The sequence below is a fragment of the Bacteroides sp. AM54-2NS genome (assembly GCF_003602935.1).
In the GTDB taxonomy this organism is placed as follows: domain Bacteria; phylum Bacteroidota; class Bacteroidia; order Bacteroidales; family Bacteroidaceae; genus Bacteroides; species Bacteroides xylanisolvens.
Window position 1 is genome coordinate 1 of sequence record NZ_QTMZ01000010.1, and the last position, 57,671, is coordinate 57,671.

The 57,671-nt window shown below is 40.5% G+C and carries 45 protein-coding genes and 8 pseudogenes (1 of these 53 running past the window's edge); 25 read left to right on the forward strand and 28 right to left on the reverse strand.

What is annotated here, in order from left to right:
- Nucleotides 1-99 precede the first annotated feature (99 nt).
- From DXA05_RS08405 to DXA05_RS08465, 13 genes and pseudogenes are all read right to left on the reverse strand, one after another.
- The gene (locus tag DXA05_RS08405; RefSeq protein WP_004319971.1) at nucleotides 100-1,656 is read right to left on the reverse strand and encodes a glucosaminidase domain-containing protein; all 1,557 of its coding nucleotides are present in this window, start codon (nucleotides 1,654-1,656) and stop codon (nucleotides 100-102) included.
- Between the two features lie 4 nt (nucleotides 1,657-1,660).
- Nucleotides 1,661-4,122 (reverse strand): annotated as a pseudogene (locus tag DXA05_RS08410) (zincin-like metallopeptidase domain-containing protein).
- A gap of 82 nt (nucleotides 4,123-4,204) precedes the next feature.
- A pseudogene (locus DXA05_RS08415) lies at nucleotides 4,205-6,006 on the reverse strand (hypothetical protein).
- An 8-nt stretch (nucleotides 6,007-6,014) separates the two neighbouring features.
- Nucleotides 6,015-6,251: a hypothetical protein gene (locus tag DXA05_RS27280; protein WP_174522444.1), complete on the reverse strand. Its 237-nt coding sequence runs from the start codon at nucleotides 6,249-6,251 to the stop codon at nucleotides 6,015-6,017.
- Between the two features lie 68 nt (nucleotides 6,252-6,319).
- Nucleotides 6,320-7,142: pseudogene (locus DXA05_RS08425) on the reverse strand (M23 family metallopeptidase).
- A 15-nt stretch (nucleotides 7,143-7,157) separates the two neighbouring features.
- Nucleotides 7,158-7,820, reverse strand: coding sequence for a hypothetical protein (locus DXA05_RS08430; RefSeq protein ID WP_004319979.1), 663 nt, complete (start codon nucleotides 7,818-7,820; stop codon nucleotides 7,158-7,160).
- 17 nt (nucleotides 7,821-7,837) lie between these two features.
- The gene (locus tag DXA05_RS08435) at nucleotides 7,838-8,521 is read right to left on the reverse strand and encodes a hypothetical protein (protein ID WP_004319981.1); all 684 of its coding nucleotides are present in this window, start codon (nucleotides 8,519-8,521) and stop codon (nucleotides 7,838-7,840) included.
- Between the two features lie 54 nt (nucleotides 8,522-8,575).
- A complete protein-coding gene (locus DXA05_RS08440) occupies nucleotides 8,576-9,274 on the reverse strand; it encodes a hypothetical protein (RefSeq protein WP_004319983.1) in 699 nt (232 codons plus the stop codon).
- On the reverse strand, nucleotides 9,255-9,740 hold the full coding sequence (locus tag DXA05_RS08445) for a PH domain-containing protein (protein WP_004319985.1): 486 nt from the start codon (nucleotides 9,738-9,740) through the stop codon (nucleotides 9,255-9,257). Before DXA05_RS08445 ends, DXA05_RS08440 begins: the two co-directional genes overlap by 20 nt.
- A pseudogene (locus tag DXA05_RS08450) lies at nucleotides 9,737-10,893 on the reverse strand (toprim domain-containing protein). The gene DXA05_RS08445 and the pseudogene DXA05_RS08450 overlap by 4 nt, the downstream one beginning before the upstream one ends.
- A gap of 80 nt (nucleotides 10,894-10,973) precedes the next feature.
- Entirely contained in the window at nucleotides 10,974-12,536 is a 1,563-nt protein-coding gene (locus DXA05_RS08455; RefSeq protein WP_128859087.1) for a hypothetical protein, read from the reverse strand.
- 131 nt (nucleotides 12,537-12,667) lie between these two features.
- Nucleotides 12,668-12,892, reverse strand: coding sequence for a hypothetical protein (locus DXA05_RS08460; RefSeq protein WP_004319991.1), 225 nt, complete (start codon nucleotides 12,890-12,892; stop codon nucleotides 12,668-12,670).
- 23 nt (nucleotides 12,893-12,915) lie between these two features.
- A complete protein-coding gene (locus DXA05_RS08465) occupies nucleotides 12,916-13,698 on the reverse strand; it encodes a DUF4099 domain-containing protein (RefSeq protein WP_128859040.1) in 783 nt (260 codons plus the stop codon).
- A gap of 198 nt (nucleotides 13,699-13,896) precedes the next feature.
- Between DXA05_RS08465 and DXA05_RS08470 the strand changes: the two genes are divergently transcribed.
- Nucleotides 13,897-14,562 carry a M23 family metallopeptidase gene (locus DXA05_RS08470; protein ID WP_128859041.1) on the forward strand — a complete coding sequence of 222 codons (666 nt, stop codon included), beginning with the start codon at nucleotides 13,897-13,899 and terminating at the stop codon, nucleotides 14,560-14,562.
- On the opposite strand, the gene DXA05_RS08475 is transcribed toward DXA05_RS08470, so the two are convergent.
- Nucleotides 14,559-15,779, reverse strand: coding sequence for a WG repeat-containing protein (locus DXA05_RS08475; protein WP_225449533.1), 1,221 nt, complete (start codon nucleotides 15,777-15,779; stop codon nucleotides 14,559-14,561). The two genes, DXA05_RS08470 and DXA05_RS08475, sit on opposite strands and share 4 nt — an antisense overlap.
- Nucleotides 15,760-16,017: a hypothetical protein gene (locus DXA05_RS08480; protein ID WP_060451218.1), complete on the reverse strand. Its 258-nt coding sequence runs from the start codon at nucleotides 16,015-16,017 to the stop codon at nucleotides 15,760-15,762. The genes DXA05_RS08475 and DXA05_RS08480 overlap by 20 nt, the downstream gene beginning before the upstream one ends.
- Before the next feature lie 183 nt (nucleotides 16,018-16,200).
- Here DXA05_RS08480 and DXA05_RS08485 point away from each other — a divergent pair.
- The 3 genes and pseudogenes from DXA05_RS08485 (at nucleotide 16,201) to DXA05_RS08495 (ending at nucleotide 19,017) form a co-directional block, all read left to right on the forward strand.
- Nucleotides 16,201-16,553: pseudogene (locus DXA05_RS08485) on the forward strand (type II toxin-antitoxin system RelE/ParE family toxin).
- A complete protein-coding gene (locus tag DXA05_RS08490) occupies nucleotides 16,519-16,821 on the forward strand; it encodes a helix-turn-helix transcriptional regulator (protein ID WP_004320000.1) in 303 nt (100 codons plus the stop codon). Before DXA05_RS08485 ends, DXA05_RS08490 begins: the two are co-directional and overlap by 35 nt.
- Nucleotides 16,822-17,356: 535 nt before the next feature.
- Nucleotides 17,357-19,017 (forward strand): annotated as a pseudogene (locus DXA05_RS08495) (IS1182-like element ISBf3 family transposase).
- 79 nt (nucleotides 19,018-19,096) lie between these two features.
- Here DXA05_RS08495 and DXA05_RS08500 read toward each other — a convergent pair.
- Nucleotides 19,097-20,398, reverse strand: a complete 1,302-nt coding sequence (locus DXA05_RS08500) for an ATP-binding protein (RefSeq protein WP_004320002.1) — start codon at nucleotides 20,396-20,398, stop codon at nucleotides 19,097-19,099.
- Between the two features lie 445 nt (nucleotides 20,399-20,843).
- Here DXA05_RS08500 and DXA05_RS08505 point away from each other — a divergent pair, with 445 nt between their 5' ends.
- From DXA05_RS08505 to DXA05_RS08575, 17 genes and pseudogenes are all read left to right on the forward strand, one after another.
- Nucleotides 20,844-22,016, forward strand: coding sequence for an IS4 family transposase (locus tag DXA05_RS08505; RefSeq protein ID WP_060451217.1), 1,173 nt, complete (start codon nucleotides 20,844-20,846; stop codon nucleotides 22,014-22,016).
- Between the two features lie 291 nt (nucleotides 22,017-22,307).
- Nucleotides 22,308-23,294: a DUF3871 family protein gene (locus DXA05_RS08510; protein ID WP_004320008.1), complete on the forward strand. Its 987-nt coding sequence runs from the start codon at nucleotides 22,308-22,310 to the stop codon at nucleotides 23,292-23,294.
- Nucleotides 23,295-23,412: 118 nt separating this feature from the next.
- Entirely contained in the window at nucleotides 23,413-23,892 is a 480-nt protein-coding gene (locus tag DXA05_RS08515; protein ID WP_004320010.1) for a hypothetical protein, read from the forward strand.
- A gap of 14 nt (nucleotides 23,893-23,906) precedes the next feature.
- Nucleotides 23,907-24,689 (forward strand): DUF1071 domain-containing protein, encoded by a 783-nt coding sequence (locus tag DXA05_RS08520; protein ID WP_072067664.1) that lies wholly within the window; start codon nucleotides 23,907-23,909, stop codon nucleotides 24,687-24,689.
- Nucleotides 24,690-24,693: 4 nt separating this feature from the next.
- On the forward strand, nucleotides 24,694-25,107 hold the full coding sequence (locus DXA05_RS08525; RefSeq protein WP_128859042.1) for a hypothetical protein: 414 nt from the start codon (nucleotides 24,694-24,696) through the stop codon (nucleotides 25,105-25,107).
- Between the two features lie 65 nt (nucleotides 25,108-25,172).
- The gene (locus DXA05_RS08530; protein ID WP_128859043.1) at nucleotides 25,173-25,622 is read left to right on the forward strand and encodes a hypothetical protein; all 450 of its coding nucleotides are present in this window, start codon (nucleotides 25,173-25,175) and stop codon (nucleotides 25,620-25,622) included.
- A gap of 95 nt (nucleotides 25,623-25,717) precedes the next feature.
- The gene (locus DXA05_RS26460; RefSeq protein ID WP_004320018.1) at nucleotides 25,718-25,870 is read left to right on the forward strand and encodes a hypothetical protein; all 153 of its coding nucleotides are present in this window, start codon (nucleotides 25,718-25,720) and stop codon (nucleotides 25,868-25,870) included.
- Nucleotides 25,854-26,066, forward strand: a complete 213-nt coding sequence (locus tag DXA05_RS08535; protein WP_004320020.1) for a hypothetical protein — start codon at nucleotides 25,854-25,856, stop codon at nucleotides 26,064-26,066. The genes DXA05_RS26460 and DXA05_RS08535 overlap by 17 nt, the downstream gene beginning before the upstream one ends.
- Complete coding sequence (locus DXA05_RS08540) at nucleotides 26,056-26,256, forward strand: hypothetical protein (RefSeq protein ID WP_044917853.1); 201 nt, start codon at nucleotides 26,056-26,058, stop codon at nucleotides 26,254-26,256. Before DXA05_RS08535 ends, DXA05_RS08540 begins: the two co-directional genes overlap by 11 nt.
- Nucleotides 26,257-26,262: 6 nt before the next feature.
- Nucleotides 26,263-26,604 carry a hypothetical protein gene (locus DXA05_RS08545; RefSeq protein ID WP_004320024.1) on the forward strand — a complete coding sequence of 114 codons (342 nt, stop codon included), beginning with the start codon at nucleotides 26,263-26,265 and terminating at the stop codon, nucleotides 26,602-26,604.
- A gap of 148 nt (nucleotides 26,605-26,752) precedes the next feature.
- Nucleotides 26,753-27,208 carry a hypothetical protein gene (locus DXA05_RS27285; RefSeq protein WP_284515475.1) on the forward strand — a complete coding sequence of 152 codons (456 nt, stop codon included), beginning with the start codon at nucleotides 26,753-26,755 and terminating at the stop codon, nucleotides 27,206-27,208.
- A gap of 74 nt (nucleotides 27,209-27,282) precedes the next feature.
- On the forward strand, nucleotides 27,283-28,311 hold the full coding sequence (locus tag DXA05_RS08550; RefSeq protein ID WP_284515476.1) for a hypothetical protein: 1,029 nt from the start codon (nucleotides 27,283-27,285) through the stop codon (nucleotides 28,309-28,311).
- A gap of 53 nt (nucleotides 28,312-28,364) precedes the next feature.
- On the forward strand, nucleotides 28,365-29,297 hold the full coding sequence (locus DXA05_RS08555) for a hypothetical protein (protein WP_225449536.1): 933 nt from the start codon (nucleotides 28,365-28,367) through the stop codon (nucleotides 29,295-29,297).
- Nucleotides 29,288-29,518 (forward strand): hypothetical protein, encoded by a 231-nt coding sequence (locus DXA05_RS08560; RefSeq protein ID WP_225449538.1) that lies wholly within the window; start codon nucleotides 29,288-29,290, stop codon nucleotides 29,516-29,518. Before DXA05_RS08555 ends, DXA05_RS08560 begins: the two co-directional genes overlap by 10 nt.
- 8 nt (nucleotides 29,519-29,526) lie before the next feature.
- Complete coding sequence (locus DXA05_RS08565; protein WP_072067666.1) at nucleotides 29,527-29,880, forward strand: hypothetical protein; 354 nt, start codon at nucleotides 29,527-29,529, stop codon at nucleotides 29,878-29,880.
- A 148-nt stretch (nucleotides 29,881-30,028) separates the two neighbouring features.
- Nucleotides 30,029-30,702 (forward strand): annotated as a pseudogene (locus DXA05_RS08570) (recombinase family protein).
- A 230-nt stretch (nucleotides 30,703-30,932) separates the two neighbouring features.
- On the forward strand, nucleotides 30,933-31,157 hold the full coding sequence (locus DXA05_RS08575; protein ID WP_004320035.1) for a hypothetical protein: 225 nt from the start codon (nucleotides 30,933-30,935) through the stop codon (nucleotides 31,155-31,157).
- 46 nt (nucleotides 31,158-31,203) lie between these two features.
- Here the strand turns inward: DXA05_RS08575 and DXA05_RS08580 are convergent, their stop codons facing one another.
- The 12 genes and pseudogenes from DXA05_RS08580 to DXA05_RS08635 form a co-directional block, all read right to left on the reverse strand.
- Nucleotides 31,204-32,943 carry an IS66 family transposase gene (locus DXA05_RS08580; RefSeq protein ID WP_128859044.1) on the reverse strand — a complete coding sequence of 580 codons (1,740 nt, stop codon included), beginning with the start codon at nucleotides 32,941-32,943 and terminating at the stop codon, nucleotides 31,204-31,206.
- A gap of 87 nt (nucleotides 32,944-33,030) precedes the next feature.
- Nucleotides 33,031-33,374: pseudogene (gene tnpB, locus DXA05_RS08585) on the reverse strand (IS66 family insertion sequence element accessory protein TnpB).
- A 1-nt stretch (nucleotide 33,375) separates the two neighbouring features.
- Nucleotides 33,376-33,744, reverse strand: a complete 369-nt coding sequence (locus tag DXA05_RS08590) for a hypothetical protein (protein ID WP_174522443.1) — start codon at nucleotides 33,742-33,744, stop codon at nucleotides 33,376-33,378.
- A 304-nt stretch (nucleotides 33,745-34,048) separates the two neighbouring features.
- Nucleotides 34,049-35,668 carry a right-handed parallel beta-helix repeat-containing protein gene (locus tag DXA05_RS08595; protein WP_128859045.1) on the reverse strand — a complete coding sequence of 540 codons (1,620 nt, stop codon included), beginning with the start codon at nucleotides 35,666-35,668 and terminating at the stop codon, nucleotides 34,049-34,051.
- 464 nt (nucleotides 35,669-36,132) lie between these two features.
- Nucleotides 36,133-37,344, reverse strand: a complete 1,212-nt coding sequence (locus DXA05_RS27290; protein ID WP_284515478.1) for an FAD-dependent oxidoreductase — start codon at nucleotides 37,342-37,344, stop codon at nucleotides 36,133-36,135.
- A complete protein-coding gene (locus DXA05_RS27295) occupies nucleotides 37,308-37,859 on the reverse strand; it encodes an FAD-dependent oxidoreductase (protein ID WP_284515479.1) in 552 nt (183 codons plus the stop codon). The genes DXA05_RS27290 and DXA05_RS27295 overlap by 37 nt, the downstream gene beginning before the upstream one ends.
- A 103-nt stretch (nucleotides 37,860-37,962) precedes the next feature.
- Nucleotides 37,963-41,520 (reverse strand): ATP-binding protein, encoded by a 3,558-nt coding sequence (locus DXA05_RS08605; protein ID WP_165861492.1) that lies wholly within the window; start codon nucleotides 41,518-41,520, stop codon nucleotides 37,963-37,965.
- Nucleotides 41,521-42,133: 613 nt separating this feature from the next.
- Nucleotides 42,134-42,697 (reverse strand): hypothetical protein, encoded by a 564-nt coding sequence (locus DXA05_RS08615; protein WP_128859048.1) that lies wholly within the window; start codon nucleotides 42,695-42,697, stop codon nucleotides 42,134-42,136.
- A 20-nt stretch (nucleotides 42,698-42,717) separates the two neighbouring features.
- Nucleotides 42,718-44,505, reverse strand: a complete 1,788-nt coding sequence (locus DXA05_RS08620) for a SwmB domain-containing protein (RefSeq protein WP_128859049.1) — start codon at nucleotides 44,503-44,505, stop codon at nucleotides 42,718-42,720.
- 7 nt (nucleotides 44,506-44,512) lie between these two features.
- On the reverse strand, nucleotides 44,513-46,279 hold the full coding sequence (locus DXA05_RS08625; protein WP_072067620.1) for a RagB/SusD family nutrient uptake outer membrane protein: 1,767 nt from the start codon (nucleotides 46,277-46,279) through the stop codon (nucleotides 44,513-44,515).
- A 3-nt stretch (nucleotides 46,280-46,282) separates the two neighbouring features.
- The gene (locus DXA05_RS08630; protein ID WP_128859050.1) at nucleotides 46,283-49,168 is read right to left on the reverse strand and encodes a TonB-dependent receptor; all 2,886 of its coding nucleotides are present in this window, start codon (nucleotides 49,166-49,168) and stop codon (nucleotides 46,283-46,285) included.
- A gap of 233 nt (nucleotides 49,169-49,401) precedes the next feature.
- Nucleotides 49,402-51,732 (reverse strand): beta-galactosidase, encoded by a 2,331-nt coding sequence (locus tag DXA05_RS08635; RefSeq protein ID WP_072067618.1) that lies wholly within the window; start codon nucleotides 51,730-51,732, stop codon nucleotides 49,402-49,404.
- 435 nt (nucleotides 51,733-52,167) lie between these two features.
- Between DXA05_RS08635 and DXA05_RS08640 the strand changes: the two genes are divergently transcribed.
- The 4 genes in view from DXA05_RS08640 to DXA05_RS08655 are tightly spaced (at most 30 nt apart) and all read left to right on the forward strand, a layout consistent with a single transcriptional unit that may run on beyond the window.
- Complete coding sequence (locus DXA05_RS08640; RefSeq protein ID WP_072067616.1) at nucleotides 52,168-54,513, forward strand: glycoside hydrolase family 2 TIM barrel-domain containing protein; 2,346 nt, start codon at nucleotides 52,168-52,170, stop codon at nucleotides 54,511-54,513.
- Between the two features lie 30 nt (nucleotides 54,514-54,543).
- Nucleotides 54,544-56,049: a sulfatase gene (locus DXA05_RS08645; protein WP_072067615.1), complete on the forward strand. Its 1,506-nt coding sequence runs from the start codon at nucleotides 54,544-54,546 to the stop codon at nucleotides 56,047-56,049.
- Nucleotides 56,046-56,897: an SGNH/GDSL hydrolase family protein gene (locus DXA05_RS08650; protein ID WP_165861494.1), complete on the forward strand. Its 852-nt coding sequence runs from the start codon at nucleotides 56,046-56,048 to the stop codon at nucleotides 56,895-56,897. Before DXA05_RS08645 ends, DXA05_RS08650 begins: the two co-directional genes overlap by 4 nt.
- Nucleotides 56,890-57,671 carry the 5' portion of a sulfatase gene (locus DXA05_RS08655; protein WP_072067613.1) on the forward strand. 700 nt of this gene lie beyond the right edge of the window, so 782 of the gene's 1,482 nt are visible here — the first part of the coding sequence; it begins with the start codon at nucleotides 56,890-56,892; its stop codon lies off the right edge, out of view. Before DXA05_RS08650 ends, DXA05_RS08655 begins: the two co-directional genes overlap by 8 nt.

Consider the following 57,671-nt stretch of genomic DNA (forward strand, 5'->3'; position numbering starts at 1 on the left):
GATGATGGCCACGGTCTGACGAAAGCATTGGGTAAGCATGAAGTGTCCTGTCACTGCCAGCATACCATCACACTGTACACAGATGACTTGCTATCCCTTTTATTTCCTTTGCAGATTTTGTTGTTGACTCTCAGCCTCCATCCCTTGCTCGAAATTCTGCGAAGCCTGTTGTGTCGCCACGATGCCTGTCACCATTCCAGCAATCTTCGTCCGTTTGCTTTCTTCCGACAGATTGGCATTGCCCAAAATGAGCGATAGGCGGTTCATCTCCGAGGAAGTTAGTTCACGGTCAATTTTCACCGTACCGCTCTCTGCATGAAGCACAGCCTTGCCGTTCTCACCCACAGCGATGGTGCATTGCCTCATGCCTGGTACAAGCGAGGTCAAATCTACAAGCTGGTTGGCTGCCATGGCAGAGATGAGTCCCTTTTGTCGTTCCTCATCCTTGCTGTCAATCTGCGCTGCCAACATCATCAGCGACATGAAGGTGGTCATCGCCATGTCAAGTATAGGGTCATTCGTTCCCGAAATGCCCACACCGCTGTCCTCTGAGGAAAGCAGTTTCTTCATCCAGTCCTCTGGTGACACATTCTGCTCCTGCGGCACGTCACTTTTGTATTTCGCCAACAGGTCATCGCCGTTATGCAGTGCCTGTAGCTTGATGTTGCCCTTCTGTCCGATTTCTGCCAGATAAGCAGATGGATCCATATCCCTTTTTGAGCCGTCAGCCGATACGCTCTTCACTCCGAAATGCAGATGCTCGCCAATGGTTCGTGTGCCGGTATTTCCCGACACCCCCAACTTCTGTCCGGCATTGACCGTGTCGCCTACCTTTACTGCTATGTCGGAAAGATGCAGGTAGGAGCATTGCACCTTGCTGCCATCCTCACGGCTGTATTCCACGGTGACGGATTTCCCTCCTGACGTGTTCGCATTATGGTTCACCGCCACCACCTTTCCGCCGTTCTCCGTAGCCAGCACCGCCTCATGGTTCGTCTTGATGTCAATGCCCTTGTGCATCTGCTGCTTGGTGGCATCCATAGGGTCTTGGCGATTGCCGAAAGGCGAGGTGATGAAGAGAAATTCCTCTCGCTCCACAGGATAGGAATACCCGGCAGACTGCGGTACATGGGCAGCAGGTTCTTCTCTGCGAGGATTATTCTCCACCCCGAACGACCTACCTTCTGCCCGCATCTCAGCCATCACCTCACGGTCATACTTGTCCAGTCCGTTGGCTTCAATGATGCGTTGCAGACTCGCTGCATAACCGCCGCCAGTGGCATAGCCAGCCTTCTCAATGCCCTTCGTCCATCCCTTGTAGTCGTCAGGTGAAAGCGTGAAGCACTGCGCATATCGCTTGTTCTGCTTCAGGAACTGCGAGTGATGCTCATAGCTGTCACCCACACTTTTGTACTTACAGAATTTCTCGTTGGGCCTATCATCCGTATAGACTCCATACTCACCGCCATTCTTCAGCCACGAATCCGTAGCCTTGATGCCGAAGTGATTGTTGCATTCGCGAGACAGTTGGCTCTGTCCGTTGCTGCTCTCCAAAATGGCTTGCGCCAAGATGACAGAGGCAGGAATCCCATACCTCCGCATCTGTTCTTTGGCTTCCTCCGCATATTGTGCGGCATACGCTGCATTCTTTCCCATACGCCTATCTCCTTAGACTGGTGTGTTGTTCTGTTTCCTGGTTCTCCTGTGCCATCGGCCTTCCAGCCTCTTTTCCAGGTGACACCATCTCCGTTATTCCACGCTTCGACGATGTTGTCTGCTTCGGCACCTCCAGCTGGTCACAGATGGCTACCCGTTCTCCCGCACGAATGAGCTTCGGCAAATAGGTGTCGAGAGCATGATATGGGAATCCTGCCATTGCCAACGGCTTTCCTTCATCATCCTTGCGCCCGTTGCTCTTCGTCAGCGTGATGCCCAATATCTTGGATGCCTTCACCGCATCATCCTTGTAGGTCTCGTAGAAGTCGCCGCAACGGAACAATAGAATGGCATTAGGATGTTTCTTCTTCAAGTCAAGATATTGCTGGACAAGTGGAGAAATAGCCCCCTTGGCTGCCTTGGCTTCTTCCTTCTCCTCTTTCTTTTCTTCTCTTTGCTCTGATGCCTGTTCTTTCTGGTCTGAAGGCTTATCTTCCTGCTGTGCCATTTCCTTCTGTTCATCATGCTTCTCTACAGTAGCCGTCTCTGCTTGCTTCACCTCTGTCGCTTCTTCCTGCTTCTCCTGTGTACTTTGCTCGACGTTGTTGTCTTTCTGCAATACATCGGCAAACAGCGAGGCGGCAAGGCTCTGCTTGTATGAATCCCTGTCAGGAGCCACCCACAATCGTTGCCATTGGGACGGACTGACACTTCTCGGCTGCAATTTCTTGCCGTCGATAGTGGCTGCACACAGACATTCGCCCGACTTGGCACGAAACACCGCTACACGCTGGATTCGGTTCAGATCAACCTCCTGCTCATTGCCACCAAAGATGTCAACCTTCAGGTCGGGTTTCGCCTCTGCCATGGCATAATACTTCTGTGCCAATTCTTCACGCACACGCTCGATGTTGTCCATCGACTGCTTCAAGGTGGTGAAGAAATGATTGAGGTCTCCTTTGTCGGGATAGACGGCGAAGCCTTCCTTGCCTTCGGGCTTGATGTACAATGCCCACCGCTCCTTGTCGTCCTTCACCAACTGCACATTGTCGAAACCGATGTCACGGCTATGGATCACGGCTTCAGAAGCATCCAACGAGGATAGGTCTTCGATAGACCAGTTGCGCAACCTCGATACCGTGATTTTCTTGTCGGCAAAATAACTGTCATCGGGACGGAAACCCAAGGCACCATCGGGATTATAGAAACGCACGTTGTCATAACCCTCTTTCTGCAAGGCATTGGTGAAGCGTTGCTTGTTCATGCCCTTAATTTCGTTGTTCACCTCCAACGACGCACCCTGTGGCAGCACCACATCTGCGGTCTTACTGGCATCATCACGCACGATAACCACGGTACGCTGCTCCTCATTGGGATGCTGCTTGATTTCGTCAGCCACAAAGTAGTGGCTGGGCAACTGCCCCTGTATCTGCGCTGTCTCTCGCTGATGCTGGTCGGTTGCATACTCCACCTTTTCACCCAGTTCCGCTTTTTTCAATACCTTCAGCGCACCGTTTACCTCACTCTCGATGGCATCAATCAGGCAAGGGTCTTCCTTCAGTTCCCTCGTCCAGTAGTTCACCATGCCCAGGCTGTCCTTAGACAGACGAGCAGGCAGTCCCAATTCGAGCATCTTCACACCCGAAGCAAGTTCCGTGATGAGCTTCTCCTTCTTCACGGCATCCTCCGACGGGGCTTTGCCGTTCTTCATGACCATGCCTTCACGTGCCAACCGCTGCTGATGACCGGTGGCAGACACCAACTGACGCATCATTTCCTGTACATAGTCGTTGTAATGCTCAAAGTCACGCTGCCGTGGCAGGTAGATAACATCCTTCTCTGTGTCATAATGCGCCACACCTGTGCCGTCCTGACGGACATTCACGAGGTTGTCCTTCATCTTCTGAAGGAATCCGTTGACGCGCCCATGCAGCTGCTTGTCCTCCTTATCGCCGTACCCTCTGTCTTCCATCGTGCCGTCTTTCTTCAAGGCCGTAGTGTAAGCAGTTTCGTTAGCCATTGGCAGGAGGGTCTGGTCGATATTGAAGAGCACACGTATCTCACGGTTCTTCACTCCCTTGTATTGTTGCTTGTCCTGGTCCGACAGTTCTGCGTATGCCTCCTTGGTAATGACATCATCGGGATTGTTGCGGTTGACATACTTGTTCCAATTGTAATACAGGAAGGGCACGCCTTTCTCATGTTCCCTCACGCTCTCACCCCGTGCTTGGCTTCGGAGAACTGCGTAAACAGGTTGCTCTTGCAGCCCTTGGCATCGGAGTCGAGGGCAAGGACAAGGGCATTGAACGGACTGACCGAAAAGCCCTTGGGATAGAGCTTCGGATAGAGTTTACCGCTTGCGTTCAACCAATGTCCCTTGGCATCTACCGCACTCGTCAGTGCCTCAGTCAGCAGCGACACCTGTTTCTCTGCCGCCCGCTTCTCAAAATCTGATTTCTCTTTCATGCTTTTATCTTTTTGTTTATCTCAATCACATTCTATAATTGGCTTACCAAGCCACAGTTCCCGACAATTTTGTTGTCGGGCTTCACTGAATCCCCCTCGGTCGCACTACGCTCTCCCGTGCCTGCTCTTCGTACTGCACTGCTGCCATATTTCGCATTTGGTCGTTCTTGGCGAGTATGGCGTTAGCCAATGTATTCAGTGGCAATGCCCCCGACTGATACGCCCCAATCACGCTGTCTGGCAGTTGGATGGTACATGGCACATTATCGATGTTGGCAACAAGACATCGCCCTTGCAGCATCGGGTTGCTGATGCGAGGATTGAGTGGCTCATCAGGATATTGTCGGTACTGCACACGTGGCGCACCAGAACCCACCACAGTTGGTGCAATGCCTTCCTGCTGTTTTCTGCCCAGCACCTCATGTCCCGACTTGTTGAGCAGATTGGCACCTCCCATACCCATCAACAACATCTTCAGTATGGGATTTTTTACGAACATTCCAGCCACAATGGAGGCCAAAGGAAGAAGGCTATTGTCCATATTCAGCGATTTCGTCTTGCCCGTGAACAGTCCCACCAGTACATCGGGCAGCATTGCCAACACATAGCCAAGTTTTTGCCAATGTCAGAAAAGCCGTTCAGCCCGAAGCTCTGTAAAAGTCCGTCCCATCCGCTTTCATTGGTCTGCAAGGCGGCTTGCTCTGGCGGTTCTACAGATGCTGTTGCCTCTTCAGTCGATGAATCAGGAGTTTCCTGCGGTTCTGCTTTCTTCTCCTTCTCAGCCTCTGCATCAAGTCTCGCCTTAACCTCCAGATACTCGTCTTCCTGTCCGGGTGCGACTATCAAGGGCACATCCTTGTACTTGTCTGTACGTTTGGCTGCTTCGTTTCTCTGAGGGTCAAGGAACGTACCTTTATTCCATGGGAATGAGGTATGTTCAGTTTGTTTCGTCCAATCCATAAATGTGATATTGCTCGTGGGAATCTTGTTCTTGAAATGGCTGTTGGTAGCCTTGATATAGCTGTTCTCGTGATTCTTGATGACCTTTGCCTGCTTGCGGAATGAGGCGAAGACGTTGGTGTCCGTACCGAAAACTCCTTTGCTGATACACTCCTCGACACTGACCTCATGGCTGCTGCCTTTTTTGCCAAGGCGTTCCATGCCGACATTCATCACCATATCGATACCGACAAACTTGGCGAAGGTCGCCCATGAGCCGATACCTCCCATGGCCACGGCATCGGCACTCGCTCCGGCAGCCCATCCCGCCGCCTTCTCTGTCCGAGAGGGCTTATAGGCTGCCTCTCCTCTGGCTTCTATCTCTGCGGCAAGCGGTGACTTGTTCAATTCGTAGGGCAGACCGAACAGACTGCTCTGTGCCGCCTTGCGGATGATATAGTCGGCAGAGGATTTGGGCATACGGTCTTTCACCAGTTTTTCTATCATCAGCTGCTCCATGCAGTGTTCGATATAGGCGTATGCCAAATCACAACCGAGTTGTTTAGAGAGTGCATCGTACCGTTCTCGTCCTATCTCCGTCACCACTGCCTTGCGCCATTCCTCAGCCATCACGGCAAGGTCACGCTGCATGTCCTTGTTGCCGACAATAGCCTCCTTGCACATCGCCAGATAGTCTTCTGTGGTCTTGCTGTTCCACTCGCCTGTAATCCTCAGAGTGGCGTATGGGTCATCACCGGGCATATTGGCAGTGGCCAATGAGCGTAGGATGCCAGCCGTACTGTTGGAGTAGGCCCGCATCTCGTCTGCCTGTCTGTTGGACAAGTCCCGCTGCACCCTGCCCATCACGGGGGCAAGGTGACACCCGAAGTAGTCGCCCATCAGACGCTCTATCTCTGCGAATCGCTGACTGTTCTTTACTGCCATATACCTTTTTATATATTATACTGCTGTAATATCTGTTCCTTTGTCTGCTCGATGGCATTGTGATATATCTCCATCTGCTTAGGATAGTGTTCCTCCAACCATGCGTCCTTGTCCACTTGGCGGTGGATGAACTGCACAGCCATACGTTCCTCTATCTCCACGGAAGGTTCTCCCTCTTCCTTGCCATTGAACCATGCCTTTGTCCACCATCTCACGCCAGCCCGGTCGGGATAGACGCTCACCATCCTCGGTATGTCGAAGCTCTGGATATCCACGTCCAAATCGGCAAGAGAATCAATGATGCCGTCATGCGTCAGGGCTTGCTCTTGGAGTTTTTTTTTTAATACCTCGTCCATCGTGGAGAGATACACCTGATGTCGCATGGCAAGATAGTTGAGAAAGTCGGCAATGAGCAGGTTCTGCACCTTAGCCGCCAAAGGCATACAGCGGTTGCCGATGCCCAAGGGATTAGCCATGCTCGGTATGGTCTCGTAGAAGTAATGCTTGCTCGCTCCCAACGAGAAGATGTTTCTTAATGACTGCTCCGTATGTTCAGGCAGACTATATGCTCCCTGCTGCAGGTCCTCGAAATAGGAGGGGAGGAAGCGGAGCATCAATGTTTCTATCTCCTGATGGTCGGTGTCGTAGGGTGAAGGTATGTTCATGTCCAGTTCATTGATGCCCATTTTGGAATTGTTCTCCAATGCCTTGATGTTGCCGTAGAGCATGGTGAGGAATTCCAACGGATTGATTTCCTCTCCGTCAAACCTCACCTCCATGTGCAGCATGTCGCCACTGATGGCAATGGTCTGACCGGCCTTGACGCTTTGGGAGAAGTTGGCGAAGACATTGGAGAGGTGTCTGTAAGTCACTTCGTATTTGCCGTAGCGGATGGTCTGGTAGATGCCATGCTCCGCGTCCGACCCGATGGCTGACACGGTTCCTGTGGCCACCGCCGATAGCAGGTAGTGGTTCACCGAGAAGTCTATGCCGTGATGGAAGAATGTTTCTCCCGTCACGGGGTGCTTCTGCTCTCCGTAACCCAAGGACATCTGCACGTCCTGCTTTGTTGGCTCCTCAAACGGCATACAGTAGCCGCTCGATGAGCGTAGTATCATTTCTTCTGTATATCTCATATCGCTGTATATTGGTTATCGTTTCATCCCTCTGTTCTGAGTCTCTGCCTCTTCCATGTTCTGCCCATGCGAAGACGTGCCGCCTCCGTTAGGCAGAGCTTGTGCCACCTTAGAGTTGTTCCCGATAATCATCGCTCCAAGCAGGGCACCCGCAATCTTGCTCATCCAACCAAAGCGTCCGAATACCATGAATGCGGCAGCCACTAGTCCGACGATGCTCATACCTGACACGTTACCCTTGCCGATATTGCCAAAGAGATTGCCTATCATGTCGCATCCTCCGCCACCAAACATATTCCGGAAGAAGTCACTGATACCGCTAAACTGGATGTCCATCTTTCCGGCTACAGTGTTCACCGCATCAACGGCTTCACCAGCCTTGCCCGTCAGACGTTGCACATCGTTGGCAGTTTGCGCCACCGCTTCCGTGGCATTCTCGCCGATGACAGCATCACCTACTATGCGTGCCACGCTCTTGTCTGTGGTCAGCTTCTCCCATGTCACATAGCCTGCGGCACTACCCACTGCGGCTGTCTGCATAGCCTTGCCAGCTCCCATAAGGGTGCGTTGCGGGTGGAGTGCTGCGCTGCCTAAGGTCTTTCCAGTTACTCCGATGACATGGCCGGTACCTCGTGCAGCCTTGCCACCATATTTCAATAATGAACTCCAAAATCCCATATCTTATCGTTTTTTAATCACGGTTTTACGTTCTTGCCCACCTGCTTCCACCGCCTCTTGGCAGCCGCCGCTATCTCGGCTTTGTTCGCTTTGGCGGGTCTTGCCCCTTCATCTATCTCCATCCAGACATCGCCCATGGTGGTGTATTTCACCGCCCTCGTCAGTCGTTTCAACTGCTTGTTCATCTTCTTCAACTTGGGACAGATGCCGAAGACTATCTCCACACGCTCCTTTTCGGTCATCTTGTTGCCCGACAGGCATACTGTGCGGATGTCATTCACAATCTCGATGCTGTTCATAATCAGCTCGCGGTATATCTTGTTGCGCTTGGCAGACAGGGCTACGGCAAGTCCATTAGCTGGATGGGCATCTAATTGAGCCACCAATCCTCCCATGTTGTCCACCAACTGACCTATCTCATGATAGAAACCATATATCTGTGCGGCATAGCTGACGATGGAACGAAAGGAATCCAAATAGTTGTTGAACTCCCGCTGCAGGTCGGTAGTGGCTTCCACTTCCTCCTTGGTCCAGATATGGCCGGTGGATTGCAACAGCATCACCTTCTCCTGGTTCTTCAGTTCTTTCTCTGCCTTATTGGTATACATTAGAATCATCCCCGCAAGAGTCGGGTCGTTCTGCGCCCGCACTCCTGCAAAGGATGACAACATTAATATGGAATAAACAACTATAACTCTCATATCTTATTTTCTTTATGATTAGCCACCGTTCCCGACAATTCCGTTGTCGGTCTGTCACTCTCCACTCACTCTCGCCGCCCGTCTCCACCGTCCCAAAGCCTGAGCTGCTATCTCCCCATTGCTGCGGTCTATCATCCCTGCCGTCACGCTGTTCCAAACGTCAGTCAACGTATAATAGCGGATGGAGAGGTAGAGCCGATGCAGTTTCTTGCTGAAGGCACTCAGCTTGTCGTTCAGTGCCCACAGCGTCTTGCTCCTTTCCGCACCAGTCAGCATGTTCTCTTTGCCTCCCTTGGCGACTGCATCTTTCAGCAGTGTGAAGACGGACACCAATTCCGTGGCGGTCTCCATATACAAGTTGTTCATCGAGAGGGTGGCGACGATGCCTTGCGGATTGTTGCTGATGGCCTTGTGCATCTTACACAAGGTGATGAATATCTTCACACCATCGTCGTACAGATAGGTACAGGCTTTGAGGGAAGAGGCATAACCGCTGGCGGTTTTCAGATAACTGTTGTACTTCTTCTCCCATTCGTGTATCTTTGTGAACTCTGCGGCGATGGTGTTCTGCAACAGGGCTGTCTTGGTCTGACCCTTGATTTCCTTCTCTATCTCACCGTTGATGGCTTCGTTGCCCTCTGCCAGTGCCATCCATTCCAAAGGGTTGGCTGTCACAATCTGTGCATGGGCTGACGGCACGCTCAGTACCAATGCCACGACAATGAGCCAAATCTTATCTATTCGTAATCTCATACACGCCCTTTCTTCGTTTGTTCGTTTCTACTCTTGTTCGTATCACACTCACCACGTCATAGCTGTTCTTGATGCCGGTCATTTCCAACTTTGGAGTCGTCCTGTCCATCGACAACACGGTCACGCTTTTCAGTCCGCACAACTGCTGCATCAAGGTCTGATGCTCCGCAAAGTCCACCACTCGGTACAGCTCCATATAATTCACGCTCCGCTGAAACACTCCGTGCTCACAGATGAGTTGCTCGCTCCCTATATGGTAGCGGATGCTCCTCAGATAGATGAATCGGTAGAGTAAACAGAGGGAGAACAAGAGAGTGATGACAAGCAACAGGGTGCTATACGCACAACCGGGCAATCCTCCGAATAGGAGCATTGCCACGCACAACAGCAACAGAGGCAGCTCGTTGATGAAAAACTGCCCGATGCTGGGGCGCAAGGTGATGATGCTATTATCTTCTTGTCTCATACGCTTCTATGATATGTGTTCTTTTCTTCTTTTTCCCTTTGTTTTTCTGCCTTGCCTGCTGCGATGAACTCGGCATAGTCAAAGGTGTCTGGCTCGCCTTTTGCAATCAGTTCCGCAGACTTCTTGTTGAGTAGCGCATCGTTCCAATCCTTGTAGCAACCCAACGGATGATAAGCTTGCACGTGCTCATGACGGAAGCCCATCTCTGTTGCAACCTTCCTGAGGTTTGCCACAAACTGCCGTCCGGCATCATCCTTGTCAAAACCCAAATAGTGCCTTGCGTTGGGAGTGACGGACAGTAGTCCTCGCATCTGCCCTTCAGTAGGAGTACCGCCCGTAGATACATACACCATCTTCACAGGATTTATCTGATACTCTGACATGGCATCGTATGCACTCTCAAACCATACAATCTCGTTGGCTTTCTCCAACGGCTTCCCCGTCAGGTTGGCAATCCACAGTCCTTCACTGCTGTTGCTTCCTTCTGCCTTGCCCTTATAGCCGCCACTGCCGTCCATCTTCGGTCGTCCTCGCTCCTCAAAGCCCACGGTCTTGTCGGGTGCCATGGGCAGTACAAGCGGAAAGGCAAGGTTGGCAAAGGTAAGTCCATCCGTCCGATGCTTGGTAGCCAGACAGAAATGCCGATGAAAGGCGTACTGGTATAGAGGTCAATGCCACGGAACTTGAAATAGGGATAAAACTTCTTCTGTGTTTCCCTGTCCTGCGGATTGAACTTGTGGATGTCGTAGTCATTCAGGTTGAATGGCTTGCTGTCCTTTCTCGGTTCTACGATTTTCGATGGTCTGTCCTCGATGGGTTGGTTGAGCAGTCGGTTGCAGACAAGGTTGACAAGGCGGTCAGGAGACATTCCAGCCTTGTTCTCTGAAAACATTTCAGGATGCTCCTTGATGAAAGAAATGACGTTATACACCTTCTGCTGCGGCGGTTGGAAGCAGCACTTTCCGTTCTGCGTGACGATGAACTTGTCGCCACGTACCCGTCTGCCCTCGCTGTCAGTACGCACATACGACGGATAACGCAAGCCATCCCTCTTGTTCAGATGATAACCTGCGTCCACCAGCACTTCCTGTATGCTCAACCTGTCCAGAAAGTCATCGTATGTCAGCTCGTTCGCTTTCCCTTTTTCAGCCATATCGTCTTGCTGTTTTGTTGTCCTTTGTTGTCAATGTTGTCGTATATAGAGCCACCGTTCCCGAAAGTTTTGCTTTCGGGCTAATATCCTCGTCTAATCTCCGTAGCAACATGATTGGCTTCTGCCTCAAAGTACCTTGCCGCAATCTCCTGTGGTGAATCCACACCAGGTTTGAAGTAAGGACGTGGACCACCATGATGCTCGGCATACAACTCCGGGGCAGGATGGTGGTGATGGTGGTTCATGTCATGAGCAACCTCAGCCGTAACGACCGCTCCTGCCGTCAGTGCTGCCAGTATCTTCGTACCCAGTCCGGCATTGGCTTCGGGACGTGTCTTCATATCCACCTCATTGAATACCTTGGAGAACAGTTTCATGCGATGGTAGTCATCCACTGCCAAGAACTTATCGTAGTCCTTCTGCTTGATTTCGTGCGTGATAGCTTCACCATTGATGATGGCGGTCATGCGATACTTGGCTTCGCCTTTCTTTTCTCCCTCTGCTGGAGGTACTTTCTCCACCATAATATCACCGACTTCCACCTCACGTCCGTGCGCTCCCTCACGATACCAACCCTTGTTCTCATTAATCAAGGCAAGGTCTTCACCTCTCACCATGGCATCACCTTGCAACACGTCCCGTCTGACAGTATCTTCCTCTTCCAAAGGAAGCAAACGTTCCTCGTCTTGTTGCTGTCTCTGCTGCAACTCCTGTTCAAGTTCGGGATGCAGATGCAGGTCGATGCGCTCCTTGCTGTTCAGTGTGTCCATCAGGATTCTGTCAGCAAAGTCGTCCTTGATGATGCCATTCAACAACTCCAAGCGTTGAACGACGGGCACTTCCTTGATGGAGTTGGAGGTGAGCTTCTTCACTTCCTCATCCGTCAGGTCATACACCATGTCGGCATTGACGCTGTTCGATTGGATGGTCAACGTCTTCGCACTTTCATCAATGATGATGCCATGCGATGCCAAACACTCCTGCCACTTCTCATTGGTGAAATAGACAGGCGAGGTAATCAGTTCTTTATAGGGCTTGGCAGGTTCTGTGCTTCTTGGTCTGTTGACGGAAGGCGTTATGATTCCTTCCAAATCTTTCAGCACATCCTGTTGCTGAGGGCTATAACTCTGTTGCAGCCCCTTATAGTAGAACCCGTAACCGCCGCTCTGCAACTCCCCAGGCTTCATTCTGCCGTCCCAACGTTCAGGCACAATCGGGGATTCGGGGAAGAACAATCGTCCTCCAACTCTGCGAAGATGGAATCCATCCTGACTGCGTGGTGTCCAACCTAAAAAGGGTGGTGGCATTCCGATGCGCCCCATTCGTCCATACTCGCCGATACCAACACGATAACCGTGCAGTCCCATGGCCACACGACCGTTGGCATTGCGTGCATGGACGAAGTTCTTGGGCATATAGAAGTCGTTGCCCACAATGCCCGTAAAGGTATTGTAGGCTAACTTGTTGGCATGATTCGTTCCCCAGTCGATCAGAGCCAACATCTGCTTCTCTGTGATGTTATAGGTGAGCAGCGGACTGTCGTGGCCTTGCACCACAAGCTGATAGCCGCTGCCATTGCTCACCACATGCGCCTGCATACCATTGCGCATGAGCAGGTCACGCATCTCTGGCTGCAGGTCCATCTGTTGACTTTGTCTTCCTCTGTCACGACTCGGGATAGCCCAAGAAAATCTTGGTCTCTCCTCTCGCTGCTCCATCGGTTGGGGATTCGTATTCTTTCTTATCGCCATACTTATTCTTCACTCTTCATTTATCAAGCTTCTCCGTTCTCTATTGCCTTCTCCAACTCCTCATCCTTGTGATGGACAAACTGCTCCGCACTCTCTTCACAAATGCAGAGTCCGTTTTTCAGACAATAGCTTTCGTATTCTTCCTGCCATTCAGCAGAATGATGGTTGATAAACTCCAACCATCCGTACTCGCCGCTTTGCATCTTCTCGACGAGCACATCCTCTGGATAATATTTATTTGATGCCATATACTTATTATATTATGTGTAGATTACTTGTGCATGGAAAAAGAGGCGCGGTTGCGCTCTCCATTCTTCTTCTGCTCATTCCAAAGCTCCTCGGTGTATTCCTCTTCAGGCACATAGTCGAGATTGCCGTCATCGTCCATAACCCAACAGCCATAGCACCCGAAGGTGTATTTGTCCCACTCTCTCTTGGTGTTCTCCTTCCACTTCTGACTGTCACCTTGGTTAATCCTTATGCCGGTCTTGTCATTCAGGTCAATGCCCACCGTCACCTGTTCGTCCTCCATGATGAGCGTGAGTGGCTCACCCTTCTGCATCACGGTCAGCTCTGCCGAACTCAGTTTCAGTTCATCCTTCAGCACTTCCAAGTTGCGCCCGATGACAGGCGTTGGCACGGACATCACCTGATTGGTTTCCGTGTCAATCTGCACAAAAGCCTTGCTGCTTCTGCCTTCCGCATCCTTCACGTCAGCAAGGATAGCCTTTCCAGCCAGCAAGTCCTCCTGCTGTTCCTGAGTGAATGACTCTAACGGCGACTTCTCCAACTGCGGATAGAACACGACATCCACCTTGCCGTCCTCCATACGGACCAACGCAAATCGGGTGCGGCTCTTCAATGTCTCGCCCTCCTCATTAGTCACCTGAATGGGTAGCAGTGGCGAACGTCGTCCCTGACCAATATCTTCCAATGCCCACAAGGGCAGGTCTTCAATCTTTTCCTGTGTGAGACCAAAACGAGCCAGTGTCTGATAAGGCACCTCGCTCTCTTCAAATCGTACTTGCTCATACTTTAACTTTGAATTTAAAATTAAACTCGTGCAAAGTTATACACCTATTCAGAGACAAGCAGAATTACATAAGATAATGCGTGCTATTTTTGACGATTATTATTATTTGAGTTTGATTTCTGCTCAAAAATCAAACTCGATTGCTATATTATGTTACAATCTTCTTGTCTTCCCTTTGTTCATTATGCCAGTCCAATAATTGCTTGTTAACTTTGCACCATGAAACAATTTCTACTCATCACAATAGCAGCAATATTCTGTTCATCAGCAACAGTATTCGCTCAGTTCAATACCGTCACGCAGACTAAGGCACACCGCAAGGCAGTGCCAAAAACGACGCAGTCCACAACACCTGAACAACAGCCCCCGTTCTCGCCGTGTCAGCGGCGAGACTCTCTTGCTTTTGCCCAAATACAAACCCAAACGGAGCAGACCGACCGCCTCCCGGCGCTTGTCAGTCCACTCCGTCACATATCTGTCACCAGCCCTTTCGGCTATCGCAGAGACCCATTCACAAAAAGAAAAGCACTACATAACGGGCTTGATTTGAAGGCAAATTATGAACCCGCATACGCCATGATGCAGGGCGAGGTCATCAAGGTAGGCAGGGACAAACGTTCAGGTCTGTATGTCACCCTCCGTCACGGCGACTTCACCATCAGCTATTGCCACCTCTCCCAAAGTCTCGTCACCAAAGGCACCCACGTCTATCCCGGCACCGTCATCGCCATGACAGGAAACAGTGGACGTAGCACTGGACCACATCTTCATTTGACACTAAAAAAGGATGGCAAGAACATCAATCCTGCCATCCTGCTCAATCTTATAAAGCAAACATCTATGAGCAATATGTTTGCCGAGAACACTGCCAATCCTGAAAACTAACTAATCCTTTCACCTTTTCCATTCAGTATCACACCATCTTCGTCATTGTCCTTGCAAAGGTACATGTCATAACCTATTGCCTGGATGCTACAGTATGACGGAGGTGTGATGACCTTGCCATCTGCTGTCATTAGTCCATACCATCCGCTTTCTGCCTCATAACGCCGGCATTTTGCCATCTTCTCCACTGGCAACGGTTCAATGTTTTCCGTCTCACTGGTGAGTGTACCTTCCTCATTGTAATTCTTAGAGGTAGAGTAGCGCAACTCATCAGACTCATAGGTCATATAACTTACGTCATTGATGTAGAAATCATTGATAATCTCACCACTATGGTCGTAACGTTGAATGATGTGGTTGCTGAGAGTAACACTGATATATTCGCTGCTTACCCAAATTTGACCTTTCGTGAACGGAATAACCGTGTTCAGCGTACTGTCCAATACGCTTTTGCCCTCTCCGTTATCGACAACCCAGAAGTTCCCGGAAGATTCGATGGAGAAATATTCTGGCTGCAACACCCACTTGCCCTGCTTGTCCAACAGCCCGAAACGATCACGACGTTCATTGTGGACAATGCAGCGGTTTTTGTGGAATACATAGCCTTCTGCTCCGGGGATATAAGGAATCTGTGGGTCTATCACCACCTTGCCCGATGCGTCGATGAACTTGATCCAGCCTCCATCATCCACCAATGCCAGTCCATCGGAGAAAATCCACGCATGGCTGTACTTCGGCTCAATGACAGGCTTGCCTGTGAACATATTGAAATAGCCGCGTTTCTTGCCGTCACTGTAGCATATCAGTGAGTCCATACCCAGTGGCTTGGCTATCCACCTGATTCCAGTAATGGTCTTCTTGCCGTCAGCAGTCTTTAGGAAACCGTCTTCATCGTAGTAGGTGTAATAGGTGACATTGCGGGAGATGTACTGCGTATCGTAATACGAGCCATCAAAATGCTTGTTTACCTCCAACCGATAGCAAGCAGTACGACAAAAATCCCAACCTGCGGCTATGGCCAGCAACAGCATCAGGAACGCAAAGCAGCTGCCCACTGTTCGACGGAGAATCTTGCCATACTTGGAGTCATCCCTCATGCCCAATATACCGTAAACCAGTTGGCAATGCCAACGAGGAGGGCGGTCAACCCATGCCAGAACAGAATGAAAGCCCTTTTCATTGATGTTATCTTCGTTCTCATTTTCCTTCCTCCTCATCAAAAGCTTCGTCTGCCATACTGGTATATAGGTTGTGCCGCTCCTCTGCCGACATAGGTGCTGCGCATCCGTCTGCCTCCTGCATCTTCATGCACGAGAGGCGAGAGAAGAAGTTCATGCGCGTGCTGGTGTCCTTGCCCATCGAGGCACGTGTGCCCTCATGGCTATAGGCAAAGTTTCGCGAGTTGCGGATAGACAGTTTCATTGCCACCTCTACGGAATCCTGGTGGCACCACAATCGAAATCATAAGTCGCTGAAAATCAGCGACTTTTCTTTTTATAATAACTCTTACTCCCCCTTTTTCTCCCCCACCTATACTTTATACTAGTTTAACCTCCACAACGTTAATATACTCAAAGGACAATACTATTATTTCTACAAATTGTTGCATAGTTGAGCAACATTGATTATTTTTGCAACATGGAAACTGAAAGAAAAATAAGAACATACGGAGGATACTTTGAGAAATTCATGGAGACTCTGAATGAAAAGGAGCAAGAAAAAGTACAATATGGATTGCTTCTACTCAAAACACAAGAAAGATTATCCACTAAATTTGTAAAAAGTATCAGAGACGGTATCTTTGAGCTACGCACTGAATATGGAGGGAACATTTATAGGGTATTTTTATTTTTGATGAAGGAAATATAGTAATACTATTTAATGGATTCCAAAAGAAAACTCAAAAGACTCCAAATAGTGAAATAGAAAAAGCCATAAAAATAAAGGAGGCATATTATGCAGACAAACAATCATCAACTAGTAGATTATGACGCAGTACTTGATGCCAAGTTCGGGGCTAAAGGTACGGCAAGCAGACTTGAAGCTGAGGAAAAAGCCTATGCATTCTATACCGGACAGATTATAGAGGATGCAAGAAAGAAAGCAAAAATAAGTCAAGCTGAACTGGCAAGAAGAATAGGATCCAATCGTTCTTACATCTCAAGGGTAGAAAGTGGACAAACAGAACCTAAAGTTTCCACCTTCTACAGAATAATGAATGCATTGGGATGTAAAATAGAATTGTCAATGTCCTTGTAAAATTTACAATCACTACTATAAACATTTATCCTGTCATAAAACAATGGCAGGATTTTTTTATTCCTCTCCCATTCCCCTCAAACCCTTATATATGAAATAAACAATAACAATAGAAAAATCAAACTATAAATCAAAAACAAAAATACGATACCTGGTCCTATTTATGTTTCAGAGGATGGCATGAATATGGATTGGAAGGATAGATGACAGGAAGTAAGTATAAAGCTACAGTCTTTATATCGAAACCTGATTTGTCTATCGAAGAGCCAAGTTAAAGCGAAGAGTTTCAGACAAGGTTCTTCATTATATATGTGAGGATAATATCTATATGCAAAAAGATTTGTATTAGAAGCCATTTCTAAAACTAACCGAATGATGATTAGTTTTAGAAGTTGTTTCATATTATCCTTATGACAATGAGGTTGTGTCAAAACGCTGACACAGCCTTTTTTTATGCGCAAAGCCCAGACTTTCTCAAGCCCGGGCTTTGTTATTACCCAAAGTTTTCGTATCTTTAGGTATAAAGTTTTTCGTTATGGCAAAGTTACATTTTCGTCCTTACATTCCCAACCAAACCGTTCTTTTTCCACAAAGAATTGATGAAAACATAGCTGCGACCGACCCGGTCCGCATCGTGAATGCTGTTATTGACAATCTCAATCTTGAGAGTTTCAAGAAGCTTTATAAGGAAACGGGCCGTTGTCCTTATCATCCTAAAATGATGCTTAAGGTGATAATCTACGCCTACATGAATAATATCTATTCTTGCCGTAAAATAGAGAAGCAGCTCCTTCGTGACATTCATTATATTTGGCTTGCCGGTAATGAGCATCCGGATTTTATCACGATCAACCGTTTTCGTAACCGTGTAAAGGAGGAAATAAATAATGTATTTACCCAGTTGGTTCTTGTCCTTGCCGATAAAGGTTTCATCAGCCTTGATGTGGAGTATATCGACGGCACCAAGATTGAATCCAAAGCCAACAAATATACTTTTGTCTGGCGCAAGACAGTCGAACGGAACCGTACGAGACTAATGGATAAAATCCGTATTCTCTTGGAACAGGTGGATGAAGCCATTGCACAGGAGAACTCTATAAAAGACACATCCGTGGAGTTTACTCCCTGCAGGCTCTCTGACATAGTGGATGAACTTAAAGAAGCCCTGGAACGCCAGCCTGCAACAAAGGATAAGGAAGAAAAGAAAGCCCTGCGCAAAAAGAAGAAGCAGGTCATGGAACTTGAAGGGTATCGTGACAAGCTGATAGAATACGACAATCACCTTGATACCCTTGGAGAACGTAACTCCTATTCCAAGACCGATCCTGGTGCCACATTCATGCGCATGAAAGAAGATGCCATGAAGAACGGGCAGACCAAACCCGGATATAATCTGCAAATAGGTACTGAAAACCAATTCATCACAGACTTCCGTCTGTTTCCCAACCCTACCGATACACTGACCCTCATACCTTTTTTCCACTCTTTCCAGTACCGCTATAACCGTTTACCGAATATCTGTGTGGCAGACTCCGGTTACGGTTCGGAAGAAAATTACCGGTTCATGCAGGAGAATGGGATAGAAGCCTTCATCAAGTACAATTACTTCCATAAAGAACAGCGTCCTCGTTATACTCCCAACCCATTCCATGCCGAAAGTCTCCATTACAATGCCCAAGAGGATTATTACGTTTGTCCTATGGGACAGCACATGAACCGTATAGGAACCAAACGTGACAAGACAGCGAGCGGATACATCATCGAAAGTGCCCGGTATAAAGCAAAAAGATGCGAGGTTGCCCTTTGCGTGGCAGTTGTTTTAAAGCTCGGGGGAACCGTATTATAGAAGTCAACCACCGATTAAATCAATACAAACGGCAGGCACGGGAAAGGTTGCTCTCAGAAGAAGGTATCAAGCATAGAGGCAGGAGGTGTATAGAACCAGAGGCTGTGTTTGGACAAATGAAATACAACATGGCATACAGAAGATTCCGGCATGTGGGAGAAGACAAGGTTACAATGGACTTTGCTTTCTTTGCTATAGCCTTTAATATCAAAAAAATGTGTGCTAAACTGATAAAAGAAGGAAAGGGGCTCATTACAGTTGCCAAATATATGTTTATGGGACTATTTATAACCCGATATAATTGGAATATAGCAACTTGTTGCCAAATGCATGAGGAAAAAGCAGCATAGCCAAAAGAAAATATAGCAGAACTGTAAAATATAAAAGAGGTTGTGCCAACGTTTTGACACAACCTCATTTTTTTATTGCTTACAAGGCAGACATCCATTTCCACGCAGGAATAACATCAATCTTTTTATTTTCTATGTAAATAACATCCTCATAGTCGATGGTTATGATTTTCATATTATCACACCCGGTAGCGGACGATGCTTCAATAATACCTCGTATCTCCCTTTCTTTTGTTTCAGCATCGCTCATATCCCATGTCACCTGAATAAGCTCCACCACAGACTCCTCCCGTTGTATTACGAAATCGCATTCACTGTTGCCTTGATAATACGAAATCTTATCTGATGGCATACGATTTCTATACAGATGCATAAATACGCTGTTCTCTAGATTCTTTCCATTGTCATTGCTCTGTGGCATAATGACAGCACTGCGTAAACCATTGTCTATACAATAATACTTGTCGAGTGATTTCTGTTCTTTGCTGAGCGAACGTTCATATTTGGGAATTCTGATGAACAGAAAAATGTCACACGCATAATCGGCCCAAAGATAAAGGTCGTCTTTTGTAACTTTAAGACCTTGCGACTTTATATCCTTATATATGGCATTTATAGATGTAGGTTTGGTCAGGTTGGACATTATCCTCTTAACGAAATATCTTACCATACCGATATTCGAAATCTTGTAGTGCTCTACCATATCCTTAAGAATCATTGTATCGAAATATCCGTGCAACAACTTTATCTGTTCGGAACGAGTATGTGTAAGAACTATTTCTGGGAAGGAACTTACGCCGTTATATTCCAAGAAAGCATTCCGTAGTCTGGCTATGTCCTGCTCAAGATAACTATCAGTTCTAACACCGATAAACCGACAATATTCATTGAATGATAAAGGAAAAGTTTCGTATTCCAAAGGGTATCCTCTCAATGCGGAACTTAATTCTTTGGATAGCATCGTAGCATTACTTCCGCATACATAAATATTCTTGCAGTAAGATTTGTAAAGGCGCAGCACAAAGTATTCCCAGTCTTTTATTAACTGAATCTCATCCAAAAAGATATGTACATCTTTGAATGCCACGTCAGGATACATCTCCATATAGGCTACAACCACCTCATCAAGTTGTGATGCGTCCATGCTCTTTAATCGTTCATCGTCGAAACCTAACCATAAAATGTTCTTAGAAGGTACTCCGCCTGCAACAAGTTCGTTGATAGCTATCTCCATCATGGTAGATTTTCCACATCGTCGCACACCTGGTACTGTTATAATCTTTTTACGTGCTAAAGGCAGCTTAGTGTCTCTATCTATAACATCGAACGGTATTTCACTCTGTTTTATAGCAATCAGAGATTTTATAATATCCTTTCTCATAGTCTTTCCTTTTTTAAAGGACAAATATAGCAAATTCTTTCCTTTTTTCAAGGAAAGGAATAAAAATATCTATTATCCAAGTATTTCAGGTCTGATATGGTGCTGAGTATCATAAACTTGAATCTTACAAAAGCTTGCCTCTGAAATTTTAGGGGTATCTCAACATTCATTACTAATGTTAAAATCCAAACTTCCTGATTTGTAACTATTGTCATATATCATATGAAGTTGTAACGCTCGACCGATAAAACATTGTAGATTATCAGCATATCATTGACTGATAGAACTCACTTGCGCGAGCTGTTCAATAAGACTAATTTTCATTATTGTCCACTAAAAATCGCAAATAGTTCTTTGAAATAATTGAATTACAGTTTATTAGAAGAGATTTTCTTGCGCAACGATTTGAAATCATAACTTTGCAGCCTTTTATGTTAGGCTGTATATGAATAAAGACAAATACGTTTTCGCCCAAATGGTTGAGTTTTTAGACAACTACAAGTTTCTCCGTATCGTAAAGAAGTATGATGGCAACAAGTATGTTAAGCATTTTACTTGCTGGAATCAACTTCTTACTTTGATGTTCGGACAATTGTGCAATCGTGAAAGTCTTCGTGATCTGATTGTTGCACTGAATGCACATCAAGAGAAATGCTACCATCTTGGAGTTGGGAAACATGTCACCCGAAGCAACCTTGCAAAAGCAAATGAGAACCGGGACTACCGTATCTTTGAGGACTTCGCATTCCACATGATAAGCGAAGCCAGAAAGAAAAGAGTAAATGACATATTCAAACTAAACGGAAATGTATATGCCTTCGATTCTACCACAATTGACTTGTGTCTGAAATTGTTCCCTTGGGCTAACTTTAGTACATATAAGGGAGGTATCAAAATCCACACTTTATATGATGTCGAAACTCAAGTTCCTGCCTTTATCCATATAACCGAAGCAAAGATAAACGATGTCAGGGCTATGGACGTAATAACTTATGAATCTGGCTCATTCTATGTTTTCGACCGTGCATATAACGATTATCATCGTCTCTACAAGATACATATGATGGATTCGTTCTTTGTTGTACGGGCTAAGACAAACATAAAGGCAAGAGTACTCAAATGGAAACGACGTTTACCCAAGAATATATTGTCAGACTGTGAGATTGAACTTACCGGTTTCTATACCCAAAAATCATATCCTGAAACGATTCGTTTGGTGAGGTTTTGGGATGAAGAAGACGAACGGGAGTTCGTTTATCTGACAAATGCAAAACATATTCCAGCCTTACAGGTTGCGGAACTTTACAAGAATCGTTGGCAAGTGGAACTGTTCTTTAAATGGCTCAAGCAGCACCTGAAAATAAAGAAATTTTGGGGTACTTCCGAGAACGCTGTAAAGATACAAGTCTACTCAGCAATCATTGCCTACTGTCTTGTGGCTATCATGCAACATGATATGAAACTTAACAGATCGACATACGAGGTTCTACAAATTCTTGGTATTTCTCTTACGGACAAGACTCCATTAAGAAATCTATTCAGCAAAACTAAATTCAATGATGTCAAAGAACAAAGCGGTCTTGATGGACCAAATTTATTTAGTAATTATAATTTTTAATTCGTCCTCTAATTTTTAGTGAACACTAGTGACTAATTTTAATAAATTACCCCGTTTTATAATCCTTAAAACCCTTATATATAGATATAAACAACTAATAATTAACGATTTAAATATAAGGAGAAATGAAAAATTAGAAACAACTAAAAAATTAAAGTAATGAACAAGGACGTAATTGTCATTGCTCTGGAGATTATTACTATAGTCACCAGGGAAATTAGAGATTGGATGTGTAAAGGGAGAAGATAGAATACCGATACACAAGTTTTTAACATTTTAAGGATAAGTAAAATGGAAACAAGACTAACAAAGTATCAGGATGTGGAAGATGCTGTTATTATCGACCAGCCTGAAGAAAAAAAAGCATTTATCCTTGGGAATACCAGGGGAATAGAATTGCAGAACTTACAGGATGATTATTTGGTACCTGTATTTAGTAGAGATAATGTCGAGACAATCAGTCATAACGACTTTATTAATACAGTATTTGATGCCGCCCAGACTTTTTATCAAGGGCAGCAGTTTTTGGAGCCTAACATAAGGGTCAGTCACGAAATGAAGCTAAGAACACGTAAAGGTTCAGGAAAGCTTGTTGAAAATCTAACAGACGAAGATTCAGGCTCATATTATCAGAGAATGATGTTTATTATAGAAATTCCAAGTATAACTTATAACATTGAAGGAAATGATCTTACATTACAGATTGTAGGTGTGAGGTCTTACAGTGAAACGAACTTGCTTGAAAATGCCAGCCAGAAACAGCTTTTTAGAGTTGGTGTAGGATTCCTAAATCAGGTATGCACTAACATGCTATTAAGTACAGACGGAGTTAAACTTGACATAAAAGTGACAAATACAGCAGATTTGTATAAATATTGTATGGAACTTTTCAGCAGATACAATTACATAAAGCATGTCGAGGAAATGAGAACTCTTAAGAACACATTTATTGACGTAACAACTTTTGCACAATTTTTAGGTAAAGCGAGGATGTACCAAGCCTTGCCTCAAAGTGTAAAGACAGATCTTCAGTTGCCGGAGCTGATATTGAATGAAGCTCAGATAAACGCAGCTGTGAGAGATTACTATTCTGATGAAAATTTCGCTTCATTCGGAAAGAACATGTCCGGATGGAATTTTTATCAATTACTCACTAATTATAAGAATAACTACATCGATACAATGATGGAAAGAACTATAAACGCTTATGATATATCTTTAGGTATTACGAAAGCAATATCGGGAGAAGATGATAAATGGGGATGGTTCATTGAATAATTATTTTTAGTAAGATACCGGAGGAGGTATAGAATATCAAAGTTTATTAGAAAACAGAATTATAAACCGAGATAATCTATGCCTCCTCTTTTTGTTTCACCATTAAATAATAACAGAAATGATAAACGTAAATATTGAACTTTTTAAGAGAACTACACCTGTGAAAAAGATTGAAATTATAGAAAATCTGACACAGACCGAATTAGGAAGAGTAACAGAAGAAACCATACTCAAAATCGTCAAGGAAACAGGACGAAGAAGAAAAGGTACAAGGGATTATGAATTTTACATTAATCCCGACAGAAGAAAAGGAAATAATTGGAATTCTGTGGTAGAAGGACTATGGCTCTACAAGGGAAAACTAAGTGTTATGGTATATGTCCAATTCGATAATACAGATACCAGTTTAATAGTACCATTTCAGTATTTCTTTAAGAAAGGTGATTTTAGAGGAACGGTAAAAAGGGATGACCACTATGGGAATCCACAAACCCACTACTATGTGTATGATGAGAAAGATAAGGCAGAAGTTTTAAGAAGCTTTTGTCTTGAATACGTCAACACCAAGTATAAATCAAAACTTAATACTAACAATTAAAAACGATAAGGATTATGTGTAAATTCAACAAACCTATGATTCCTGCTGATGCAACAGCAGATGAACGTCGTTCGCTTATGTTCAACGCATTATATTCAGCTGACCTCTCTGAGGAAACTGAAAAGAAAGCAAACCTGACTTATATTTCATGGAGTCAGGCATGGAAGGTATTCAAAATATTTTATCCTTCAGCTACTTATAAAATTTTCACAAACCCAAATACAGGACTCCCTGTGTTTGAAAGTGAAATGGGGCTGATGGTTCATACATCCGTTCAGGCCGATGGTATTGAATATGAAGATTGGCTGCCGGTAATGGACTATAACAATCGGGCTATGAAATCTGTACCCTACACGATACAGGTATATGACAAGCAGAGCAAACAATACATAGAAAAGCGAATAGAAGCTGCCACAACATTTGATTGTAATTCAGCAATTCAAAGAAGTATGGTAAGGGCTATAGCAAGACATGGCTTAGGATTATATATATACAATGGATTCGAGCATATATGTGATGATTCCGAACAGCCTACTAACAATGTAACTACACAGCAGAAAGGTAATGTAAATCAACCTGTACAACGTCAACAGAATAATACTCGTTCACAGGTAAAACCAGTACAACCCACTGTAAAAGACGAAGCAGCTACAATCAAAGCAGAAATAATTGCAGCTAAAGATGTTACATCATTGGTTTCTCTCTATCTCGATTATACAGAAGCGATAGAAAGCAATCCGGAACTTAAAAACCTTCTCACAAACCGTAAGAAGGCATTAAAAACTTTAAATTCATAAAATTATGGCAAGAATAGAACTTATCAATAATGGTATACTCTTCAAGGAAGAGGAACATGAATACTGGCTTGGAAACAAACAACTTTTTGGAATTACTCAAGCCATACAAAAACAGGTAGCAGGACAGGAATATGATAATTGTCCTGAATATCTTATTAAAAGAGCCGGAGAATATGGTTCAGGAGTACATAAGTCAATCGAACGTCTGATAAATGAGTTTGAACATGACGGTACATTAGAGGTGGAAGATTTCAGAAAGCTCACAAAAGGAATGAATATTGAATCTTGTGAATATAATGTTTCAGACATGGAACATTGGAGCAGTAATATAGACCTGGTTACAAGATTAAGTGATACAGAGTTCGGTTTATGTGATATAAAGACTTACTCTAATGCAAAGCTACCAAATCACAATTAACAAAAGCGAGATACCAACTCTCAATTTATGCTTATCTGTTTGAATTGCAGAATAAGGGTGCTATAGTGAAGGAATTAACGGTTATCCATATCTGCAATAAGATAAAAAAGGACGGTACGATAAATCATGTAGCAGAACTTGTTCCAATAGATAGAATTCCCGGTGATATATGTAAGGCTCTATTGGATGCAACACTTAAAGGAGAGCAATTCCAGAATCCTTATGAGCTTCCTAAAGAAGTATCAGGAAAGGTGAAGCGTATCATAAAACTCATTCAAGCCAAGAAAGAGGCAGAAGAGGAACTTAATATCATAAAGAAAGACATTTTTGAAACAATGATCTTCCTAGATGTGAACAACTGGAGAGGTGAAGGTATAAGCATTACCAGAACTTCAGATACGACAAGAAGTAGTTTTGACTTGGCTTCATTCAAGAAGGCATTTCCAGACCTTCCTTATGAAAACTATATCAAAACTTCAAATGTGGCAGGGTCACTGAAAATTATGACCATGTAAATTTAACTCGGAAACTTAGACCGGGGAGATAATCATAGAACAACAAGAATAATATGATGTCTCTCCGGTCTTTTTCTTTTATAAAACTTATGAATATGAAGAAGATATATTACTGTCCTATTTGTGGCAGAGAACTAATAAAGTCTGAAATCAAAGGTTACAGTTTTCAATGTCTGCATTGTGATGAAGATTTTACTGAATCAGAAGTAATAATTAAAAACGAAAAAGACAATGAGAAAGAAAAGTAATAAGAAACAGAAAAGCATGGAATTTCTTTTTGGTAAAGAAAATGCCAAGAAATCAATGTATCAGACAGTCTATGAAACTCACCATGAAATAGTCAGAGAATGTGAGTATTGCGACAAACCTTTGAACAGATCTGAAGTGAACAATTTTGGAAGCTTGTGTGAAAGGTGCTATATGGAGGAATATTATGGACGTTAAGAATTATTTTATTGTTCCTGACTGTGAGCATTCGGGGGACATAAACCATTACACAGATATTATAACTGAAAATGGTGGAAATATTCTAAAGGTTAATTGGAGCGGTATGGAAGATGATGATGCTATAATTGTCTATTCCTGCCCTTATGAGAAAAAAGAACTTATAAAAACAGCTTTGGAAAATGGATAGATAAATATGGGACAAAAATTACATGTAGCGAAGAAGTATGAAATCGAATATTCATCTTCTTTCGGATTTAACAATAAAGTGGTTGAATTTCATAACCTCTTGACGGCACTCGGTATTTCTTATAATGGGGAAAGCTGGGATGATGATGTTGAGGTTAATAGAGAGGACTTCAGGCATGGGTTGGAAAAACTGAAAAACTATGACAAGCTCGATGAGGAAAAAAGAACGAAAATTGATGAAGCTTTGAGTGAATTTGATGAACCTGTTGAGAAAATCATAGAAATAATGGAAAGGCTCTTGATTGTATCAGACCAAGAGAACGAATATATGTTGTTAGCTTTCTTTTAAGATAATAACAGGCATACTTTAAGCTGCCATGAATTTGTAGAGCATGGCGTAGCTGTATAAATAAGCGAATCTACAATAACGGAGGATATGTGATGTATAAGTCATGTGTCCTCCTTTTTTATTAACAACAACTTAAAATAAGGATAATATGCTATACTATAAATTCAAAAACTACGAAGAGTTCAAGGAGCTTTTCGGGATTGTAAAACATGGTAATGGGAACAAAAGCAGAAAGAATAAAATCCTGCTTGCTTTCATAAAGAATAAGGAACTGCTACATAATGCGGTTGTTTCAGGAGATTATACACTACTCCACATATCGGATATCACAACAATGAAGAATACGGTGATAGAAAAAATAATAAGAAGCGGTGGGGAGGATGAAACATTGTCATATTGTGTGAACCTGATTGGAAAAACTTACTACAGTTCAACTTATGGGACTGATGGGAATAAAGGATTATGTGAAGATGGTGACATGAAAGCCGTAAGATATATAAATTATGAGAAAGGAGAGAAAATCTTTAAAATGAGGCCGGGAAATTTTACAGGGCTATCATACTTGAAACAGCTTATGGAAAAACTCTTCCGGAAACAATACTGAATTTCCTTTGTGAGGAGTTTGCTTCAGAATGGCAAACCTATTCTATGGGGAAATTACCGAAGAACAAGCTTTTTGTGAATAAGGATTTTGAAAGAATATACTCTTCTGATTGTTGTGAGGGTGATTTCGATTCGTGTATGGTTGACAAGGAACAGCACAGTTTCTATGAGAATGCAGTAAATGCAAGTGCAGCCTATCTTGAGAATGAGGAAGGAAAGATTATTGCAAGATGTATAATCTTTAATGAAGTAAAGGATCAGGACGGAAAAATATGGAGACTTGCGGAAAGACAGTATTCAAGCGAAGGTAATGAGATTCTGAAAAGGGCATTAATTGATACTTTAATAAAAGGAAAATATATTGATGGTTATAAGAGGATTGGTGCCTCATGTAACGAACCTAACGCATTTGTTAATGTTGATGGAAATTCACTATCCGGTAAAAGATTTACAATAGACTGTGATCTTGGATGGGATGAGACTCTAAGCTATCAGGACAGTTTCAAATGGTATAATATGGGTAAAAGAATTGCAGACAACTATGGTAATGGTGAACTGGATCTTGGAACTACTGAGGATTGCCTTGATAATTCAGAAAAAGAATATGATGATTACCACGGATATTATTGTGAGAGTACTACATGTGTTTATGTCGGTGGTAGAGAATATTACTGTAATACCAATGACCTTAGTGATTTTGTATGGGTAGAGTGTGAAGATGAATTTCATCATAAAGATGATGTAGAGGAGTGTCCTGAATGTGGAGAGTATTTTGTCACTTCAAGAGGTAAATATTCTGATATTACAGAAGAATATTATTGTAATGATGACTGTTTGGATAATGCAGAGGCCAAATATAAGCGAGAGAATTGGTATTATTCTGACTATGACGAAGATTATTATGAAACAGAGGATGAAATCACCAGCTTCTATAAATGGAACAGTATTATTGGAGAGTATGAAAAGAAAACAATATCAGAAAAGACAGTCGATGAACTTTTGGATAAGGAGAAACTTTACCGTTTTGGTGATGAACTGTTTGACACTGTGGACTGTTTTTCTAATCTTCCATACGGTTATCAACTAATTAAAATGGCAGTATGAATTTATTGAAGAAACTATATGAAATCCATAGCCCAAGCGGAAGCGAAAAGACTATGAAGAAGTTTATAAAGGGCTATGTGAAGAAACATATCCCTGGAGTAACATTCAGGAGTGATCATGTGGGAAACTTATATATGATAAGGGGGAATTCAGAAACTTACCCCTGTATTGTAGCTCACTTGGATCAGGTGCAGAGAGAACATTCAAAAGACTTTAAGGCTATAGAAACAGAAGAGATAATATTCGGTTACAGCCCCAAGAATAGAAGAAGAGAAGGAATTGGAGCTGATGACAAGAATGGAATATGGATAGCTTTGAAATGTCTGGAGAAGTATGAATGTATTAAAGTAGCGTTTTTTGTATCAGAAGAAATAGGATGTGTCGGTAGCAGAAATGCAGACCTCGGTTTCTTTGAAGATACGAGATTTGTTATAGAACCTGACAGAAGAGAATATGAAGATCTGATAACGGATATTTCATTTACCTCATTATGCAGCAATGATTTTTTAAGGGACATCGGTTTTGAGAGGTTCGGATATAAAGAAAAACCCGGTATGATGACTGATGTACTTGAACTTAAAGAAAGGGGGCTGGGAGTAAGTTGTATAAATCTGAGTTGTGGATATTATGAACCCCACTCAGATGAAGAATTTACTGTAAAGAAAGACCTTCTAAATTGCCTTAGACTGGTAGAACATATCATAGAGAATTGCCAGTCAGTCTATCCTCATGAAAATCTTGATTCGGGATATTATAATGGATATTACGGAATGGATGCTGAAACTGAGATATGGGATATACTGAGTTGTGACCCGAATTTATCAGTGGAAGACCTTTATGAAATGTATCATACCAATTATCCGTTTCTTGAGGTAGAGGATTTTCAGAGAATATATAACGATTTTAATGAACAAATGGACGAAGAAGATTTATGGAAAGATATGAACTCGAAGAAAGCCGTGAATACAAAGTGGCCATGGTTTTAGAAGATGCACTGAATAATACGTGCTTTGATTATAAAATGTTTGCAGAGTCGGTTAAGTATTATCATCCGACACTACAGCAAAACCTGTTCAGACTTATAAGGGAAATTATAAATGTACAGGCCGACGTGAACAGATACTACGATGCAAGAAATAAGGCTTCACATGAGGTAGCAAAGAAACTGAAGGTCGTAGTGGAAAATGAGTGTTTACCCTATATATAATAATGTGTATGGAAAAGAATGATTCTTATGATTTGGAATTGGCTAAGTATATCTGGTCAATCCTAAAAACACAGATTACAATTTTCATGTCCTGGGGCGTTGAACCTAAAAGTATGAAGGTAATAGATGGAGGGCTTGAATTTGAATGTAACGGATTCAAGCATACCGGAAAAGTGCAGATTGTTCTTGATGAAGGGAAAGATCTGTTTGAAGTGCACCTAATTTCTGAAAATGGAGAAAAGGTGAAAACTATAGAAGACGTTTTTCTTGATAAACTCATTTCTGTGGTAGATGAGAATATTGAAAAAACGGAAGACTATAAAAAACGGATTTCTGAAACATATCATATTATGGAGTTTTAGGGAATCTAAGGGAAAAAGAATCCTGGGAAAAGTAGGAATATCAGAAAAACCGAAATTTCTCAGGATTTTCTGTTTTAACTCTTGCCTTAATGGTTATTGAACGTTCGTTTAGTATCCGTGAAGAGTGTTAATGAAATGTTAAACAAATATGGAGAAGCAGAAATATGTTGCTTATCTCCGACAGTCCACTAAGAAACAACAAAATTCAGGACTTGGAGTAGAAGCACAGAGAGAAATAATACAAAAATACCTGAGGACACAATTCCGATTTCTGAATATATAGAAACAGAAAGTGGAAAGAAATCTGACAGGCCTAAACTTTCAGAAGCTTTGGGAGAATGTAGAAAAACAGGGGCTACATTGATAGTGGCTAAGCTTGACAGACTATCCAGAAATGTAGCATTCACAAGCAAACTCCTGGAAAGTGATGTGGAAATAGTATTCTGTGATTTCCCGAAGGCTAATAAACTTGTCCTTCATATCATAAGCAGTATAGCGGAATATGAGGCAGGACTTATATCACAGAGAACAAAACAGTCTTTGAAAGCTAAAAAAGCAAGAGGTTTCAGTCTGGGAAAACCGGAAAATCTTTTGGAAAAACTTGATAAGGCTATTGAAAACAGTAACAGGACCAACAGGATGAAAGCACTCGATAATCCAAACAACAAAAGAGCTGCCGCATTTCTTAGAGTTCTGATTAAAGAAGAAAAATCATTATCAGAAATGGCGAGGATTCTGAATAAGGAAGGATTTGTAACTTCTCAAGGAAAAGAATTCAAACCGTCTCAAGTAAGTGTATTAATCAAACGTTACGGATTATGAATTACTATTACAAATACCACTTCTATGCTATTCAGTGTGGTAAAAAGATTAAGTTTCATGTATGTGCCAATAATGTTTACTCAGCTATTCAGAAGGCTAATAAGATATATCCGAGAGCTGAGAAGATACAAATGCAACATACTGAGAGAATGTGATTGAACTTTAAAAACTATTGTCGCCACAGTTTTCTTCATGGTGGAGTTTAGAAGGTGACACATTATTATATTATTATGGAACCTAAATTTGTATTGATACTGGATAATAGTACTGGAGCTTTGAGTATAATAGAATTGACAAAAGAAGAGCTAAGAGAATCAGAAAGTTATGAAGACTTTGAATCATTTCTTACAACTATCGAAAATAAGTATGGATTCAGATTGACTTATTCTTCATGGATGACTACTGAAAAACTTGACATCTATAGATATAAAGACGGAAAGGAGGTTGAAAATTAAAATGTAATAAGGGAGACTATCTGTAAAAAGGTAGTTTCTCTTTTTTTTATGGCAGAAGAGCCTTCTTGTCGCAGTCCTTACCATGAAGAACACATTCAAACAAGTGTTTCAGGTAATCCTGAGGATCTATATCGTTCAACTTACAGCTTTCTATCAGGGAGAAGATGAATGCCGAGTTTTCTGCGGCTGCCTCACTTCCTATATTCATACAGTTCTTGAGCAGCAGCTTTACAGGTTTCATTCTTTGCTCACAGAGATTGTTGGATATTTCCGCTGAACCGTCCTTGAGGATATTTCTCAAGGATTTCCACTGGTTTATCGTGTAGTTCGCAGCCTTTCTCATCAGTTCGTTAGCCATAATCTTCGCATCATGCATCATCATGACCACCTTATGATGGATACGTTCAAGAATAGGTCCTGTAAGTTTAAGTCTTTTTTCCTTTATCTGCTCGCCGCTGAGTTTCATTGTGCGGAACAGGTCTTCATTCCTGAATAAATCACCGATAGAATCTATTATGTCCATCGCCGTCCTGTCTGATGGCAAGGCATCAACCCACAACCTCCTGCAGTGTGTCCAGCATCCTATATGAAGCACCTTTGATTCTTCTCCGTCGAACATCCTGTAAACCGTATATCCGTCTGTAGATATAGATCCCATAAAATGCTCAAGGAAGGTCTTTGCTACATCAGAGGCTCTGCTGCCGTTATTGTAATGATAGTAAACCAACTTGACATGCTTTGCAAAGAAAGCCCATAAGTACTTTCTCCTGTAAGCCTTACCTTCCGGTGTTTCAACTCCGACAATTTCGGTAGTCTCATCAACCATAAGGTATTTTGCCTGTTGTACAAACTCCTTGAAGACATCTTCCATAAACTCCCTAAGCCTGGAGATTCCGTTATGGATATAGCCGTTCAGCGTGGTATTGCTTATGTGGATGCCTTCTCTTGCAAGCAGTCTTATCTGTCTGTTCTCAGGCATACTGAAGTCATATTTCAGACAAAGCAGACGGGCAAGCAAATCAGGGGAAAAGATTCCTCCAAGGTTTTTCAAGGGATGCTCCATCGTGTTAGTGAAAGTGCCATCTGCAAGCTTTACCCTTGCCACCTTGTACACATGCTCCACGTTATGAGCACGTACATGTTCTATAAACCTGTATTCCCACACATCAGCCATTCCGTTACGCTTCATAAGCCTTGCACCATCCGGGAGTTGGTAATAGTCTTCTATTTCATGAACAATTACCTTATCCACCTTCAGCCTGGTCTTTGCTGCACGGGGAGCAGTTTCCTTTTTCCTTGAAGGCCTGCAGTTCTGTGCAGGTACGTTACCGGAAGAGGTATTGCTGCCGGTACCGTTACCATCGGTCTTATTATCATCATCACCTTTCTTGCCAGAACCGTCGTACTCGGACTTCTCCATTGCAGACTTATCAATGTTACGGTTGTTCAGCAGCCTTCTTTGTTCTGAGGTACGGCCGAAACGGTGTTTCCTGCCGTCCTCAAGCTGAAGCCTGAGATTGGATATCTCATTTGCCAGCATCATGTTCACCTCGTCTTTTGCCTCAAGCTGCTTTCTCATAAGTTCCATTTCCTTTCGATTATTCTCGACTGTTGTAGACAACTCATTGATTGTATCAACCATAGCCTTGGAGTTCTCTTTGTTTGATTCTTCAATAGCCTTAAGCCTCGCAATCAGTTCGTTTACTTGTTTGCGAAGCCCCGCCTTTTCCTCATTCGCCAGACCCAGCTGGCAGCAAAGTAACTCGTATGCTCTTTCATCAATCATGATATAAAGGTACGAAAAATCAGGCAGTTACGCAAACTTTTTATCGTTTATTTTTGTGTCATTTTATTGATAATCAATGTATTAATATTAATCTTTCGGACTGACGTACATCTTGTCAACTACTATGCTTTCCGTAAGATAGGCCATGTCCGACCATTGTATCCGGTAGCATCTGGAAACTTCATCAAACACAGGTTTCTTGAACTTTCCCATGACAGGACGTTTCTCGTAAAGCACATAAAAACCGCGTTCGTAATGAAGTATCTTAACGACCTTCCGGTTACGGGACATGAACATATATACATTGGATGCATCGCTCGGGTCAAGTGACATCTCTTCCCTTATACTCTCACACAGGCGAAGATTCCTTTCCGCAAATCCACATTACCGTTGAACAGGTAATAGTTTAGGTTAGCACTCAGTCCAAGCATATCATCCTATCATTTTATTAAGCAACAGACTCAAATCAAGAACTGTGGTGTTTCTCAGAAACAGTGTTGCGCCAGATGCCAGTTGTAACTTAACCCATTTTATTGGTGGTTCGCCTTCCGGCTGTTTCACTTCCATCTTCACGGTTGGACTATTGCAGGGTTTACCGATTATCTGGACTTTTGCAACCTTGGGTTGCTCAACCTGGACCGTCTTGCCTAACTTCTCGCTCCATAGCTGATGACGTTGCCAGTTCATGAACTTGTCGTAGTTTACTCCATAATCCGCACAGAACTCGCGAAGATCCTTGGTCTCGCTGCATAACCGGTAGAGGTCATATACCTCCTGATAGTTTACTTTTTCTTTCGCCATAATCATTGATGTTATTTGGTTATGACGCAAAGGTAGGTTTAGGAAACATACGTGTCAAGGCGGAAAATAGAATGCTTACATTTCTTTAGTTCAAATTTACTTTAGAATCATCTGGATTTCAAAGGTTTATCCAAAAGTAATATTTATTGAAAATCTGACTTATCTGGAAATGACACAGTTTGAATTACGGTCTCGCTAATTTAATTTACATCCTCGACAGTCTTATTTTACACAAGCTATTGCCTACTTTTTTATGTTAATTTTTAATCTTTGAATCAGGGCGCCTGCTCCTAATTCGCATAAATTATTTAAATTCTATTTTTTCTTCAGTCTCCACTACTTCAAGCATTTTATTTGCCTTTCCTTTATATACGTTGTTATTAAACTTTAAATTTTTTGAACACACAACACTTATAACCGGATTATCTGGAAATTGTTGTGGATATGTTCCACTGTTAGTTATAATATTATCTGTAAAAGTTAACCCATCAACGTTAGTGATTTGCAATATCAGATTGTCAAAATGATTGAATGTATTTGATTTAATATTAATATTACTAAAAGCCATATTTTTATTTTTCTCATCTGTTCTAAAGCATATAACCCCTCTATCCATACCGCCAATAGTACAATCTTGGAAAGTATTATCCTCAATAGTAACATTTGCAGCATTACCAGATTCAAACCAAGAAGAACTTTCAACAGGGAGAAGTATAGCTTCCATTTCTGTAGAGAAATAATTATTTTTTACAACAGTTTTTTTAGGAGTAGAAATAAGCAAACCTCTGGCTCTATTTCTACTAATATCACAATTTTCAACTAAAACTTCAGGGTAAGCTGAAAGATTTTCAAGCAAATCGCCCACTTTTATGTTATCAGGTATAGATTCATTCAGATATACAATCTGATAGCGTCCATTTATCTGATCCGTCCCCTTTACAGTCAATTTATGATAGGCATGAAATGAATCAGACAAACGAACCAATCCTACTGTATCTCCAGTGCATGCAAGCCTGAAACCTAATTGCTGAAAATGCCCAACTCTCATTCTTAGAGTTTTATCATCAATTATCTCATAAACTTCCTGATATGCACCATGAACATTCATTGCATCGTCAAGCTGATTATGAAAAACACAATTGCGAAGGGAAACTTTTCCTCTACAACCTACAAAATGAGTAGCATCTGCAGTAGTCGACACCATCCTGTTACCAGATGGTTCAACGACACATTTATATAAATCCACATTACTACAGTTCTCAAAAAGAAATCCCATTCCTCCTGCATGATGAACTATTACATTTTCTGCTGAAAAGTCCTCTGTATCATTAGCCTTGAATGCTGGTGCAAATCTATTTTCACCCTGCTCTCCTTTTGAAGCTAATACCATTCCTATTGGAGGCATTTTTTTCCTATGGTTATACGCTCTCACAAGACCGGGTTTCAATTGTTTTACCTCCAACTGATTACGTCTCCCTCTATATCTTATATAATCATCTTTTGAATCCGTTTTATATTTATATTCAAAATCTTTATAATTCTTTTCTTTGACTTTTGTCAATGTTGTTAAAGGTGTATATATCTCTGTTTGATAAGCAATAGCCTTTCTTGTCGGGTCATATAATATACTCTGCCCCAAAGAATGTTCGTAATATGGTTTAACAAAAACCAATTGTCCGTTACGTATTTCATAAGGATATTCCTTTGATATACTCATATCAAAAGAGCCATCACTGTTATGCGATGTTATAATTGACTCGCTATGGAACGGTTCCGCAAAATCAATTGAAAGATTTTTCACTCTGATATTTTTACAGTTTTCCATTAAAAAAGGAATCATCCTACCATGAAAAATAAACTTAGAACCATTCCCGTCAATGGTCAGATTTCTTTTATCTTTAAGCATGAATGCTATTCTTGCCATCACATCATTGTGATTGGAAATATAACAATATTTCTCGTAAGCAAATTCAGGATAGAAATGATAAGTACCTTTTCGAAAGAAATAGTAGCAGCGGCATCATAACTAAGTTTATTAATTATGTTATAAACACATGACGTAGCATCATCGCCTTCTTCTAATGATATTGTAAAATTCAGGTCACCATGAATATTTGAGGAACAAGATGCTGTAAGCAGCATATTAAAAATAAAAACCGATAACAACAAAAAAGTAAATTTCATTCGCATAATATTAAATATAAAAAACAAGAATATTAATATCAATAACATCTAACCTCATAAAGTCTGATATGTGGACATCCGTAAGTTTCTTTCAAATTAATTCTTACCTTAGTCACTGACATTGCCGGGAAACTGACTGGAACAAATCTTTTTATATTATCAGTAATTTCACCACAGTATGCCATCGTCCCTTAGAATAAACATCTACCGAGAATGTTTTAACAAGTTCAGGAGCATACCAGGAACTTGATCAAAATTCTTTGCCGGATTCTTATGCATCATTATCTTTCTATGAAGATTTGTGTCAAACTTTATTTCTACACTCGACATTTCAACAGGCTTTTTCCACTCCAAGAACAACTTTTCATTCAAACCATCAGACTGCCAATGATGAATTTTATTTTCTTCATCTCTTGCTACACCATCAAACAAATTATGGACATCACCTGATGATGTAGAAGTAGCCCAAACTTTATCTACAGTTCGAGTTAGATCATTAGAGTCATTAGCCGGTCTGTTAGGAATATAGTAATCGTTTCGTAACATTCTTTCTTGAAGTTCATCAATATAAGAAAGATATATTTCGCGCGGATTTATATTTTTTTCTATACACATAGCAGTCGCCACACCAACAGCCTGTCCCATCATACAGCAAGTACCAATTATGCGAGTAGAGGATAGAGCCATATGCGACACACTAACATTACGTCCTGCAAACATTAAATTAGGAACATTCTTTGAATAAAGACAACGATAAGGTATTTCATACACTTTTTTAAAACGTTCGTGGAAATAACTCGGACGCTGATCCAATGACAAAATCCCACCCGGACAATGTTCATCTAAAGACCACCCTCCCCAAGCCACAGCATCATCGAAATGTTTATAGCTAAGCAGGTCTTTTTCAGTCAGAATATAATCACCCATAAAACGTCTTGACTCGCGCTTACCAGGAAGGGATCCCACCCATTCCAAGGACAAATTTGCAGCCTCTGGATACTCACCTGAATTTTTGACATAATCCCACACTCCATAAAAATAGGCCATCAAATCATGTCTATTCTTTTCACGGTCTGCTATAATATCTTTAGGACTACCAAGCTCTACCCACCAAAACCCCTCCTTAAGGTTTTTGATTTTACGATCAACAGCCTTTGAAGCGTCAAACTTCTTTGTATAAGACGGCGGATAGAAAGGTACTGGACGCCCCATATCTTTGGTTATCATCATTATACTCTCCCCCATCATCCATCCGTCCGGTTCATCCGGAGCGTATTTCTCTCCAAATTCAGCTTTTCCTTCGCGTCCAGTACGATATTCGGCTCCTGAAGTTGCAGCAAAAAGCCCATCTCCAGAACAGTCAACAAAGATTTTAGCATTTATAACAACTTCTGTTCGGTAGTAGATTGCCAGCAAAAAGCAGACTTTATACGTTCACCATCCATTATAGCCTTTATAGCCTGCGTGTTCAGCATTAGTCTCAGATTAGGTTGCCTTACTACATAATCATACAAAACATGATCCCAAATGGGATATGACTCTTGCGGATTGTATTTTTTATTTTCAAGAAGTATCTCTTCAATGATTCCGGTTTCACGTTCAACGGGATTCTTAGCTTTTAAAGTCTGAACCCCATTTACAGTAACTCTAATTTCACTTGAAGCATTACCCCCTAACACAGGACGGTCGTTTATAAGAACAACATCTGCGCCTTGCCGGGCAGCAGCTACCGCAGCGCTTATACCAGACATCCCAGCCCCTATTACCGCAACATCACAATTAACTGTTTTACTTCTCTCAGGTATTTCACTACTACCAGTTCCCAAGCAATACCATTTATGTACCCTTGTTGAATCAGAGACAGCCCTTGCCTGATTAATAAATATAAATGACAAGAATATGCCTAAAAGATAGATTAAACTTTTATTCATAAGATTATTAGGTTTTAAATTTCATATGCAAATATAATCTTATGAATAAAGGTTTGTGTAGCAATAAATAATTAATATGTATTTCTGAGTATTTAAGTCATTATCAGATTCTATTTACCACGCTTTCCTTATATTTACTCGGAGCAACTCCATATTTTTCTTTAAAGAGTCTGCTGAAATGAGTTCTGCTCTTAAATCCTGTCATCATACAAACTTCTTTAACATTATATTCTTCTTTAACTAAAAGTTCCGCCGCTCTTTGGAGCCGGTAATTCTTCAATAATTCAAATGGAGAATCATTTGTAAGAGCTTTAACTTTTTGAAAAAATAATGAACGATTTACTCCTATTTCTTTTGCTAAAAGTTCCATATCAACACATTCATCATCAACATATTCATTAAATTTAGCATATAATGCACATATAAATTCATTGTCCTTTGCTGAAACTTCATTCTCGTTAGCAGCGATATTCAATGGTACACCAGATTGAAATCTTTCCCATAATTTAGCTCTATTATCTAATAATGTGCATATTCTGGTCAACACATGCTTAGGATAGAATGGTTTAGGAATATAAGCGTCAGCACCGGACTGTAATCCCTTAATCTTGTCATCTACTGTATTACATGCGGTCAATAGTATTACAGGGATATGGCTTGTCTTTAAATCTGATTTTATCACATTGCACAGTTCATTACCATCCATCTCCGGCATCATAACATCGCTTACTATTATGTCAGGCCACTCTTTATTCATACCATCCAGACATTCTTTACCATTAGCAAATGATTTGAGTGTAAAAAACTGACCAATAATCTCAGTCAGGAAAGAACGCATCTCTGTATTATCTTCAACTAAATAGACCAAAAAACGTAAATATTTAGAATCTATCTCAATTGATTTTATATCCCAATCTCCAACATATAAATCAGTTTCACCTTCTTGCTCATTAGTTTCATCAATAACATCAGCCTCTGTTACATTTTGTATGATAGGTAGATTTACAGTAAAAGTAGAACCTTCTCCTAATTTGCTTTCAACACCAATATTACCTGAATGCAGCTCTATAAGACGTTTTGTAAATGCCAGACCTATACCTGTTCCTCCTATGTTTTTCAAGCCCTGATTAGAGGCCTGATAAAATCTATCAAATATATAAGGTAGGTCTTTTTCTGATATGCCATCACCTGTATCATACACTTTAATAGTTAAAAGTTGATCATGATAAGAAATATCTATACCTACTTTGTCTCTCTGAACGGTATGTTTAAAAGAATTGGTAAGAAGATTATTCAACATCTGCTCTATCATACTGTAATCAGCATAAACGTTTACATTTTTATTAGGATAGTTTACAACAAAATCTTTATTATCGTATTTTGCCATAAACATAAAATCTTCAGTAATATCTTTTAAGAATTTATTGAATGAAAACATACATGGTTTCACCTTTAACATATTCCGTTCATTTAATTGAAGTTCATGAGACAATTCAATTAAATTAAGCATCTTCTTAGCCTGTCGCTTTATTATAGCAAGCTTTTCTTTTACATCAATATCAAGTGAAAATCTTTCTGATAACACTGTAATAGGGGCAAGAATTAAAGTAAGAGGTGTTTTAAGTTCATGTGAAATATTAGAAAAAAATCTCTGTTTCTCTATATTCAACAATTCTAAACTCTTTTTCTGTATAGCTTCTTCTCGTAACTCATACTTTAATCTTTGAACACGCATAAGATTATACACAATAATTGAAATAAACAAAATAGCCAGCAGAACATAAATCACATATGCAATTGCAGACCTGCTAAATGGAGGAGCTATGTTTATACCTATAGAAATGGGCTTAGTCCATTCATCAAATGAATTAGAAGCAGACAAAGAGAGTCTATAGTTATCAGGTTTAAGACCATTAAAAGAAAGTTTTTGATCTTTTGCCGGTATTTGAATCCATTCATCATTTAGCGGCTCAAGCTTATATCTTATAAAATGATCGGTAGCCACCTTAGAGTATAAAGCGTCTATATCAAAAGAGATACTATTTTCATTATATTTAAGGTTTAAAACATCATTGTCAGACAATCTTGAATCAATAATAATTCTATCATTATATTTTTCGTTCGGTAATATTTTATCACTCAATACATTAAAAGATCTAATATGTAATTGTGGAAGGTCCTCCTTCTTGGGAAGTAAATCCGGATTAAAATAGCAAAATCCTTCAAATTTAGAAAAAACCAATGTTCCATCATTCAACATAAAACTTGCGTACCAGAAATCATCAAAAGGAAGACCATCAGATGTTCTATAAACATGAAATGAACCACTATCATTTCTATAAATGTTCAATCCTATATTAGTTGCAATCCATAAATTTCCTGATTTATCACACAGTAAGCTTTTTACTACATTATTTGACAAACCATCTTCTTCTGAATAGGAAATAAACTTCATCCTTTGTCCATCCTCTTCTATAGCCCTACATAAACCTCCTTGTTCAGTTCCAAACCATAATATTCCACTTTTATCACGTATAATGCTTGACACAAAATTACTGGATAGAGAATGTTCATCTCCTTTGTCAAACATATAATGTTCTATCTTGATATCCTTTATAGGTTTCTGTCTGTCAATATATAATTGATACATTCCTTGCACATCTGTTCCTACAAACATAGATGAAGTTCTACTATCCCAATACATTGCTCGTATCTTAGATATGCCACAAGAATCCAGATGTATTGATTCCACTTCGTCTATCTCATGGTCAGAAGTAAAAGAGATACGATAAAGATTATCTATATACCCTAACCAAATATTACCCATAGGGTCTGAATAAAAAATCTGAGGGGAGTCATCTTTCAATAATAACAGCTTAACGTCCTTGTATTCTTTAAGTTTGGCATTCTTATCATAAGAGTACAATCGGTTTTCTTTAGTTAGAATCCACAGTCTGTCTAATGAATCTACATAAAAAGACTTAACATTGTTTTGTAATTCCTTACTAATGACAGAAACGAATTCTGAGATTTTATTCTGTCTGAAATCATAAAGATAAAGAGATTTGTTATTTTTTGCCAATAAGCCATCACCGTACGCGGCTACTTGATAAAATTTGAATCCTTTGAAATCAACTTTCTTGAAGATTTCATTTTTAAAGCTGTAAAAATGAATACCTCCATCGAATGTAGATATACAATAGCTATTGTCTAAAAACGATATCTCACTAATCCTTTTGTAGTCAAGTAATTTCATTTGATATTCAGAGTTACCGTCTGATGGATAAACCATTACACCATCATTTACAGTACCTATCCATATCCTTTCATTATCCTCCAATTCAAACGTTTTTATAGCACTTCCTATATTAAACGTATTATGTATTTTTATTTCAGAAAGAATACCATTGTCAACCACATGGCTGCAATCATATAGGATAGAGCCACTGCTTATATATATATTATTATTTCTCGACACTCGCAAACAAGAAGAGTCTTTTATCTTATCATTATTAATCTTGTATAATTCTTTATTAGTTGTATTATAACAAAATATTCCAATATTAGAAGACAAAAGATAATTATTGGCATCTATAGCACATAAATCATTAGCTTCAAGTCTTTTAGGATATGATATATTAGTAACTAACGATAAATTCATATCATACTCCAATATACTGTTACTTTCAGAAAGACAAATCATAATTTTCTATGTTTGTCAAACATAATTCGTCGTATTATAAAATTGAAATTCGACTTGAATTCATTCTTATTGTTTACAGATAAACGATAGAACTTATATTTATCATAGTCAAAGACTGTAATTCCTTCATCGGTTCCAAGCCATAATCTGCCATATTCATCTTCTGCAATACACCTGATTCTATTGCTATTGAATAGATTCTCAGATAATGTGTTTTTGTATATCTTTACGGTAAATCCATTATATTGATTTAAACCATCGTATGTACAAATCCACAAATATCCTCTCGAATCTCGCATTGTTGCCGTTACTCCATTATGAGACAAACCATTAGAGATATTTACATTATTTATATTACATAATGATAATATATTTTCATTACTTGAAAACATACTAATAGCGGTCATCATAAATATTATATAGCACACAAAATGTTTCATAAAAAGGAGTATAATAAAAATATTAAGTTATTTGATAACAAAACTAAATATTTTTATGGTAATAAACAAAAAAGAGAATGTTTCCATTCTCTTTTTTGTTATAAGTATGGTATATCTACAACTTTCTTCTATTACTTTTTTGAAATCTTAATATCATCCACGTAGACAGTTCCGACTCCTCCCCATTTAGGATTCGAACTTACAGAAATAGACATTTTAGCGCTTTCTAAATCCGGGAATGTTATATCCTGTTTAAGTTCTACCCATTTATTCTTTTCAACTCCTTTCAAATTCCATTTTATTGGGATAAACTTAGTATCTTTTGTCGCTAATATATTGGTAGAAAAGCCCATAGGGCATACATCATCTGCATAAACTTTCAGGCTTACTGTATAGGTTCCCGAATTTAAATTTATCTTTGAGCCAGATTCTTTCTCTACAATTGACTGACATTGCAAAGTTTTTATATTTCCGAAATCCTGGCAACTGATTTTCAACGAATAATCACCCGAAGCGGCTTTATCCTTAGTAACCATCACCTTGTCCCTTTGTGCAGGTACTATCCACCAATTTACAGGTTTCTCTTTTACTTCTGTCTCGAAACCATAAGCCATTTCATTTAAAACATTCTGTGCGTTGACAGTACCAATTCCGAATACCATAAAACATCCCAAAGCTAAAAAAATCTTTTTCATGAATAATAATTTTAAATTTGTTAATTACTTGGTTTACTAACATCACGATACATCTTGATATCATCTATATATATAATTCCTTCCTGAGGTGTACCATTAATTGTCGGGAATAAGATATTTAATTTTGATTTACCGGGAACTAAAGGCTCAGCAAATCTGTACTTAGCAGAAACTTTTATCCACTTATCGGTTTCTTTATCCCCTAAATTCAATTCCGCTTCTTGAAGAGTTTGGCTTGAATAGGGGAATTGAATACCAAAGTTTATCTTACTCAGTGTCCCTTTATCCTTTATATAAATCCATCCCTCAACAATATAATCACCTGCAGGCCCGTTCAATTCTGATTCAGCTGCAGCTGTTTGACATTGTACACCATTACCGTAATTAGTTCCAGCAACAGCTTTATTTGAATCGTACAATAAGCTTCTATTACCTGAATAAGCAAAATCCGAGCATACACTATATACAGGAAAATGCTGCAAGTACCATCCGAAGAGACTCTTATCATTTTTTATTTCTCCCTCAAAGCCTCGTATAACAGGATCAGTTATTACAGGATCGAAATATTTCGGTTTCACGTCAACCATATTTTGCAATGTCCTGTCATAAATATCAACAATCGGATTTCCTTCAAAACCTCGATAACTTACTTTTATCTCCTCATCTTTATATACCGGATTCATTAAATTAAGAATTAAAGCATTAGATGTTTCATTCAAAGCCAAGTCAGAAATCTCCACATTGTATTCATCAGATATTACTGTAAAACAGCCTAAATATTCCTGAAGTTTATCTTCTGCTATTTTTAAAGTACTCTTAAATGACAATTGAATCGCCTGCATATCAACAACTTTGCACTCTTCTACCACAAAAGGCGTAGTGGGTGCTATTATATTTACCTTCAAAGGAATATATTTACTTTGTTTTGACGCAGGTTTATCCGGTTCCTTAACGCCTTCTTCCTTTGATTTTCTTTCCATTGACAGGTAGCCCAAATTGCCTTCCGAAATCTTCGCAGCCTGGAAGACACTTGTCATTCTTATTATCTTTGGGTCTTCATTTATGATTTCTTTCTTAGTTTCGATTTCCGCAAGTCCTGTATTAAGTTTCCAAAAATTTTCATCAGGTTCGCCATAAATATCTGCCGATATTGTTAATTCCTCACCTACCTCAATAGACAGTTTGTCCCAAGCTGATGAATTTGCAACAAGATACTCCTCGTCTCTTGACACCTTCAGTAACTCTTCATTATTTCTTGACATTGTAATATCTGCCGTGACATAGTCGAGTATCTTAAAATGCATTAACGTATCAAAAACCCACACTCCTTTCTCTTCATCAAAGAACGATTCCTTAACTGGGTCTCCGGGAAAAGTCTGTTGATTCTGACCTGCTTCAGAAAGTCCGTCATATATCACCTTATCCCTGAAAGTATTTGTCAGTCTGACGGTTTTAGTGCCGGGTTCCTGAAACAGCACATGTACTATATTTTCGTTCGAGACTTTACCCGCATCAGGTATTATGAATTGTTCGAAAACAGTATCAGCCTTATTAAACTCACCTTTAATAAAACAACATCCTTCATCAATTGTCCATGAGTGAGACAAGGCATTATGCGACAAATCCATAAATGAGATTGGATTGCCTTTTTCGAGTATATGTGTCGACCATTGATTTACCACCTGAGTATTGATAAAAGCAATATCTGAGAAGTTATTAGGAACAAACAGACTTTCGTTCTCACCACATCCCGATATCAAAAGTCCGGTCAGTGCCAACGATGTATATATAATATTTTTTATACGCATAGCAACATTATTTCTTATATAAATTAGGATTATTCTGTTCTTCTAACAAAGGAATCGGCCAATAACCGTTTCTTGTCTCATCGTAGTTCTGGGCAGCAAGTATATAATCTTGCAGTTCAGGATATAATTCTCCTTCGGGTGATGGACCATATTTCAACCAGACTTTATACCTTGGCTTAGTACTTTCCGGAACATTTCTTGGTTCAAGATGATACACTTCTTTACTAAGTTCGGTATATCGTTGTTTTGCAATCCCCCATCTTCTTAAATCTATAAATCTCAAAGCATTACCCTCTGCCGACATTTCAAGAGGTCTGTCGACATCCTGCAACTGTTTAAAGAGGGTTTCTGCATTATATAGTTTCCCATCATATGCTTTCATCGGACTAAAAGACGGATTCTGTCCTGGTGTTCCTAAGAGTTCCAAAGCCCATCTGTCTCTAATAAGATTCATATATTTCAATGCTTCCTCTACATCAGGATTGTCCTTTCTCAGCATACATTCAGCATACATCAGATACACATCAGCAAGACGATTAACAATTACATTCTTACCTGATTTTCTTTCTCCATCCGGCAGATTCTTCTCATCATCAATTATATCCCAATTTGAATATTTCCTGTAATAACCAACTGCCGTTTTTTCGTTTACTGAAACCTTAACAGAAGTATACGGGCTAAGATAATAAGGAGTATTGTCATCTTGCACCACTGCTATCATTGCAGAGGCTCTGAGAGAAATAGATCTAAGACTGTCTTTCTCTTCTCCATTTTCATCTATATAATGTATTCTGTTACGTTCGTCATTCGGATTCATCTTTTCTGTCTGATACAAATGTGTAATCCAGCAAGGCAGTGTAAATGACTGAGAACTTGAAGTGTATCCAAGCCTGTTGGTCGGAGCATTTTCATCATATGCATTCATTTCAGGATGTACTCCCAACTGATAGTTAATCTCAAATATAGATTCCTTGTTAAACTCTCCTGCCGATGTAAACATCAGACTCATATCATCTACAAGCTCGTATCCATATTCATCATTATTTATCACATCATTAAAATAAACAATGGCCTTTTCAAAATCTTCTGAATAAAGATAACTTGTACCGAGAATTGTAGCCGCTGTTCCTTTTGTTACTTTTTCACTTTTGCTACCATAATTCTCAGGAAGATTTTCGTATGCATATTTCAAGTCTTCGCGGAAAAACTCCTGTACTTCATCAGCAGGTGATACAGGTTTATGAAAATCGTTATCGTTTTTAGGGACTGAATCAAATATTATCACTTCTCCGTTGTTAAAAACAGAATGAAGATAAAAATGGAAAAGCCCTCTGAAGAATCTGGCCTGTGCCATTTGCTCTGTCCATTCTTCATTTTTCACCTGACCTCTTTCTGCAAGAAGATTAAGGGCTTCTATAGTCTGATTAGCCCTGAAGATACCTGTATATAATGCCGACCATTTGTTAGATACTCCACTGTAAGATTTTGTATAAGTCTGATTATAATAAGCGGCCAAAGTTTCATTCTGTGGATTCCCACTTCTTCCATATCCAGGATATCCCATATCCGAGCAGATTGTCATTTCTTCTATACTTAATACATTATGATTAAACATCGCATTATAGACTGTAGTAAGCAATGACTGTGTACTTTTCAGGTTTTCAATTCGATCTTCGAATGTAGGAGCGTTAGGATTAGGGGCGTCAAACGAATCCATACAAGCAGACAGCATCAAGCCTGAAAGTGTTATTGTATAAATTATATTCTTATTCATAAATTAAAAATCCAATTTTACACCAAACATATATTTTTTACTTATAGGATAACCTCCTTTGTCAAGACCTCTTGTGGAAAGTCCGTTACCACCATTCTCAGGATCCATACCGGAATATCTTGTCAACGTAATAAGGTTCTGTCCTGTTATGAAGAATCTTATGTTTGACAGTTTAAGTCTTGTTGTCAACACCTTTGGCAGTGTATATCCGAGAGTTATAGCTTTCATTCTGAGGAAAGAGCCATCCTCTACCCACAGGTCACTGTATCCTATATAGTTCATATGGTCCTTACCGTCACCTCTGTATGCAGGTATATTTGAAGTTGTATTAGCTTCCGACCACTGATACAATAGTGCTCTGTTTCTTCCGCTGTCGAATGACATAGCTTCTGCACCGTTGATAATTTCATTTCCAACCGATGCGAACCACTGCGTCGAGATGTCAAAGTTTTTATATACTATATTAAGATTCCATCCCATTTCAAAATCCGGCAATCCACTACCGCAATATGCTCTATCATTATTAGTTATGGCACCGTCACCATCCATATCTTTAAATATGAGGTCACCCATCTTGGCATCCGGCTTTATCTTCTGATATTCCACAAGTTTTTCTATCGTATTTGCCACTCCTGACGTTTTATAGAGGAAAAATGCTCCGGCTTCATATCCTTCTGCAAATACCGTAGTTACAGAATTGGCATCACCGCTTATAATCATAGAATTGGAATTATACATTATAGCTCCATCTCCACCTAAATTAGTAATTTCATTAACGTTTTTGGAGAAGTTTACATTTGTTTTCAGGCTGAATTTTCTTTTGGCATATCTATAACCTAAGTTAAGTTCTATACCCTTATTCAGCATATTTCCAACATTCTTTGTTACAAGAGAATTTGTACCTGTACCTACTCCGGTAGATGCAGGCAGTTTCACTGTAGCAAGCATATCCTTCTTGTCTGTTCGGTATATATCGCCCGAGAGTGTAAACATATTCTTCATAAAAGCCATATCAAAACCGACATTTGTCTGTATGGAAGTTTCCCATTTTACGTCAGGATTTGCATAAGTAGTAAGAATAGAACCGTAGTTTACACTTCCTGATGCTGTAGGATAATCTATACCGGATTTAACAGTCGAAATATAACTGTAGGACGGGAAGCTCTGATTACCAGTAGTTCCGTATGATGCTCTTATCTTGAATGTGTTCATCACTCTTGAAAGTTTTTTCCAGAATTTTTCGTCGGACACATTCCATCCACCTGAAACCGATGGAAAGAATCCCCACCTGTTTTCTTTAGCAAACTTTGAAGAGGCATCGGCACGTGTACTGAGGCTCAAAAGGTACTTTTCTTTGAAACTATACTGCACCCTACCGATAAATCCCAACAATCTGTCTATATAAAACGTTTTTGAATTTGCAAATGGACGCCTGCTTGCTCCGTTTATCACCTCAATATCGTTGTTCATAACGCCATAACGTCCTGCATCAAAACCTTTGAAATCATATTGTTCATAAGAAGCAAGAGCATTTACCGCCAGTTTATGGGATTTGTTGAATGTTGTGTTATAGTTAAATCCACCAAACCAGCTGAGTGAAAATCTGCGTGTAGCTTCATTCATCGCCTTACTTGAACTCGAGCCCACACTTACTTCCGTACCTTCACTATCATAAACCGAAGCATTTGGGACAAAATTTTCCCTGTATGTATTGTTAAGATTTATTCCAACTTTAGTAGTAAAAGTAAATGACTTGAACAGCTCATAGTCAAAACCGAAGTTTCCGGAAAATGTATTCTTGTTTGTTTCGTCCTTTGTCTGGAAAGCTCTAAGCAACATACTAACCTGATTAACCTCTGATGAATATCCTACGCCTGGCACCTCAAATTCGTCCTCCTCCCTATCTATATAAGGAGTATACGGCATGAAGTTAAGAGCCTGTCCCAACGACGTTCCTGAAGCTTTGCGAGTCTTATCCATTGAGAAGGAGGTACTCAATGACAGTTTAACACGATTCTTTCTGTAATTTAAGTTGTTTCTCATATTAAATCTGTCATATCCGGAATTCATAACTATACCATCCTGTTTGTAGTAGCCAGTCATTACGCTATATGTAAGTTCTTTTGTACCTCCGGACAATGTAAGGTTATAACTTTGTTCAGGGCGCAATCCCTCTTCAAGTATCATGTCCATTACATCGGTATTGTTCATATAATAGTACTTATTCTTGGAAAGCATATAGTTTATTTCCATGTCCGAAAAACCATCGAGTCGTCCATCCAATATTTCACAATATGTCTGTTCGCGCGTATCCATTACCTGTGAAAGCTTGTCATAGGCTATTTCCTGAAAGCCATAGGTGGCATCTAAGGAAACTTTCATCTTTCCTGACTGTCCTTGTTTTGTTGTTATCAATATAACACCTGCGGCACCTCTTGTTCCATAAATAGCACATGAGGCAGCATCTTTAAGGATATCTATGGTAGCGATTTCGTTACTACTCAGATTTGGATTTCCTTCCTGAGGAACACCATCAACAACAAACAAAGGCGTGTTTGAACCTGATATGGAAGTTACGCCTCGTATCTGAATATTAGCCACCGAACCAGGATCACCTGCGCTTGATGTAACACTCACACCTGAGACAAGTCCTTGTAAAGCCATACCCACGTCTGTACTTACCACATTCTGCAGTTCATCAGATTTTACCTGTATAGCTGCTCCGGTAAGCTCTTTCTTCTTGACAGTACCGTATCCTATGGCAACTACTTCATCAAGCAAGACTGCATCGGATGATAACACGACATCCATCTTGTTTGATTTTACTGTCATTACCTTTCTTTTCATACCGATGTAAGAGAAGGCAATTTTATCTCCTTTTTTCGCCATTATAGAATATTCCCCGTTCAATCTGTAATAACACCAGTCTTGTTATCTCCTACGATTTTCACAGTAACACCTATCAATGGCTCTCCATTCTCTTCATCAGTAACTATGCCTTGCACTTTAAGTTTTCCCTGAGCCATAACGTTTATCGATATGGTCACAAGGAGAAACGACATACAGAATAAATGTTTTAACAATGTTTTCATTATATTATTTCTTATGGTTAGGAATTATTTCTATTCTAAGCTAACTTCGAGCAATTGTACCTCATTAGGTTTCATCACTATCTGTGTTGCAGATTTAAGGCCTGTAAGTACTTCGCTTACAGACTTGATATTTCCTTTAGCAGCTGACATACTGACTGTAGCATCCGATTTTCCTATATTAACAATGTTTACAATATACTTATCTTTATCTTTATCTTTTGCTATAACTCTCCATTCGCATCCCGGCATATTTCTGTCATTTGTTTCAGCAATAGAAATCGCAGGCATTCCTTTATTTGATTTTACAGCAGCCAATGCCTTGTTTTTCATCTCATTTAATGTTGACACTACAATAAGTCTTCCTTTACCTTGTTTCAAAGTCAAGTCCATTTTTCTGCCATACTCGTCAGTCTTGAAACTTTCGCTGTCCATAATTACGGTTCCGCCCTCGTCAAGATACTTTTGGATAATCTCAATATCCGATTTAAATGCATATGGAGTCTTATATATGACAATTGCATCCCATTCATGAGGATTGTTTTTCAGTATCCCTTCTGTAGCAAATCCTATTGGAAGACCGGAGAAATTGAGTTTCTCGTAAATACTAAACACATCATTCATATGTGCCGGCTTATTTATAGACGAGGCTTTTGTATAAAATATTCTCAGAGGCTTACGCTGACGCTGGAAAGACATTATATAATCCGATACTGAGTTCAAATCTATCATTGTGGCATGTACTTCATTGACAATCCTCGGCTGATGATTATTCGAACCGGCATAACCGTTAGAATCCGAATTCTTTCTGGAAGAGCCGTCTTCTCTTCTACACCAGTACCATGTCTGAGTAGCCGTAAGTCCATGAATAGTCGCCAACCAATAATTACCCCTGGCATATTCCTTTGTTTGGTACAAATCTCTGTACTTTCCGGTAGAAAGCATATGCCCTTCTGTATTAAACATTACTTTATCAGGACTGACCGACTTCATAAAATCGTATGCCATACATATTTCCACCCAGTCGAATGCATAATTCTTCTCCCAAAATTTAGGTTTACCCCACATCCATGCACCGCACGAGCTTGCATCGTTTCCTATTATCTCACTATTTCTCGTTAGAGCTTCAAGGTCTATACCACTGTCGCGCTTATTGTCTGACCAAAGATTTGGCATTATCTTGATATGAGTCTTAGCCTGTGGGTCGTATTTCCTGATTTCATTCTTCAGGAAAGAGAACCATTCTGTCACCCTGTCCATATTGAATGCCATAAAATCAAAATACATAGGACTGCCTTGCATTGATTCTTTCATTATCCTCGGTCCATTTACAGATGCGAAGTCTTTATAAGACGTACCCCACAACTTGTTCAACTCGCCAATGTTTCCATGTTTGTTCCTTAGCCATTTCCTGAATTCTTCATATGCATATTCCGATATAGGTGCCGAAGCCCAGGTTTTCTCTATACTGTTCCAGTGAGGCTCATTACAAAGCATATATCCCAGCTCTGTATATTGCTTCCCGGCCATATATGGCACCGTACCTTTTATCAAATCAGAATTCACCTGCCTTGCAAGCGGGTGGTTAATGTCGTACATTGTATATTTTATACCAGGACCATCTTTTACTGTCGGATCTTTTTTTTCAGCCCATTTCGGGAAATTTGAATGATTAAGAAATACAAAACCTATGCTTCCGTCATCTCTCTCTTGAAGTTCTTTAAGAACCTTCGGACTAATATCCCCCTTGTCATTGATGACATTTCCATTAGTCAGAAAAAAACCGTCAAGATCGCCATGATACTCGATATACTCTTTTATACGTGGTTTCCACGTCCAGTCTGCCAAGAAAACAGGCTTACCTTCGTAGACCAACATATCTTTATCAACCTTCACCTTTGTCCAATCCACAACAGGCGTAGGCAAACGTTTCAACTCTCCCTTCATCACTGCGTCAAGCTCGGCGATTGAAGAGTTCATCATTTCTATAATTTCTTGTCTTTCAAAGTCAGGAAGTAGCTTAGCATACTTTTCAGGTTCTTTCTTGTATCTGGTCACTAACGAAAAATGCTTTACATTGGCATCAACGTTATTCTCATCCCATGTTGCATAACCCATGAAAATCTCAGCCGTACGTAAAGCTGTTTCTTCCTTCAGAGTGTTTACACCTGTTTTTTTTGCCTTGGCTATAAGCTTGCGTAACTCCTTTATTTTGTCAGATGCTTCATCTTCTTTGCTTGCATAAGATAAAGACTCTGCCCAAGCATCGGTATTCGAATAATAAATATCAGCCGACGCATTAAAAGCAACACTTAGGAAACCAAGAAAAGCAAAAGACTTAACTGAAGTAATTTTAAGACTCATGATATTCTAAATTTTATGGTTAAACTATATTTTCTCGCAAAAATACAGAAGAACACAAAAAGTCTGGTAGCTATAAGTATTTTAAATGTAGCTGACGGTAACATGTCGGAGTCAACAAGAAAACAAACCTGCAATTAATCATATAATACAGAATGTAAAGACTCCATATAGCTTTTGCTCTTTTTCTTTTTGCGTCTGACACCTGTCCGACAAACGTTTGACACGTGTCAAACATTCATTCGACACCTGTCGGACATTTGTTTGACACGTGTCAAACAATATAAACTCACCGCTATAATTTCATGAGAAAACTAATATTCCACACTCATTTTAAAGCAAAGATACTTCTTACATACTTAAAGATACATTATTATTACGCAAAACTTTTTATTTTGCGATAATTCGAAGATTTATTTAATTATTTACCAAGCAACCATGAAACTAAAATCCATTTTAACATCGGCTTTAGCCGCATATTTACTATCTTCATGCGGACAGACAGTAAAGACAGACCAAACTGATTTCAATAACTGTTGGACTTTCCATCTTGTAAAAGACACAGCAAACTTCAACACGGATTATTCCAAGACCGACAATGAGACTAAAAACTGGGAGAACGTAAGATTGCCACATACGGCCAACATTGAGCCACTTGTTGTGAACAATCAATGGCAAGGAATATGTTGGTACAGGAAAACTTTTAATATCTCAGACTACAGTAAAGAGAAAAAATATTTCATCGAGTTTGAAGGAGCGATGAATATCATAGATATATGGATAAACAACAAGCATATTAAAAGAGACATGGGGGGATATCTACCGGTAACAGCAGACATTACAAATCATGTTAGAGCAAAGGAAAACACCATATGCGTAAGATTAGACAATAGAGACAATCCTATAACAGGTCCCAAGCCTCTTAAAATTTTGGACTTCAATATGTATGGAGGACTGTACAGAGAAGTAAATTTCATAGAGAAAAACAATATTTACATATCAAACCCATCGCTTGTGGATATAGAAGCCGGTGGAGGTGTATTCATCACATACCCTTATGTGGATGCTAAAATGTCGGAAGTTAAAATACAGACACACATCATTAACGAAGGAGCCAAGGACAAGAAAGCGACACTTAAACACATTATCAGAAAAGGTAATGAAGTGGTGAAAGAATTTTCCATCGATATAAACTTACCTAATGGGAAAGAAGGCGTAACATCATGTAATACTGTTAGTATAAATAACCCCTCTTTATGGTCGCCTGCAAATCCGTCATTATACACGCTTCAAACAATTATAAGCGATGAATCGGGAAAAGAAATAGACAGTCAGACAAACAGATTCGGTATCAGAAAATTTGAATTTAAGGACAACCAACTATACATAAACGGAGAAAAAACATATTTACGCGGAGTGAACCGCCATCAGGAATATCCTTACATAGGATATGCATTGTCCGACAATGCACAATACAGAGATGCATATAAGATTAAGAAAGCCGGATTCGACTACGTGCGACTCTCTCATTACCCACACTCGCCGGCATTCATGGACGCATGCGACGAACTGGGTTTAATTGTTGTCGACGCAATCCTTGGCTGGCAGTATTATGCCGACAATGACGAATTCCGTAACCAATGCTACCGTTCTGCTAAACAATTAATTCGACGAGACAGGAATCATCCGTGTGTACTGGCATGGGAAGTTTCACTAAATGAAACCAAAATGCCTATTGAATTCATGGAAGTTCTCGACAATATTGTACACAAAGAATACCCAGGCGAAAATGTATATTCATGTGGATGGATGCCACAAGTCTACGATATATATTTTCAAGCACGTCAGCACCGCATATTGCACAAAGATGAAATGAAATTCGACAAACCTTACATCGTGTCAGAATATGGCGATTGGGAATATTATTCAAACAATGCAGGTCTAAACCAACACAAGATGCCCAAAAACATGAGAGTGGAATACTCAAGTCGCCAGTTCAGAAAAGATGGAGAAGAAAGAATGTTACGCCAGGCAAGAAATGTTCAGGAGGCACATAATGACAATATGAACATTCCGGCTACCGGCGATGGCTATTGGGTGATGTTTGACTACAATCGCGGTTATCATGACGACATTGAGGCCTCAGGGGTAATGGATATCTTCCGTATCCCCAAATTTGCATACTATTTCTACAGCAGCCAGAGAGACATCACCAACGATTCTGACTGTATTCTTAAAATAGCATCATATTGGGACAAGAACTCCCCTACAGACATTAAGGTTTACAGTAATGCTGAAGAGGTAGAGCTGCGCCTCAACGGAAGACTCATAGGAAGACAGAAACCTGATAATGACAAAAACTCCACAAACCTGAAACACCCACCATTCACATTCAAGATTGACGAGTTTGAAAAAGGAGAACTTAAGGCCACAGCATTCAATAAAGGCGAAAAGATAAAAGAAGAATCCGTATTTACACCCGAGCCACCTGTAAAATTGGACTGCGAAATTGATATAAGCGGTAAAGAACTTGAAGCAGGATGTAACGATGTGGCATTCTTGTACATATCTGCAATAGACCGGAATGGGACTGTAAATCCGGAATACACCAAAAGTATCAATATTATCCTGCCTGATGGAATAGAGCTTATGAATAAAGACGAAGTAAAGGCCGAGGCCGGTATAGCCACAGCCGTAATAAGAATAGATGAAGAAAGAGGCAGTAAAAAGATTTTTGTAAATGACGGTGAGATAAGTGGCGAAATAGACATCTGTATCAAATAACAAACCCTTTAAAACTAAAAACGGAAAACAATGAGTAAAAGAAAAAATCTGACTACGGCAGCTGCATTCTTATGTATAGCCGCTACAGCGCAAATCAAACAAAAGCCCAATATTCTGTGGATAATGGCAGAAGATATGGGTCAGGATCTTGAATGTTATGGAATGAAGGCGGTTCGCACGCCTAACCTCAACAAAATGGCATCCGAAGGGGTACTCTACCGCTCGGCATGCTGTACAGCTCCAATCAGTTCACCAAGCCGCTCGGCAATGATGACAGGAGTGCATCAAACTATTATAAACGCACATAACCACAGGAGCAACAGAAATCTTCCACTGGATGAAAAATTCAAACCCATAACATACTATTTAAGAAAAGCCGGATATACCTGCATACTCGGCAATTCCAATGTCATGAACAAAGGCAGAAAAACAGACTGTAATTTCAAACACATTCCACTTGGAGAATGGAACGGAAAAGATAAATTCGGGCTATTCGACAAATATGATGAATTCACTACAGAAGACCAACCGTTTTTTGCACAAGTACAGCTTGTTGTTACACACAGAGGCGACTGGTGGAAGAGAATTACAGCTGAATCGCAACATCCTGTAAATCCGGACAGCGTTGAACTGCCTCCTTATCTGCCTGACGATGCAAGAATACGCCGGCAGTGGGCTTCATACCTTGACCAAGTAGAATATATGGACCATGAAGTGGGCATACTCATGAATGAGCTAAAAGAAAAAGGGATGCTTGACAATACAATAATATTCTTTATAGGAGACAATGGAAGATGCGAAGTAAAGGGCAAAGGTTACCTATACGAACCAGGAATAAAGATTCCAATGATAGCATGGGGTAAAGGAATAAAGCAATCTGTAGTTACAGACCTTGTAAGTACAGTCGACATATCCGCTACAGTGCTCAATCTTGCCGAAGCAGAAATGCCGGACTATCTTAGTGGGAAACCATTGTTCAATCAAACTACAGGCGCACCGAATCAAGGATATGACACATTCTATGCAGCACGTGACAACTGGGATGAAATTATAGACTGTATGCGTTCTATCAGTACTGACAGATATAAGTATATACGAAACTATATGCCGGAAAAAGGATGGGACGAGCATCAACAGTATTTGGAATTTCATCGTCCAGCAATTCATGTATTAAGAGAGTTGAAAAAAAATGGTAAACTGAACAATACACAATTACAATTCATGGAGGATCATAAGCCGGAAGAAGAACTTTACGATTTGAGAAACGACCCTCATGAAACAAGAAACCTCGCTCTATTGCCACAATATCAGAATATTCTGAAAGATATGCGGTTTCGAATGGACAGTTGGCAAAAAAACAATAACGACATAGGTCTGAAAGACTTGAACGACAGAGTGCCGGAAGATATGGGAGATGTAAAAAATTACGTTATGAATAAGTATCCCGATGAATGGAAAAAACTCACTGAAGGTGAGATATGCGACTCTTACAAAAAGTATTCATCAGAAGCAAAGAAGAACAAAAAGAAGAAATGAAACTATCATATTTATGTATAATGTTCTTTCTGTACCTTTCCAATATAATAACCGCACAAGAGAAAGATACGATAACAGTACTGCTTATAGGAGATAGCACTACTAAAGGAGCGACTCCAAGACGAGTAAAGCCCAATGGCATTCACTTAGAAGAAACCATAGAACAGCTATCAGCTTTGGAACCTTTTATGCCGACAGTGCGGGTGATAAACAGCAGCCAGGGTGGAGAAACCGCCCTGGCTGTAGTGGAAAGCGGAAGGTACAAAAAGGAAATATATCCATTAAGGGAAAGAAGAATTGACTACATTTTTGTCAGATACGGAATAAACGACTGGTTTAAATGCAAAAACCTGAAAAATGAGTTCCCCGAGAATCTAAAATCGCTACTCGAAAAGATAAAAACGGATTTTCCGGAAGCAAATCTCATTCCTATGACAATCGTACCTTTCATGCCGTTTGATGAATGCGAGCAAGTGAACGAACTGATAACTGAAGTTGCACAAGAAATGAATCTTACCATGTTCGACATATATACACCATATAAGAAAGCCGTGGTTGAATCCGGACCTGATACTTATCATGTAAGAAGGATAGAACTTAATAAAGTGGATAAAAAGTATCACGGATGGCTGAAACCTTATACTTATGACTATAAGCAAAAAGGTAAAAACATGAAAGTTGTATTAGCAGATGACAATTCTTTAGATCCTATTTTGGGAAAGTACAAAGCATGGTATTATGACCGTCATCCGAATTTAGCCGGATATCATCTTATAGGATATGAAACAGTGGAGTTTCTGAAAAAAAAATTAAATAAAACTTTTAAACAAAAATCGAATTATGAATAAAAAAGAAGTGGTATTATTTCCTTTGCTAGCGGCATCGGCAGTAGTAATGGGGAAAAACGAGTTGCCTAACATTTTGTTTTGTATAGCCGATGATGCTTCAAGAGAAAGTTTCGGGGCATACGGAGGAAAAAACTGTAACACTCCCGCTATAGATGCGCTGGCATCAGAAGGAGTAGTTTTCACTAATGCATATACACAGAACCCTAAGAGTGCTCCGTCAAGGGCTTGCATACTGACGGGTAAATACTCGTGGCAACTTAAAGAGGCTACCAATCACTTTCCACATTTCCCTTCGGAATTTACTCTCTATCCACAAGTATTGATAAACAATGGGTATCACGTAGGTTTTACAGGTAAAGGATGGGGACCGGGAACGTACGACACAAAAGATAATCCGGCAGGACCTGAGTATAACAAACTTACGGTGAAAAAACGACCTGCTAAAGGTATCTTCAACACTGATTATTCCGGCAACTTCAGAATGTTTCTCGACGAAAATAAAGATGGGAAACCATTCTGTTTCTGGCTGGGATGTAAGGAACCGCACAGATTCTACGAGAAAGACTCGTGGAAAAAGAACGGAAAGAACATAGACAGTGTTTATGTTCAGCCTTTCTATCCGGACAATGATATAGTAAGGGGTGATATAATGGATTATGCAGTAGAGGTAGAGTGGTTTGACAAGCATGTAGGCGAGGCAGTCCGGATTCTTAAAGAAAAGAACATGTTGAACAATACTATAATTGTAGTAACTTCGGATCACGGTATGCCATT

Bases quoted from the DNA above. Each gene is read 5' to 3' on its own strand.
- DXA05_RS08405 (WP_004319971.1), bottom strand. From the start codon at position 1,656: ATGGGAAAGAATGCAGCGTATGCCGCACAATATGCGGAGGAAGCCAAA.
- DXA05_RS27280 (WP_174522444.1), bottom strand. From the start codon at position 6,251: ATGGTGAGCGTCTATCCCGACCGGGCTGGCGTGAGATGGTGGACAAAG.
- DXA05_RS08430 (WP_004319979.1), bottom strand. From the start codon at position 7,820: ATGGGATTTTGGAGTTCATTATTGAAATATGGTGGCAAGGCTGCACGA.
- DXA05_RS08435 (WP_004319981.1), bottom strand. From the start codon at position 8,521: ATGAGAGTTATAGTTGTTTATTCCATATTAATGTTGTCATCCTTTGCA.
- DXA05_RS08440 (WP_004319983.1), bottom strand. From the start codon at position 9,274: ATGAGATTACGAATAGATAAGATTTGGCTCATTGTCGTGGCATTGGTA.
- DXA05_RS08445 (WP_004319985.1), bottom strand. From the start codon at position 9,740: ATGAGACAAGAAGATAATAGCATCATCACCTTGCGCCCCAGCATCGGG.
- DXA05_RS08455 (WP_128859087.1), bottom strand. From the start codon at position 12,536: ATGGACCTGCAGCCAGAGATGCGTGACCTGCTCATGCGCAATGGTATG.
- DXA05_RS08460 (WP_004319991.1), bottom strand. From the start codon at position 12,892: ATGGCATCAAATAAATATTATCCAGAGGATGTGCTCGTCGAGAAGATG.
- DXA05_RS08470 (WP_128859041.1), top strand. From the start codon at position 13,897: ATGAAACAATTTCTACTCATCACAATAGCAGCAATATTCTGTTCATCA.
- DXA05_RS08475 (WP_225449533.1), bottom strand. From the start codon at position 15,779: ATGAGGAGGAAGGAAAATGAGAACGAAGATAACATCAATGAAAAGGGC.
- DXA05_RS08490 (WP_004320000.1), top strand. From the start codon at position 16,519: ATGCAGACAAACAATCATCAACTAGTAGATTATGACGCAGTACTTGAT.
- DXA05_RS08500 (WP_004320002.1), bottom strand. From the start codon at position 20,398: ATGAGAAAGGATATTATAAAATCTCTGATTGCTATAAAACAGAGTGAA.
- DXA05_RS08505 (WP_060451217.1), top strand. From the start codon at position 20,844: ATGAATAAAGACAAATACGTTTTCGCCCAAATGGTTGAGTTTTTAGAC.
- DXA05_RS08510 (WP_004320008.1), top strand. From the start codon at position 22,308: ATGGAAACAAGACTAACAAAGTATCAGGATGTGGAAGATGCTGTTATT.
- DXA05_RS08515 (WP_004320010.1), top strand. From the start codon at position 23,413: ATGATAAACGTAAATATTGAACTTTTTAAGAGAACTACACCTGTGAAA.
- DXA05_RS08520 (WP_072067664.1), top strand. From the start codon at position 23,907: ATGTGTAAATTCAACAAACCTATGATTCCTGCTGATGCAACAGCAGAT.
- DXA05_RS08525 (WP_128859042.1), top strand. From the start codon at position 24,694: ATGGCAAGAATAGAACTTATCAATAATGGTATACTCTTCAAGGAAGAG.
- DXA05_RS26460 (WP_004320018.1), top strand. From the start codon at position 25,718: ATGAAGAAGATATATTACTGTCCTATTTGTGGCAGAGAACTAATAAAG.
- DXA05_RS08535 (WP_004320020.1), top strand. From the start codon at position 25,854: ATGAGAAAGAAAAGTAATAAGAAACAGAAAAGCATGGAATTTCTTTTT.
- DXA05_RS08540 (WP_044917853.1), top strand. From the start codon at position 26,056: ATGGACGTTAAGAATTATTTTATTGTTCCTGACTGTGAGCATTCGGGG.
- DXA05_RS08545 (WP_004320024.1), top strand. From the start codon at position 26,263: ATGGGACAAAAATTACATGTAGCGAAGAAGTATGAAATCGAATATTCA.
- DXA05_RS27285 (WP_284515475.1), top strand. From the start codon at position 26,753: ATGCTATACTATAAATTCAAAAACTACGAAGAGTTCAAGGAGCTTTTC.
- DXA05_RS08555 (WP_225449536.1), top strand. From the start codon at position 28,365: ATGAAGAAGTTTATAAAGGGCTATGTGAAGAAACATATCCCTGGAGTA.
- DXA05_RS08560 (WP_225449538.1), top strand. From the start codon at position 29,288: ATGGTTTTAGAAGATGCACTGAATAATACGTGCTTTGATTATAAAATG.
- DXA05_RS08565 (WP_072067666.1), top strand. From the start codon at position 29,527: ATGGAAAAGAATGATTCTTATGATTTGGAATTGGCTAAGTATATCTGG.
- DXA05_RS08575 (WP_004320035.1), top strand. From the start codon at position 30,933: ATGGAACCTAAATTTGTATTGATACTGGATAATAGTACTGGAGCTTTG.
- DXA05_RS08580 (WP_128859044.1), bottom strand. From the start codon at position 32,943: ATGATTGATGAAAGAGCATACGAGTTACTTTGCTGCCAGCTGGGTCTG.
- DXA05_RS08590 (WP_174522443.1), bottom strand. From the start codon at position 33,744: ATGGCGAAAGAAAAAGTAAACTATCAGGAGGTATATGACCTCTACCGG.
- DXA05_RS08595 (WP_128859045.1), bottom strand. From the start codon at position 35,668: ATGGCAAGAATAGCATTCATGCTTAAAGATAAAAGAAATCTGACCATT.
- DXA05_RS27295 (WP_284515479.1), bottom strand. From the start codon at position 37,859: ATGAATAAAAGTTTAATCTATCTTTTAGGCATATTCTTGTCATTTATA.
- DXA05_RS08605 (WP_165861492.1), bottom strand. From the start codon at position 41,520: ATGAATTTATCGTTAGTTACTAATATATCATATCCTAAAAGACTTGAA.
- DXA05_RS08615 (WP_128859048.1), bottom strand. From the start codon at position 42,697: ATGAAAAAGATTTTTTTAGCTTTGGGATGTTTTATGGTATTCGGAATT.
- DXA05_RS08620 (WP_128859049.1), bottom strand. From the start codon at position 44,505: ATGCGTATAAAAAATATTATATATACATCGTTGGCACTGACCGGACTT.
- DXA05_RS08625 (WP_072067620.1), bottom strand. From the start codon at position 46,279: ATGAATAAGAATATAATTTATACAATAACACTTTCAGGCTTGATGCTG.
- DXA05_RS08630 (WP_128859050.1), bottom strand. From the start codon at position 49,168: ATGGCGAAAAAAGGAGATAAAATTGCCTTCTCTTACATCGGTATGAAA.
- DXA05_RS08635 (WP_072067618.1), bottom strand. From the start codon at position 51,732: ATGAGTCTTAAAATTACTTCAGTTAAGTCTTTTGCTTTTCTTGGTTTC.
- DXA05_RS08640 (WP_072067616.1), top strand. From the start codon at position 52,168: ATGAAACTAAAATCCATTTTAACATCGGCTTTAGCCGCATATTTACTA.
- DXA05_RS08645 (WP_072067615.1), top strand. From the start codon at position 54,544: ATGAGTAAAAGAAAAAATCTGACTACGGCAGCTGCATTCTTATGTATA.
- DXA05_RS08650 (WP_165861494.1), top strand. From the start codon at position 56,046: ATGAAACTATCATATTTATGTATAATGTTCTTTCTGTACCTTTCCAAT.